Consider the following 56267-nt stretch of genomic DNA (forward strand, 5'->3'; position numbering starts at 1 on the left):
CGTCACAGAAGCCGCGGGATAAGTCCGTCCGGGGAAAGGGGAGCCTGGGCCATCAGCCGAATTGTGCAACAGAGCCCCCCACATCAGCTATGCCATCTCAAGTCATTACAGAGATTGAGATCAGTGACGCGGATTGGTTGGAAGTTAACAAAATTCCTCTCAATTGCGGTTTAGTTGCTGTGATCGGCGCAAGGGGATCCGGGAAAACGGCACTTGCGGATATGATTGCAGCTGGGTGTGACGCAATTCCAGAGGAAGCATGGAATGCCGATGACAACAAGAGCCCCTCATTTTTGGCGCGTGCCCGGCCTCTCATTGGAAATGCCGCTGCAACCTTGAATTGGGGGGGGCGGGGCCGTCAGTACCTTGCCACTCGACGGTCGCGACTCCAATGGTCACCTATCTGCACCGCGGGCGCGATATTTATCTCAACAATTCGTCGAAGACCTTTGTTCTTCGACAGGTGTTTCAGATAGGCTGATTTCTGAAATTGAGCGCGTTATTTTCTCGGCACATGATGAAGACAGCCGAGATGGAGCAATTGATTTTGCAGAACTGCGTGATCACCGCACGAGAAGGTTCCAACAAGCCCGAGCAAGAGAAGTAGAGGCAATCGCTGCTATATCAGACCGAATTGCCAGCGAACTTGAGAAGGAAAGACAGGTCGAATTGCTCACTGCACAAGTCGAGCGAAAGAGAGGCTTGATCGATAATTACAAGTCCGATCTCTCGAAGCTGTCAGTAAAAGGGACGGAAGCGCAAGTAAAGCGTCATGCAGAGCTTGGTGAATTTGCCCAAGACTTGAGGTCAAGAATTCAAATATTGGGAAGCCAGAGAAGAACCTTCTTGGCGATGCAAGACGAAGTCCAGAGTTTAAGATCTACAAAGGCCCCAGAAATGCTCCGAGAAGCGCAAGGTAGACACGCACAAAGCGGCCTATCTCCTGAGCAATGGGACGACTTCATGCTAATCTACAAGGGAAATGTAGACGAAAGTTTGAGCCGTTATTTGACCTGGGTCGACGGTGAAATATCAGCTTTGTCTGGACCAAAAATTGAAATTTCAGATCCTAATTGCTCTCTAATTGAAGATGGAACTGATCTTGCGACTCTGGAACTCAATACGATAACTGCAGAGATGGAGCGTCTCGAGGCGTTGTTTAGCGCTGACAGAATCGTTCGCGAAAACTACACGGCTTTGGCCAAGCGCATTGCGCAAGAAACCTCAGCTCTTCAAGCGCTCCGAGTGAAGCTCAAAGATGCTGTCGGAGCGGAGTCCCGCAGACGAGACCTCCAAGTTGAAAGAGACACCGCCTATGGCCGTGTGTTTCAAGCAATCATCAACGAACAAACAGCTCTCTGTGATCTATACAGTCCGCTCATGTCACGATTGGCTGAAGCTCGGGGCACGCTTAAAAAGCTCGGCTTCTCTGTCCGCCGAATTGTCGACATTGAGGAATGGGGCGCTTTTGCAGAAGAGAACCTCCTCGACAGAAGAAAAGCGGGTCCCTTCAATGGGCGCGGAACCCTGACTAGCGTATTAGGTCATACATTAGCGCCAATTTGGGCAAATGGTGATGCGACGGAAGTCGAAGCTGCAATGAAAAAATTCATTTCCAGCTACTGGAAAGATCTTCTCGAACACGCACCCTATGAGCCGAGCCAAAAGGATGATTTCCATGCATGGTTGAAACGGTTCGCACGCTGGCTATTCGGCACTGACCACATCTCAGTTCAATATGATCTATTCTACGACGGTGTTGACATTCGAAAGCTTTCCCCTGGAACGCGCGGCATCGTGTTACTGCTATTATATCTGGCTCTGGATGAGTCAGACGACAGACCGCTAATTATTGATCAGCCTGAAGAAAACCTTGATCCAAAGTCCGTATTTGAAGAACTCGTGCCACTTTTCGTTGCGGCTAAGGCAAAGCGACAAGTCATTATGGTGACCCACAACGCCAATCTTGTGATCAATACTGATGCGGATCAGATCATTGTAGCCGAAGCAGGGGAACATCAGTCAAGCGGTTTGCCGTTGATAAAGTATATTTCGGGTGGCCTTGAAAACCTCGCGATCCGCACGGCCGTTTGCGACATTCTCGAGGGAGGAGAAAAGGCCTTTCTCGAACGACAAAGAAGACTCCGCGTTAGGTAAGGTTTCCTTGGCAAAAGGAATTGCGTGACCACAGATGGCATCTGATGAGAATGGCCCTGCGGACCATGGTGCCTTGGTATACGCCAGCTTTTTGGAGAGCGCGCATACCAAGGCACCTTGCTCGACGAAACCACTTAGACAGCTACGTGTTCAAGTTGCACACCCTCTATGAGCAGTTAAAACTTTCTTGGAGCTTACGTGAAAAAGCAGCAACTTTCGGCGTATAACCCTAAATTTTCAACAAGATAAAATGGGGTTTCGATAGGCGTAAAAAGTTATCTTTTATCCGTTAAGATAAGAACCCTCAACCTGCTGATTAGAAGTCAGCTGCTCTATCCAGTTGAGCTACGGGACCGCTTGGGCGCAGCAATAGCCGGGGATGCGGCGGAGATCAAAGTCAAATCGGCGTTTCGCAGGTGGCTTTCAGAGATTGCGGCCTTGGGGCGACGGTCGTACTGTCATGGTCATGAAATATGTTGCGTATGATCGCCTGCTTCATCCCGCGCGCGCGTCGGGAGGGTGGGCGCGGTTCTGTATCGGCCTGTTGGTCTTCGTTGTGCTCGGCCTTGTCCTCAACACCTCGCTTGCGGTGGGGATGGCCGATGGGCTCTCGCGGTTGGGGCTGTTGCCACGCGGCGTGAACGAGCTCGCCGAGGGCCGTTCGCCTTTGACGCTGATCCTGCTTCTCTTCACCTTTCTGGGCTATATCTTCGCGCTGATGGCCGTGCTTTGGCTGTTTCACCGACGCAGCAGCCTCTTGGGCCTGATCGGTTCGCTGCCGGTCGCGCTGCGGCAGGGCGGGCGGGTCTTTTTCTACTCTGCCCTGCTCTTTGCCCTCGTGTCCCTCGTGCCGAGTGACCCGGACTATCCCCTTCAGTCCAACATCCCCCTCGGCAGCTGGCTTGTGCTGCTCACGCCGCTCTTGATCGGGCTTTTCGTGCAGGTCTCCGCAGAAGAGCTTGTGTTTCGGGGCTATTTCCAAAGCCAGCTTGCCGCTCGCGGGGCGCCTGCGGTGGTCTGGCTGATCCTGCCCTCGATCTGTTTCGGCTTTCTCCACCATCAACCGGACCTCATGGGGCCGAACGCCTGGCTGATCACCGCCTGGTCGGCGCTTTTCGGGTTGGCCGCGGCGGATCTGACGGCGCGGGCCGGGACATTGGGCCCGGCTATCGCGATGCATCTGATCAACAATCTCTACGCCATCGGCATCGTCTCGCAGGCTGACTATCTCGATGGGGCGGCGCTCTTTGTCGTGGCGCGGCCTCTGGACGATCCTACACTCATCTGGGACTGGGTTCCGCAAGAAATCCTCGTTACATTCTGTTTGTGGCTGGTCGCGCGGCTGGCTTTGCGCAGATGAACGCTACGTCACAGCAAGAATTGCAATTCGCCTCCACGGGTCTTATGTGCGGGGCAATGAAAACGTCAGGGACCGAGCTTTCATGAACTGGATCACGAACTATGTGCGGCCGCGCATCAATTCGATTTTCTCGCGCCGTGAGATGCCGGAGAACCTCTGGTCCAAATGCGACAGCTGCGGGACCATGCTGTTCCACCGTGAGCTGAAGGACAATCTTCAGGTCTGCACGAGCTGCGGCCACCATATGAACATCACCCCGCGCGAGCGCTTTGAGGGTCTGTTCGACGGTGGCGTCTTTGCCGAGATCGCCGTGCCGAGCCCGACGGTCGACCCGCTGCAGTTCCGCGACCAGAAACGCTATCCCGACCGGATGAAAGCGGCGCAGAAATCCACCGGCGAGAAAGAAGCGATTCTCGTCGCGGCGGGTGAAATCGGGCGCACCCCGATTGTTGCCGCAGCCCAGGATTTCACCTTCATGGCCGGGTCGATGGGCATGTATGTGGGCAATGCGATCATTGCCGCCGCCCAAGAGGCGGTGAAACTCAAACGTCCGCTTATCCTGTTTTCCGCAGCCGGTGGCGCGCGCATGCAAGAGGGCATCCTGAGCCTGATGCAGATGCCACGCACCACGGTCGCGGTTCAGATGCTCAAAGAGGCCGGCCTGCCCTATATCGTCGTGCTGACCCATCCGACGACCGGCGGGGTCACCGCCTCCTATGCGATGCTGGGCGATGTGCAGATTGCCGAGCCCAATGCGCTCATCTGCTTTGCCGGGCCGCGTGTGATTGCACAGACGATCCGCGAAGAGCTGCCCGAAGGCTTCCAGCGGGCCGAATATCTGCTCGATCACGGGATGCTTGACCGGGTGACACCGCGCACCGAGCTGCGCGACGAGTTGATCACCATCACCCGGATGCTGCTTGGCCAGCCGCCGGCGGTGGCGGGGGATCTGCCCGCGCCCTCCCCAGACGAGAGCGCCGCGAAATCGACCGCAGCCAAGGATAAACCCGCCAAGGAAGAGGCGGCCAAGCCCGCCGAGCCCAAGAAGAAATGAGCGCGGCCACATCCGATGTCATCCTCGAACGGATGATGTCCCTGCACCCCAAGATCATCGATCTGACGCTCGACCGTGTCTGGCGGCTTCTTGAGGCGCTGGGCAATCCGCAGGACGATCTGCCTCCGGTGATTCATATCGCCGGCACCAATGGCAAGGGCTCGACCCAGGCGATGATCCGGGCCGGGCTCGAAGCGGCGGGCAAGCGCGTTCATGCCTATACCTCGCCGCACCTGGCGCGGTTTCACGAACGTATCCGGCTCGCGGGACACCTCATTTCCGAGGCGGATCTGACCGCAGTGCTCGATGAATGCTATGCCGCCAATGGCGGCGAGAGCATCACCTATTTCGAGATCACCACCTGTGCCGCGATCCTCGCCATGGCACGGACCCCGGCGGATTTCACCCTGCTCGAGGTGGGGCTTGGCGGGCGGCTCGACGCGACCAATGTGATCGCCAAGCCTGCCCTGACCGTGATCACCCCGGTGTCGATCGACCATGAGCAGTTTCTCGGCAATACGCTGGCCAAGATCGCCGGGGAAAAGGCCGGGATCATCAAGCGGGGCGTGCCCTGTGTCGTCGGCCCACAGCCCGACGAGGCGCTGGCCGTGATCGAAGAGGTGGCCGCCCGCAACGGCGCGCCGCTGCTGGCCCAAGGCCAGCACTGGCATGTGAGCGAAGAGCGTGAGCGCCTTGTGTTCCAAGATGATAACGGGCTGGCCGATTTGCCGCTGCCGAACCTTCCGGGCGCGCATCAGATCGACAATGCCGGAGCGGCGCTGGCGGCGCTGCGCCATCTTGGCTTCGATGCTGCGGCTCAGGAGGCAGCGGTCAGTCAGGCGCAATGGCCCGCGCGGATGCAGCGGCTGAGCGAAGGCCCCCTGCCCGCCTTGGTGCCCGAGGCCGAGCTTTGGCTCGACGGTGGGCACAATGCGGCGGCGGGCGAGGCGCTCGGGCGGCATCTGTCGCGGCTGCCGGAGCGGCCGACCTATCTTATCTGCGGGATGCTCAACACCAAGGATGTGACCGGCTATCTGCGCCCTCTGGGGCAGGTGTCCAAGCATCTCTATGCCGTGTCCATCCCCGGCGAGGCCAACACGCTCTCGGCCGAGGCCACGGCAGAGGCGGCGCAATCGGTGGCGCTTGGCGCGACGGTGGCGGCATCGGTGCAGGACGCGTTGGCGCAGATTGCGGCCCAGGCACCGCAGGCGCGCATCCTCATTTGCGGCTCGCTCTATCTCGCCGGGCACGTCCTCCGCGAGAACGCTTAATCCGAAACTCGCGAATCGGTTTCTATTGACCGATTCGCGGTGATTCGCCTATATGTTGTTCAGCAGTCACAGTGCCTCCCGCAGATTTGGGTCGTGGCACAAGGACATTGGGGGACATCGGGGCCGTGACCAGGGTCTCATCTCGACACAGGCAAAGCCCACTCCTCGCCGCTGACAGCAGCTGGCGGGCGGTGCGATTTTCCCGTGCGTCCGCCCTGCCGGAGGCCTGGACGTGAAGCGCCCCGTGCTTCTTGCGCTTGGGCTTTCGGCTGGTCTTCTCCTTGTTTTCATGCGCCCCCAGACGCCCGATCCGCGGCAACCCGAACCGCTTGGCTCGGCCATATCGGTGACGCGGCTGACCACGGATGAGTTTGCGACGCGCCCGGCCCGGACCCGGGCCGAGGCCCCGGTGCTCGATCAATCGGCGGTCGATCCGGATGCGGTGGGGTTTGGGCTACTGGACCATTTCTCGGCCGAGACCCGGCGCGAGACATCCGACTACGGCACCGGCTATGCCGGGCTCGACGCGGCCAAGACCGCCGCGCGAGATCGGCAAGAAGTCTATATAGATCAGTTGATTAGAGAGGCGTCCCAGCGGGGCGCGCGGGATCCGGCACAGAGCGGCGAGTTTGAAACGCTCTGGGTCGAGGCCGGGATCAACGAGTTCGGACAGGACACTTACATCGTGGCCGCGGGCGACACATTGGCATCGATTGCATATCGGTTCTATGGCGTCACCGAGGCCCAGCACGACATTTTCCACGCCAATAAGGAAAGGCTCGCGGCCCCCGACAGGTTACATGTCGGGCAGCGGCTGATCCTTCCGGCGACACTGCAGGCAAGCGAGTAGAGCAGCTGGAGATAACCCGCCAAGTTCCATGGCAGGTGTGACTGAGGGGCCGGTTCAACGGCCCCCTTTCATTTCAAGGGGTTAGTCTTGACCCGCGAAGGGATCTTCGGGGTATTCCACCCCCGCCAGATAGAGCCCGTGGGGGGGCGAGACGGGGCCGCAGGCGGCGCGGTTGCGGGCGTCGAGGGCGGCTTTGACGTCGTCGGGCGACCAGCGGCCGGCGCCGACGCGTTCGAGCGTCCCGACAAAGCTGCGCACCTGATTGTGCAGGAAGGACCGGGCGCGCAGAAAAAACCTTACTTCCCAGCCGGATACGCCCTCATGCTCGGTGATCGTCAGCTCGTCCAGCGTCTTGACCGGGCTTGCCGCCTGACAGATCGACGAGCGGAAGGTGGTGAAATCATGCCGCCCAACGAGATGTCGGCAGGCCGTCTGCATTGCGTCGGTATCCAGTCGGTGCGGAATTTGCCACACGAGACCCGCGTCATGGGTCGCCGGGGCGCGGCGTGTCAGCAGCCGAAACAGGTAGCGCCGTTCCAGCGCCGAAAAACGCGCGTGCCAATCCTCGGCCACCGGCGCACAGGCGGTGATCGCCACCGGCGCGGGCTTGAGATGGTAGTTCAGCGCCTCGGAGAGCCGGAACGGGTCCCAGTCGCGGCGCAGATCGCAATGGGCGACCTGACCGAGCGCATGGACGCCCGCATCGGTGCGCCCGGCGGCGGCGATGGTATGCGCCCCCGGTTCGAGCGCCGACAGCGCGGCCTCGATCGCCCCCTGAACCGAGGGCTGATCCTTCTGGCGCTGCCAACCGGCAAAGGGCGCGCCGTGATATTCAACTTTCAACGCATATCTGGGCATGGGCGGCGCTTAGCCCAATTTTGCCGGTGCGCCAAGCGTTTCACGGGGGAATTGCCCCTGATCCGCCCCCTAGATCAGCGGGGGTGGGCGCACTATCTTGACGGGACAGGGGGGCACACCCCGCAGAACATGCACAAAGGGGCAGGCGGTTTGGTCATATCCACGCTGGCAGACACAGTGACGCGCGGGGTCGAGAATGTCGGCGACACGCTGTCCGAGACGTTTTTCGAGCCGGTGATCCGGCTCGGCGTCACCGGGCTCAGCCGGGCGGGCAAGACCGTGTTCATCACCTCGCTGGTGGCCAATCTCCTTGATCGGGGGCGGATGCCGGGGCTGTTGGCGGCCTCGGAGGGACGGATTTCGGCGGCCTTCCTGCAGCCGCAGCCCGACGACACCGTGCCGCGCTTTGACTATGAGAGCCATCTTGCCGCGCTCACCGGGCCAGAGCCGGTTTGGCCGAGCGGCACGCGGGCGATCTCCGAGCTGCGGCTGTCGCTGCGGGTGCGGCCCTCGGGTCTCTTGGCGGGGCTGACCGGGCCGCGCACCGTGCATCTCGATATCGTGGATTACCCCGGCGAATGGCTGCTCGATCTGGCGCTGCTCGACAAGAGCTATGGTGAGTGGTCCGAGAGCGTGCTGTCGGCGCTTGCCACGCGCGAGGATGGGGCGGGATACCTGGCCCAGGCCCGCGCGGCAGAGGCCAATGCGTCGTGGGACGAGCCGCAGATCAAGGCGCTGGCCGCGCGCTATACCGAGACGCTGCATGCGGGGCGCGCGCTTGGCCTGTCGGGGCTCAGCCCGGGGCGGTTCTTGCTGCCCGGCGATATGGCCGGGTCGCCCGCGCTCACCTTTGCGCCGCTGCCGCCCGAAGAGCGGCCCGCGCGGCGCGGCCTCTGGCGCGAGATGGAGCGGCGCTACCTCGCCTATAAGCGCGGCATCGTCACGCCGTTTTTCCGGGATCATTTTTCGCGGATCGACCGGCAGATCGTGCTGGTGGATGCGCTCGAGGCGATCCATGCCGGGCCGCGTGCGATGGCCGATCTTCAGACCACGATGACCGAGGTGCTGCAGGCGTTTCGGCCCGGGGCGAATTCCTTTTTGTCGCGGCTCCTGATGGGGCGGCGGGTCGAGAAAATCCTCTTTGCCGCCACCAAGGCGGACCATCTGCATCACAGCCAGCACGGGCGGCTGACCGCGATCATCGAAGAGCTGACCCGCAAGGCGCGGTCGCGGGCGGATTTCGCCGGGGTCGAGACCGCCGGGATGGCGATTGCCGCATTGCGCGCGACGGTGGAGGAACGCCGCGAACATGGCGGTGAGACGCTCGATTGTGTGCGCGGGACGTTGCTTGACACCGGCAAGCAGGCGGCGTTTTACCCCGGAGAATTGCCCGAAAGCCCGCAGCGCCTGTTGAGCGCGGCGCAATCGGGGGCCGAGCATTGGCTCGATGCCGATTACGAGATCATGAAATTCGCGCCGGCGCCGCTGCATCTCAAGCCCGGTGAAGGGCCGCCGCATATCCGGCTGGACCGGGCGGCGCAATTCCTGCTGGGGGATCGACTGTGAGCGAGAGACCGACACCAGAGGGCAAGCCCCGCAAAGGCCCGATCCTCTTTGAGCTGGGCGATGAGGCGGGACCGGGGGCGCGCCCCGATGAGGCCCCCGCCGTGCCCGACCCGGAGGCGCCGCTGCCCGAGGGGCGGGCGATGCAAACCGTGGCGACCCTGGCCGCGCGCAAGCCGTCGCGGCTCGGCCGCTGGTTCTGGGGGCTTTTGGGCACGTTGCTCGGGGTGATCCTGTCGGTGGCGGCGTGGGATTTCGTGACCTCGCTGCTCGACCGGATGCCGCTCTTGGGAATGGCGGTCACGGCGCTATTGGTGGCGTTTGTCGTTGTTTTGCTGGCGATTGCGTTGCGCGAGCTGGCGGGGTTTGCGCGGCTCAAGCGGATGGACCGGTTGCACCATATGGCCGAGACGGCGCTGGTCGATCAGGATCTTGGCGCGGCGCGGCAGGTGGTGGCGCGGCTCGATACGCTCTATGCGGCGCGGGAGGATCTGCGCTGGTCTCGGGCGCGGCTCAGCGAGCGGCAGGGCGATCAGTTCGATGCGGCGGATTTGCTGGGGCTGGCCGAGGCCGAGCTCATGGCGCCGCTCGATGCGGCGGCGCGGGCCGAGATCGAGGCGGCGGCGCGGCAGGTGGCGACGGTGACGGCGATCGTGCCGCTGGCGCTGGCCGATGTGGTGGCGGCGCTCACCGCCAATATCCGGATGATCCGGCGGATTGCCGAGGTCTATGGCGGGCGGGCCGGGACGCTCGGCAGTTGGCGTCTGACCCGGGCGGTGATGACCCATCTGGTGGCCACCGGGGCGGTGGCGATTGGCGATGATCTCATCAGTTCGGTGGCGGGCGGCGGCGTGTTGTCCAAGCTCTCGCGGCGGTTTGGCGAAGGCGTGGTGAACGGCGCGCTGACGGCGCGCGTGGGCGTGGCGGCGATGGAAGTCTGCCGCCCCCTGCCCTTTGCCCGGCTCAAGCGGCCGTCGGTGACGGGGCTGGTGAAACGGGCGCTGACCGGGCTGTTTGGCGGGTCTTAACTGTCTGAATGTTCTTTCAAAACATGCAGCGGCACGATGTCGAGCGCGCGCGCATGGGTGGCCGAAAGACGGACCTGCGGGGCGCAGCCTTCGTCATGGGCCTGCAGGAAGCGGGCGGCGCAGAGGCACCATTGATCGCCCGGTTTGAGACCGGCAAAACCGTATTCCGGGCGCGGCGTGCTCAGGTCATTGCCGACATATTTGGAATAGGCCAGAAACTCGGCCGTCATCAGGGCGCAGACCGTGTGGCTGCCCTGATCCTGGGTGCAGGTGTTGCAATGGCCGTCGCGGAAAAAGCCGGTGACGGGATCGCCCGTGGAACAGGCGGTCAGGGGGGACCCGAGTACGTTGACGGGTGGGTCTTTCTCGATCATGGCGCGCGCCTCCTTGGGGTAGTCTAGGCGATGGCGGCGCTGCCGCAAGGCTTAGCGGAACTTGTCCATGAGTTTTTGCATCGGGGTGCGGCTGTCCTCGGCGGGGGTGTCCTCGGCCTGAGGCGCCGGGGTGCCGGGGGTCGGTTTGGGGGTGGATTTCGACGAGCGGGGTGGCGCCACGCGCAGGGCGACGGCGTTGAGAAACTTGGAATTATCGCCTGCGGCCAGTGACTTAGCCCCGTCGGAGATGCCGCGCATCAGATCGTCGAGCCAGTCCTGGTCGGCGCGGGCGAAATCATGCAGCACATATTGCGCGACAAGCTCCTTGCGGCCCGGATGGCCGATGCCGAGACGGACGCGGGCATAGTCGGGGCCGATGTGCTGATGGATCGAGCGCAGCCCGTTGTGACCGGCGTGGCCGCCGCCCTGCTTGACCCGGATCTTGCCGGGGGCGAGGTCCAATTCATCATGGAAAACAATGACATCCGCCGGAGTGAGCTTGTAGAAGCGCATGGCTTCGCCGACCGACTGACCGGAGAGGTTCATGAAGGTTTCGGGCTTGAGCAGGAGCAGTTTTTCCGAGCAGAGACGGCCCTCGCTCGCCTGACCCTGAAAGCGGGATTTCCACGGGCCGAAACCGTGATCCTCGGCAATGCGGTCGAGGGCCATGAAGCCGATGTTATGGCGGTTGCCGGCGTATTTCGCGCCCGGATTTCCAAGCCCTGCAAAGATCAGCATGCGGGTCATCCCTTTTCCCATGTCGCGTTTGGTCTAGCCCCGGATGGGGGCGAAACGCAATGTCGGTAACACGTCGGTATCGCGGCGGCAAAGCGACGGTGCGGGTTTTGGCCCTCAGAGGCCCAAGGGCAGACCTGTCGCAAACGGGCGAGAGCCGGGGGGCGTTCTGGTCAAATTGGGGGTGAGACCTGCCAAGGACATGCGCATGAAGATCGCCGAGCTTTCCCTCTTTCAACATGACCTGCCGGTCAAAGACGGGCCCTATACCATGTCCTATGGCGAGATCAGCGCGCTCGACACGACGCTGGTCAAGCTGGTGACGGACACCGGCATCGTCGGCTGGGGCGAGACCTGCCCGCTCGGGCCGATCTATGCCGAGGCCCATGCCGAGGGGGCGCGGGCGGCGCTCGGGGCGATGGCGCGGGCCTTGATCGGGACAGAGGTTCTGCCGCTGGCGGTGCATCGGGCGATGGATGGCGCGCTCTTGGGGCATGGCTATGCCAAGGCGGCGGTGGATATGGCCGTCTATGATGCGCTGGGCAAATCGCTCGGGCTGCGGGTGGCGGAGCTGCTCGGCGGGGCGGTGACCGAGCGTGTGCCGTCCTATTACGCGATCGGGATCGAGACGCCGGAGGAGGCCGGGCGGATCGCGGCGGAAAGACGTGCCGAGGGCTATCCAAGGGTGCAGCTCAAGGTGGGCGGGCGTGCGCCAGAGGTCGATGTAGCGGCCATTCGCAAGGTCTGGGAGGCGATCAAGGGCAGCGGCATGCGGCTGGCGATTGACGCCAATCGCGGCTGGACCACGCGGGATGCCATCGGGGTCAGTCAGGCCTGTGCCGATATTCCGCTGGTGATGGAGCAGCCCTGCGCCAGCAATGATGAGATGCGGGCGCTACGGGGCATGCTGCGGCATCCGCTCTATATGGATGAGACCTCTTTTGATGTGAGCACGGTGGTCGGCGCGGCGGGGACCGGGATGGTCGATGGATTCGGGTTCAAGCTCACCCGGCTTGGCGGGTTACAGCGGATGGCCACGGTGCGTGACATCTGTGCGGCGCGGCGCCTGCCGCATAGCTGTGACGATGCCTGGGGCGGCGATATTCTGGCGGCGGCCTGCACCCATCTGGGGGCGACGGTCGAACCTAGCCTTCTCGAAGGGGTGTGGATCGCCGCGCCTTATATCGACGGGCATTATGATGACGCGGCGGGGATCGAGATCAACGGCGGCCATATCGCCCTGCCCGCCGGTCCGGGGCTCGGCATTGTACCGGATGAGGCGCGGTTTGGCGCGCCGGTTCTGGTGGTCTAGCGGCGTTCAGCTCTGCAGCGTTTCGGTGATGAGCCGTGCCACGCGGGTGGCACGGGCGGGCAACACGCGGTGTTTGCGGTGGAGCAACCAAAGCGCGTGCCGGTGCGGTTTTGGCAGGTCCGCGAGGTGCAGCCGGTCGCGGCCGGCAAAGCCCGCGAGCCCGCTGCGGGGCAGGATCGTGTAGCCGAGGCCTTCGGCCACGGCGAGGGGGATCTGACCGATCTGGTTGATCGAACAGGCGCGGCGGAGGCGGTCGGCACCGGGATACTCCTCGGGGAAGTTGCGGCCCAGGAGCGCGTCGGCATAGGCCGGGCCATCGGGATGCGAGACAAAGCCAAGCCTCGCGAGATCGGCAAAGCGGCGCGGCGTCGGGTGATCCTTGGGCAAGAGCAGGCAAAGCGCATCCTCGCCGCATTCCGTGCCGGTGAGCCGGGGGTGATCGGGCGCGGCCTCGGTGATGCCGAGATCGAAATCGCCGGCGACCAGCCCGTCGAGAATGCGCGGCTGGGGCGTGGCCTCGAGATGGAGGGTGAGGCGCGGCGCGGCCTGCATGAGCGCCACGAGACGCGGGTAGAGCAAGAGCGCCAGCGAGCCGGAACAGGCGATGCGCAAGGGGCCTGCGCCGGGATCGTCGGCCTCGAGGCTCTGCAAGAGCGCATGTTCCTCGGCGCGGCGGCGGCGGCCCAGGGCGAGCAGCGCCTCGCCCGCCGGGGTCGGGATAAAGCTCTTGCCGTCGCGGGAGAGGAGCGGTTTGCCGAGCTGGGCCTCGAGTTTCTGGATATGCTGGCTCAGCCCCGGCTGGGTCATGTTGAGCCGGGCGGCGGCGCGGGTGAAATGGCCGGTCTCGCAGAGGGTGACGAAACTGTTGAGCCAGAGCGCGTTGAGCATGTTCCGATCCGTTTTGTTATCATTTCGAGTCTAAATGATAATTAGACGAAATGACAGGGCGGGCGCATATCGGGGGCAAGCAGCCCATAGGAGAGCGTTATGACCGACACATCCCAATCCCCCCAGACCAGCCCGAGAAGTTTTTCCCATATCGGTTTGTCCGTGCCCGATCTCGACCGGGCGGTGGCCTTTTACCGCGATGTGATGGGGTTCTATGTGATCATGGAGCCCACCGAGATTGCCGAGGATGACAGCGATATCGGCGTGATGTGCAATGACGTCTTTGGCCCCGGCTGGGGCAAGTTCCGCATCGCCCATCTCGCTACGGCGGATCGGATCGGGTTTGAATTGTTCGAGTTTCCAAAGGCTTATACGCCCGAGGACAATCTCGCCCACAAACGGGTGGGGCTGTTTCATTTTGCCATTCAGGACCCCGATCTCGAGGGGCTCTTGGCGCGGATCGTGGCGGCGGGGGGCAAGCAGCGCATGCCCGTGCGCGAATATTTCCCCGGCGAGAAACCCTATCGCATGGTCTATGTCGAAGACCCGTTCGGCATCGTCTTTGAGCTCTATTCGCACAGCTATGAGCTCACCTATTCGGCGGGGGCCTATGGCTAAGCGCGGGCGGGGCGAGGGAACCAAGTTCAGCATCACACGTTGCAGCAGCATGGACGGCGCAGAGCCGCGCCAAGGTCAACTTTGAGGAAAGGACCTACGTTATGAAATTCATGCAGACCACTGCACTCGCCCTGTCGATGTCATTCGCGGGCTTCGCCGCGATGGCGGATATGCCCACCGTTTCGGCCGTCGAGGTCGAGGCCGATCTCAGCGCCTATGAGAACAGCAATGCTCTCGATTTCTGGCCGACGCTGGACGATGATCTGGGCAAGGCGATTGCCGACAAGCTCAACTTTGACGACGCCACCGCGCCGCGCCTTGAGGTGCAGCTTACCAAAGTGGCCATTGATGGCGACACGGTGCTGCCCGACAGCGGCGAGTTCAACCATCTCGAAGGCATCATCGCGGTGCATTCGGGGCTCGACTCGGGCAATACCACGGAAGGCAAGGCAGACCCGGAAGTGCTGCAATCCTTCCCGCTGACCGTTGTCGCAAAGACCGGTGAGGGCATGGAACTGCCCGAGGGCTGGTATCTGATCCCGCCGTCGCAGGAAGATTTCTATCAAGCGATGATTGCGGCCTATGCCGAGAAGGTCGTCGAGCGTCTCGATTTCGAATGATGTGAGTTTTGCCCCACGGGGTTTTGTGCCGCCGCGCCAGAGGGTGCGGCGGCATTTTTGCGTGGATTTGGGCGGATTGGTGCCGATTTTTGGGAACCCTCCCACGCTGGAAACTTGTTGGGAGGGCAAGACAACAAGAGGAGATCCGCGATGAGCTATACCCGTTTTCTTGCCATGATCGTCACCTCGACGGTGGTGATGTATGGGCTGATGTATCTCAACAGCTATGCGCTCGATCACGTGTTTTTCAGCGAAACCCGGCTCTATATGGCGCTCTATATGGGGGCGGTGATGGCGGTGATCATGCTGGGGTTCATGCTGTCGATGTATGACAACAAGACGCTCAATTTGGTGATCGTTGCCGGCAGCGTGGTGGTCTTTGCCTTTGCGCTCACGCTCTTGCGCAGTCAGGCGACGGTGGAGGACAAGAGCTGGATGCGGGCGATGATCCCGCACCATTCGATCGCGATCCTGACCAGCGAGCGCGCCAATCTCAGCGATCCGCGGGTGAAGAGCCTGGCCGAGGACATCATCAAGGCGCAGCGTAAAGAGATCGCCGAGATGAAGGCGCTGATCACCGATCTTGAGGGCGGTCCGAAGGCGACGCCAGAGGTGGATGGCAAATAGGTCACCCAGGCGCGGGGTCCGATCCAAACCGGATGGACCCCGGCGCAGGCTTTCGGTTAACTGCGGGCATGTTACGGTCTGTATCTTTGCCCTATTGGATCACCGCGGCCCTCACGTTTGGGACGCTTGTCATATTGCTCATGATGGGGCGCGCGCCATGGTGTGACTGCGGCTGGGTCGATCTTTGGGGCACGGTGGGGACCAGCGAGGGATCGCAGCAGGTCTTTGACTGGTACAGCCCGAGCCACCTGTTGCACGGGTTCATTTTCTACGCGGCGCTCTGGCTTGTGGCGCGGCGGGTACCGCTCGGCTGGCGGCTGGTGATTGCGACGCTGATCGAATGCGCCTGGGAGATTTCCGAGAACACCAACGCGGTGATCGAACGCTATCGCGAGGCGACCATATCGCTCGATTACTATGGCGATAGCGTGCTCAATTCGGCGTCGGATATCGTGGCGATGTTTGTGGGGTTCTGGCTCGCGCGGCGGTTGCCGGTCTGGGCGAGCCTGGCGGTGGTGATCGGGTTTGAGCTGCTGACCATGTGGATCATCCGCGATGGTCTGGCGCTCAACGTGATCATGCTCTTGTCGCCGGTGGAGGCGATCCGCGAATGGCAGGCGGCGGGATAGCAGGCTTTACAAAGCGCATCGTTTTGGCGACGACTTGGACATGAATGATCATGCCAAAGGATTGCTGCTGACCACATTGGGGGTCTTGTTCGTGGTGCCGGATTCGCTCTTTGTCCGGCTGATCGAGGCCGATCCCATGGTCGTGGCCTTTTGGCGCGGGCTGGGGGCCGGGGTGATCGTGCTCTTGGGCGTGCTGGCCTTTCAGGGGGCGGGGGCGGTGCGGGCGTCGCTCAGCACCGGGCGGCCGGGGCTCATCTATATGCTGTTGATGGGGTCGACCGCGCCGGGGTTCGTTCTCGCGGTGACGCAGACCAGCGTGGCCAATGTCGTCTTTATATTTGCCTCGATGCCGATTTTCTCGGCCATTTTCGGGCGGGTGTTTCTCGGCGAGCGGATCAGCAGCCGGATGGTTTACACGATGATCGTGGTGATCGCGGGGCTCGGGATCATCGCCTATGGCTCGGCCGAGAATGAGATTGCGTCGTGGAAGGGCGATCTCTGGGCGCTTTATGTGGCGCTGGCCTATTCCGGGGCGCTGACGGCGGTGCGGCAGCTGCGCCAGGTGTCGATGATCCCGGCGGTGCCGATCAGCTATATCGGGGCGGCGCTGGCGCTGTTGCTGGTGGTAGACCCGTGGCCGGCGCTGGAGGGGCAATGGCTGCTCTTCCTCGGGCATGGGGCGTTTATTGCGATTGCCACCTGTCTGCTGACGCTGGGGCCGCGCTATATCACCTCGGCGGAGGTGGCTTTGCTGATCCTGTTGGAAAGCGTGCTGGCGCCGCTCTTGGTCTGGGCGGTGGTGGGCGAAGATCCGGGCCGCTGGGCCCTTGTTGGCGGGGCGGTGGTGATCGGGGCGCTGGTGGTGTCGAATATGGTCGCCCTGTCGCGGCGGCGCGGCAGGGCGATGCCCCCGGAGATCGGGGCCTAAGCAGCTCTCGGAGCTTTGAGGGTTAGAAATTCACCTCGACGCCGGGCAGGTTCAGCGATTTGATCAGGTCGCGCAATTCCTGACGGGCGGCGACGTTGGAGATGTTGAGCTGTTTCACCCCGATGTCCTTGAGATCAAGGAGGGTGAGGCCACGCGGGAACAGCTCGCGGAAGATCACCCGTTCGTGGAAGCCCGGCGCGACGCGAAAGCCGATGCGCTTGGCGAGCGCGTCGAGGGCGCGGCCCATCTTTTCCTTGTTGACCATCTGCTGGGCGCCCATCCGGTTGCGCAGCACGATCCAGTCGATCGGCTTGAGCCCGGCCTGCGCGCGGAGCTGACGGGCGTTCCAGACCATTTCAGAATAGACCGAGGGGCCGACGATTTTATCGGCCTCGGCATCGACATGGGCGAGCAGGTCGAAATCGACGAAACTGTCGTTCAGCGGCGTGATCAGCGTGTCGGCGAGGCTATGGGCGACCTGGCTCAGCCGGGTATGCGAGCCGGGGCAGTCGATGACGATGAAATCGCTGTCGGGTTCGAGATCGGCCACCGCTTCGGAGAGGCGGCGGTCATAGACGTTTTCGCCGGGCTGAAGGCTCGCCTGATCGACCTCGGGAAGTTCATGGTAGGAAGCGGAGGGCAGGGATTTCTCGGCGCTGGCGAGAAAGCCCGCGCGGTTGGCGGCGTAGCGGCCAAAGGTTTTCTGGCGCAGATCGAGATCCAGCGCGCTTACCTTATGGCCCATCCGTGCCAAGGCGGTGGCGACATGCATCGACACCGTCGATTTGCCTGCCCCGCCCTTTTCGTTCCCGACGACAATAATATGCGCCATGTCCCGTTCCCTCGCCCCACGATTTGGCTCGTGATATTGTTAAAAGACCTTATCGACCCACGGGTCGATAAGAAAGAGTGCCCGCGCGTTGTGGCAGACACTCACCCCAATCTGTTGCATTGGAATATCGGTTAAGCGCGAGCCGGTCCACGGCCCTTTTGCGCGGGCGGCGCAAAAAGAGCGCCTATGGCCGGAAAGAAAAAAGCGCCCCCGGAGGGGCGCCTTGGGCGGGGTCAGCTCTTCATGCTGTCCCAGAAGGTTTTCACCGAGGAAAAGAAGCTCTTGCTTTCGGGGTTGTTGTCCTCGGAGAGGCTGTCGAACTCCTTGAGCAGTTCCTTCTGCCGGGCGGTCAGGTTGACCGGGGTTTCGACCGCCAGTTCGATGAACATGTCGCCGCGGGTGTTGCTGCGCAGGGCCGGCATGCCTTTGCCGCGCAGGCGCATCTGGCGACCGGATTGGCTCCCTGCCGGGATTTTCACCCGCGAGCGGCCGCCGTCGATGGTCGGCACTTCGATATCGCCGCCCAGCGCCGCCACCGACATCGAGACCGGCACATGGCAGAAGAGATGCATGTCGTCGCGCTCGAACAGCTTGTGCTTGGAGACCTCGATGAAGATGTAGAGATCGCCCGAGGGGCCGCCGCGCAGCCCTGCCTCGCCTTCGCCCGAGAGGCGGATGCGGGTGCCGGTTTCGACACCGGCGGGGATGTTCACGTTGAGCGCGCGGTCCTTTTCGACCCGGCCTGCGCCGCCGCAGTTCTTGCAGGGGTTCTTGATCGTCTGGCCCATGCCCGAGCAGGTCGGACAGGTGCGTTCGACGGTGAAGAAGCCCTGTTGCGCGCGGACCTTGCCCATGCCGGAACAGGTCGGGCATGTGGTCGGCTCGCCGCCGCCTTCGGCGCCGGAGCCGTTGCAGGAGCCGCATTGCACCGAGGTCGGCACGGTGATGTTCTTTTGCAGGCCCGAGAAGGCCTCTTCGAGCGTGACCCGCAGGTTATAGCGCAGGTCCGAGCCGCGCGAGGCCCGTTGCCGCCCGCCGCCGGGCGCGCCGCGCCCGCCCATGAAATCGCCAAAGAGGTCGTCGAACACATCGGAGAAGGCGCTGGCGAAATCGCCCTGACCATGGCCGCCGCCACCGGGGCGCGGGCCACCGCCCATGCCACCTTCAAAGGCGGCATGACCGAAGCGGTCATAGGCGGCCTTTTTGTCGGCGTCCTTCAGGACGTCATAGGCTTCGCCGGCTTCCTTGAATTGGGTTTCCGCCTCGGGATTGTCCTTGTTGCGGTCGGGATGCAGCTCTTTCGCCTTGCGACGGTAGGCTTTCTTGATCTCGTCCGCGGAGGCCCCGCGAGCTACGCCCAATACCTCGTAATAATCACGTTTGGCCATGCGCGCATTCCTTTCTTGGGAACGGACGGGGGCCGATCAGCACGACCGGCCCCGCGACAGTTCTCATCGTCACGCCTCAGGAGCGCTTGTCTTCGCCGAGATCTTCGAAATCGGCATCCACGATGTCGTCATCGCCACCGGCGCCGTTTTCATCGGCGGCGGAGGGTTCCGAACCGGCCTCTTCCTGGCTTGCCTTGTAGATGGCTTCGCCAAGTTTCATGGCCGCTTCGGTGACGTTCTGGATGCCGCTCTTGATCTTGTCGGCGGCAGCGTCGTCCTTGTCGAGATCGTCGCGCAGGGCCGCGATGGCCAGTTCGATCGCCTCGACGGTGGTCGGGTCGACCTTGTCGCCATGCTCTTCCACCGATTTCTCGGTCGAGTTGATGAGGCTCTCGGCCTGGTTGCGGGCCTCGACCAGTTCGCGACGGGCCTTGTCGGCCTCGGCATTGTCCTCGGCGTCCTTGACCATCTTTTCGATGTCTTCGTCGGAGAGACCGCCGGAGGCCTGGATCGTGATCTTGTGCTCTTTGCCGGTGCCTTTGTCCTTGGCCTGAACCGAGACGATGCCGTTGGCGTCGATGTCGAAGGTCACCTCGATCTGCGGCATGCCGCGCGGTGCGGGCGGGATGTCCTCGAGGTTGAACTGACCGAGCATCTTGTTGTCGGCCGCCATTTCACGTTCGCCCTGGAAGACCCGGATCGTCACGGCCGACTGGTTGTCCTCGGCGGTGGAGAAGATCTGGCTCTTGTTGGTGGGGATCGTGGTGTTGCGGTCGATCAGACGGGTGAAGACACCGCCCAGCGTTTCGATGCCGAGCGACAGCGGGGTCACGTCGAGCAGCACAACATCCTTGACGTCGCCTTGCAGAACACCGGCCTGGATGGCGGCGCCCATGGCCACCACTTCGTCGGGGTTGACGCCTTTGTGGGGCTCTTTGCCGAAGAATTTGGTGACTTCCTCGATGACCTTGGGCATCCGGGTCTGACCACCGACGAGCACGACCTCGTCAATGTCGCTGGCCGAGAGACCGGCATCCTTGAGCGCGGCCTGGCAGGGCTTGAGCGAGGCTTTGATCAGGTCGCCCACGAGGCTTTCGAGTTTGGCACGGGTCAGTTTCATGACCATGTGCAGCGGCTGACCATCCGAACCCATCGAGATGAAGGGCTGGTTGATTTCGGTCTGGCTCGAGCTCGACAGTTCGATCTTGGCCTTTTCTGCCGCTTCCTTGAGACGCTGCAGGGCCATCTTGTCTTTGGTCAGGTCGACGCCGTGCTCTTTTTTGAACTCGTCGGCGAGGTAGTTGACGATGCGCATGTCAAAGTCTTCACCGCCAAGGAACGTGTCGCCATTGGTGGATTTGACTTCGAAGAGGCCTTCGTCGATCTCGAGAATGGTCACGTCGAACGTACCACCGCCGAGGTCATAGACCGCGATCGTGTGGGTTTCGTCCTTGTCGAGACCATAGGCCAGCGCGGCCGCGGTCGGCTCGTTGATGATGCGCAGCACTTCGAGACCGGCGATCTTGCCGGCGTCTTTGGTGGCCTGACGCTGGGCGTCGTTGAAATAGGCGGGAACGGTGATGACCGCTTGGGTCACTTCCTCGCCGAGATAGCTTTCGGCTGTCTCTTTCATCTTGCCCAGGATGAACGCACTGATCTGGCTCGGCGAGTATTTCTCACCGCGGGCCTCGACCCATGCGTCGCCGTTGCCGCCGTCGATGACGTTGAACGGCATGTTCTTCTTGTCCTTGGCCAGATCCGCGTCGTCGGCACGGCGGCCGATCAGACGCTTGACGCCAAAGACGGTGTTTTCCGGGTTGGTGACAGCCTGGCGTTTGGCCGGTTGACCAACGAGCCGCTCGCTATCTGTAAATGCGACGATCGACGGCGTGGTGCGGGCACCTTCCGAGTTCTCGATCACGCGCGCCTGGCTGCCGTCCATGATGGCAACGCAGGAATTGGTTGTACCGAGGTCAATCCCGATCACTTTCGACATGTTTTCGATCCCTTCTTTCTTCAAGGCGATTGTTCGAGGCCTGGACCCGTTATGGCATCCGGGCACCGATCTTTCGGCATGGCCCCGTCTCGCGTGGCTCACGCGTCTCGGCGTATATAGGGAGGGGATTTGTGCGCTGCAACAGGGCTGATGCCCCCTCTGTCTTTAATTTGCGAGATTTTGCGCCTGTGCCACGGGTCAAGACGGCATCGCATTGACGCCGCCCGCCGGTGATGCAAAGCCTGTCCAAACGCCGCAACCCGGAGAGATGTCATGACCGACGAGGCCAATGCCCGCCACACCGAGAAAATGCGCAAGATCAAGGCCGCGCGCGACAAGATGATGGCGACCAAGACCGAAGAGAAGGGTCTCATCATGGTGCATACCGGGCCGGGCAAGGGCAAATCCTCGTCCGGCTTTGGCATGATCATGCGCTGTATCGCCCATGGGATGCCCTGCGCGGTGGTGCAGTTCATCAAGGGCGGGCGCGACGTCGGGGAACGGGCGTTTCTGCGCGAGAGATTCGCGGATGAGTGCCGGTTTTTCGTCTCGGGCGAGGGATTCACCTGGGAAACGCAGGACCGCGAGCGCGATATTGCCGCCGCGCAGCGGGGCTGGGAGATTGCCAAGGAACAGATCCTCGACCCGGAGATCCAGTTCGTTCTTCTGGACGAGATCAACATCGCGCTGCGCTATGATTACCTCGATATCGACGAGGTGGTCGATTTCCTGCTGAGCCAGAAACCGGCGATGACCCATGTCTGTCTCACCGGGCGCAATGCCAAGCCCGAGCTTATCGAGGCGGCGGATCTGGTGACCGAGATGACGCTGGTCAAGCATCCGTTCCGCGATGGGGTCAAGGCGCAGCAGGGCGTGGAATTCTAAGCTCTCCAATCCCAAGGACAAGGTGATGGCCTCCCCTGCCCCGACCACGCGCCACGGCGGATTTGCCTTCTACACCGGCTATCTCGACCGGGCGGCGCAGGAGGCGCTGCGCGACGATCTGCGCGAGGTGGTGGCACAAGCGCCGCTCTTTGCGCCAGTCACCCGCTTCGGCAAGCCGATGTCGGTCCGGATGACCTCGGCGGGGCGCTATGGCTGGTTCACCGACCGGCGTGGCTATCGCTATATCGAGGCGCACCCGTCGGGCAGCCCCTGGCCCGCGATCCCCGAGAGCGTGCTGGCCATCTGGCGCGATCTGGTGAGTGACACCCGGCTGCCCGATTGCTGTCTCATCAACCATTACACCGACAAGGCGCGGATGGGGCTGCATCAGGATCGCGACGAGGCGGATTTCACCTGGCCGGTGCTGTCGGTGTCGCTCGGCGATGAGGCGCTGTTTCGGTTGGGCGGCCAAGAGCGGAGCGATCCGACGCGCTCGGTCTGGCTGCGGTCCGGGGATGTGGTGGTGATGGGCGGCGCGGCGCGGCTCGCCTATCATGGGGTGGACCGGATCAAGCCCGGCACATCGACCCTGTTGCAAGGCGGCGGGCGGATCAACCTGACACTGCGCGTGGTCGATTGAACCGCCCGGCCCCAATGGCGTCGCCGCGGGCTTAGCTGCCGGCGATCATCTCGGATTGCTTGACGATGACCTCGGCCTGTTTGATCGAAGCGATGTCGACGAGACGGCCCTTGTAAACGGTCGCGCCTTCGCCTTTGGCCTTGGCCTCTTCCATCGCGGCGAGGATTTCGCGGGCCTCGGCCACGGCCTCGTCCGACGGGGTAAAGACCTCGTTGGCGAGCGCGATCTGTTTCGGGTGGATGGCCCATTTGCCGACCATGCCGAGCGTCGCGGCGCGACGGGCCTGGGCGCGGAAGCCTTCGTCATCGGAGAAATCGCCAAACGGCCCGTCCACCGGCAGCACGCCATGGGTGCGGCAGGCGGCGACGATGGCGGCGGTGGCCCAATGCCACGGGTCGGGCCAGTAGCTCTGACCTTCGCGGATCATATAGTAGTTTTCCTGGGTGCCGCCGATGCCGGTGGTGGCCATGCCCATGGAGGCGGCGAAATCGGCGGCGCCGAGGCTCATCGCTTCGAGACGAGGCGAGGCGGCGGCAATCTCTTCGACATGGGCGATGCCTGCGGCGCTTTCGATGATGACCTCGAAGGAGATCCGCTTGTCCTTGCCACGGGCGCGTTCGATGGAGGTGACCAGCGCGTCGACCGCATAGATGTCGGCGGCGCAGCCGACCTTGGGGATCATGATCTGATCGAGCCGGTCGCCGCATTGTTCCAGCAGGTCGACCACGTCACGATACCACCAGCCGGTGTCGAGCCCGTTGATCCGCACGCTCAGCGTCTTGTTGCCCCAGTTGAGACCGTTGATCGCCTCGATGGCGTTGGCGCGGGCGGCGTCCTTGTCGGTGGGCGCCACGGAATCCTCGAGATCGATGTTGATCACGTCGGCGTCGCTCGCGGCCATTTTTTCGAACAGTTTCTTGTTCGACGCGGGGCCGAAGAGCTGACAGCGGTTGGGACGCGCGGGGGCGGGGGGTTGCAGGCGGAAACTCATAGGCGGACCTCCGGTGGATCAGGAAATTTCAATTTTCTCCCGCCAATCGGTATTAAATTGCGCGCACACCCGCAAGGTTATTTTGCACTCGCAGCATTGACCGGTTACGACGCGGATGTCGCAAACAGGTGCGACAGCCCCGCGCGCGACCTGCGAGGCGGGGAGGGTTCCGGCCGGTCAGGCCGAGCCAAGGCTCCGGTGCCGAGACAACGGAAGGGTAAAGAATGAAACGTGCATTGATCGACAATTGGGCGCTGTTCCTCGGGATGCTCGGGCTGATGGTGGCCAATGGGCTCTTGGTGACGCTCTTGTCGATCCGGGGGGCGGAGCTTGGGTTTTCGTCGCTGACCATTTCGATCATGCAGGCCTGCTATCCGCTGGGGGCGCTGATCGGGACGATCACCGTGCCTCTGTTGATCGAGAAGGTCGGGCATATCAGGGTGTTTTCGGCGCTGGCCTCGATGGTGTCGGTGGCGGCAATCGTGCATATCCTGACCTTTGATCCCTATAGCTGGAGCGCGATGCGGTTCATGGCGGGCATCTGTTTTCCGGGGCTTTATGTGGTCACCGAAAGCTGGCTCAACGCGAAATCGGAGAACCGGATCAGGGCGCAGGTTCTGTCGGTCTATTTCATCATTCAGACCATTGGCCCGGCGCTTGGCACGGCGCTGGTGGCGGTGCCCGATCCGTCGGGCGATCTGCTTTTCGGGCTGACCTCGGTGTTGATGTCGGTGGCGGTGGTGCCGCTCTTGCTGTCTGGCAACCGGGCGCCGGACTATTCCGCGCCGGACCGGATGACGGTGCGCAGGCTCTATACCGTGTCGCCGATGGCGGTGCTTGGCATTATCCTGATGAGCGCGGCGGTGGCGTCGTGGTTCATCGCGCTGCCGCTCTATGCGCTCTATCAAGGGTTTTCGGCGGCGGCGGCCTCGGGGGCGCTTGTCGCGGCGATGATCGCGGGCGGGCTGGTGCAATATCCGATTGGCTGGATTTCCGACAATACCGACCGGCGCTATGTGGTGATCGGGCTTTGCGTCGTCGCCACCTGTGCGGCGGTCTGGATGGCGGTGGATACGGCCCCGGCGCGGACGGTCTGGGGCTTTGCCATCATCGGCGGGGCGACCTTGCCGATCTATTCGATCCTCGCGGCCCATGCCAATGATCACCTCACCCCCGGTCAGGTGGTCCCGGCGAGCGGCACGATGGCGTTCTTGCAGCAGTTCGGACAGGTGTTCGGGATGCTGCTCGGGCCGAACCTCATCGCCTTTGGCGGTGGGCGCGGGCTGCAGGGGATGGTGATCGTGGTGAGCCTCGCGGTGATCTTTATCGCGGTGGCGCGGCGGGTGCGCAGCGAAGCGCCCGCAGAGACCGGCGAAGTGGTGCATTTCGGGGCGATGGGCCTTGGGCAGGCGGGGGTTCTGCAGGCCGAGACGGTGGCCGCCGAAGCCGAGGCGGAGGCCGCAGCCGAGGCGGGAGCAGCCGGGCGGAATCGGCAAGAGTGATCGCGGGACAAAATTGCGCCAAGGTGACAGTTTTGCGAAGAACATTCGACGCATACCGTGGGATACCTGAATTTCAACAGGATATATCAGGCGGAATGTAGGAAGCTTCCACGACTTTTGATTCTGACTGGGGATGTACCATGATCGAAACACCGTATCTTCTTTTCCTGGGCGACGCGCCCGACATGCTGGCCGCCAAAGTGGCCATCGGCATCCGTGACTGGCGCCCCGAGCATGCCATTGGCCAGATCCGTCTGCCGGGCTGTGGTGCCGACCTCAAACTCACCGACATGACCCTGGCCGAAGCCAAGGAAGCCGGTGCCAAGACGCTGGTCATCGGCGTTGCCAACCGCGGCGGCGTGATCTCGGCGGCGTGGAAAGAGGTTCTCATCCAGGCGCTCGAGATGGGCTATGACATCGCGTCGGGCCTGCACAACCTGCTGCGCGACGAGGGCGACCTTGTGGCGGCCGCACAGACCCATGGCTGCACCCTGCATGACGTGCGCGTGCCGACGGTGGGCTATCCCATCGCCAACGGCAAGAAACGCACCGGCAAGCGCTGCCTCGCCGTGGGCACCGATTGCTCGGTCGGCAAGATGTACACCGCGATGGCAATGGAAGCGGCGATGCAAGAGCGCGGCATGAAGGCCACGTTCCGCGCCACCGGCCAGACCGGCATCCTGATCACCGGCCATGGTGTGCCGCTCGACGCCGTGATCGCCGATTTCATGGCCGGGTCGATCGAATATCTGACCCCGGACAATGACGAGGATCACTGGGACCTGATCGAAGGTCAGGGCAGCCTGTTCCACGTCTCCTATTCCGGTGTGACGCTGGCGCTCATCCATGGCGGTCAGCCCGATGCGCTCATCCTGTGCCACGAGCCGACCCGCGAGCATATGCGCGGCCTGCCCGAGTACACCCAGCCGAGCCTGCAACAGCTGCGCGACACGGCGCTGCCGCTGGCGCAAGTGTCGAACCCGGCCTGTCAGGTTGTCGGCGTCTCGGTCAACACGCAGCATATGAGCGAAGCCGATGCCAAAGCCTATCTGGTCGAGGTCGAAAAAGAGATGGGTCTGCCCGCCACCGATCCCTATCGCTTTGGGTCGGACAAGCTGGTGGATGCGCTGGCCGCTCTGTGATTTGATGCGCAACGCGTAAACCAAGCCTAAAGAGGCCGCCCCGGTGGGGCGGCCTTGACGCGGCCCACCCTTGGGTGCGGCCGAGAATTGACCGAAAAAAGGAATATCACCGTGGAGTTTTCCGTCAGCCGAGACGATTTCAAACTGGCCCAGGTTTTTACCATTTCGCGCGGGTCGCGGACCGAGGCGAATGTCCTCACGGTGCGGGTGCGCGACGGGGCGCATGAGGGGATCGGCGAATGCGTGCCCTATGCGCGCTATGACGAGACGCTCGACAGTGTCGAGGCCGAGATCCTTGGGCTGAGCGGCACGGTGGATCGTGCCGCGCTCTATGACCTGTTGCCCGCCGGTGCGGCGCGCAACGCGGTGGATTGCGCGCTTTGGGATCTTGAGGCGAAACGGGCGGGCAAGCGGGCCTGGGAGCTCGCGGGACTGCCGCAGCCGGGGCCGGAGATCACCGCCTATACGCTGTCGCTCGACACGCCGGAAAAGATGCGCGAACAGGCGGCGAAACACGCCTATCGGCCGCTTCTCAAGATCAAGCTCGGCACGCCAGACGATATGCCCCGGCTCGAAGCCGTGCGGGCCGGTGCGCCGAAGTCGACGATCATCGTCGATGCCAATGAGGGCTGGTCGGCGGAGGTCTATGCCGATCTCGCGCCGCATCTGGTGCGGCTTGGCGTGGCGCTGGTCGAACAGCCGCTGCCGGCCAAGGATGACGAGGCGCTGCGCGGCATGGAGCGGCCGGTGCCGGTCTGTGCCGATGAGAGCTGTCATGACCGCACGAGCCTGCCGGGGCTCAAGGGCAAATATGATGTGATCAATATCAAGCTCGACAAGACCGGCGGGCTCACCGAGGCGCTCGAGCTGAAAAAGGCGGCGCTGGCAGAGGGTTACAAGGTCATGGTCGGCTGTATGGTCGGATCGAGCCTGGCGATGGCGCCGGCGACGCTGGTGGCGCAGGGGGTTATGGTCACGGACCTTGACGGGCCGCTGCTTCTGGCCGAAGACCGCAAGACACCGCTAATTTTTGACGAGGCCGGGGTGCATCCCCCCGCGCCGGAACTGTGGGGATAAACCTATGACGCGCACCGTATATCTGAACGGCGAGTACCTGCCCGAAACCGAAGCCAAAGTGTCGATCTTTGACCGTGGGTTCCTGATGGCCGATGGGGTCTATGAGGTGACCAGCGTGCTGGGTGGCAAGCTCATCGACTTTGAGGGTCACGCCAAGCGGCTCGAGCGGTCGCTCAACGAGCTCGACATGAAGAAACCGGCGGCGTTTGACGACCTGCTGGAGATCCACCGCGAGTTGGTCCGGGTCAATGAGATCGAAGACGGTCTGATCTATCTGCAGATCACCCGTGGCGCGCCCGGCGACCGCGATTTCGTCTTTCCCGACCCCGAGACGACCGAGCCGACGCTGGTGCTCTTCACCCAGAACAAGCCCGGCCTCGCCGACAATCCGGCGGCGAAAAAAGGTATGAAAATCATCTCGATAGAGGACGTCCGCTGGGGCCGTCGCGACATCAAGACCGTGCAGCTTCTCTATCCGTCGATGGGCAAGATGATGGCCAAGAAGGCCGGTGCGGATGATGCCTGGCTCGTTGAGGATGGCCATGTGACCGAGGGCACGTCGAACAACGCCTATATCGTCAAGAACGGCAAGATCATCACCCGCGCGCTCAGCAATGACATCCTGCACGGGATCACCCGCGCGGCGGTTCTGCGCTGTGCCAAGGAGGCGCAGATGGAGGTGGAAGAGCGCAATTTCACCATCGCCGAAGCGCAGGAGGCCGATGAGGCCTTTGTCACCTCGGCCAGTGCCTTTGTGATGCCGGTGGTGGAGATCGATGGCGCGCAGCTGGGCGATGGGGTGCCGGGTCCGGTGGCCAATCGTCTGCGCGAGATTTACCTCGAAGAGAGCCTGAAAAAGGCGATCTGATCCGCTATCCGAGATGTGAAAAGCCCCCGTACAGGCGACTGTGCGGGGGTTTCTCGTTGCGGCGTTAACCCGGCCTCTAGGGGCTGAAATCCGACGTCGGTCACACGTCGGCAAAGCGTCGGTATGACGACGGTGAGGCTTTGGCCCCCTGCCGAGGGGGCCGAGATTGTGCGCCGGGCGCGCGGTGGCTTAGGCTCGGATAAACTTCAGCGTCGAGAAGCGCTGCCGTTCCGTCGCCACCGTGGCGGCGAGCGCCTCGGGGTCGCCCTTGGTCAGGGCGGCGGCGATATGGCCCGCGAGCATCGGCGCATCCTCGGGGGTCACGCCCCAGCGCACCAGCTCCGGCGTGCCGATGCGCAGCCCGTTCATGTCCCCCGGCACCGGATCGATCGGCAGGCCGATGCCACAGGCGAGAAACCCCGCCCGGCGCAGCGTTTTCGACGCCGCCTGACCGCCGCCAAAGCCCGCCGCCTCGATGGCGAATTGATGCGAGCGGGTCATGCCGCGATCGGCGGCAAAGACCGGCAGGCCTTCGGCATTGAGCGCGCGGGCGAGCGCGGCGGCGAGGTCGATCATCGCGGCGCCATAGGCCCGGCCATAGTCGCGCCAATCGAGCAGCGAGACGGCAAGAGCGGCGGATTTCGCGGCGTCGAAATTGGCGGTCATGCCCGGAAAGGCGATGGCGTCGATGCGCTGCATCAGCGCGTCATCATTGCTCACGATCAGGCCGCCGGCGGGACCGCCGAGGGATTTATAGGTGCTCATCGTCATCAGATGGGCGCCCTCGTTGAGCGGGTTCTTCCACGCGCCGCTGGCGATGATGCCGCATTGATGGGCGGCGTCAAAGAGCAGAGCCGCGCCGACCTCATCGGCGATCTGCCGGGTCTCGCGCACGGGATGTTCAAAGAGGTTGAGGCTGCCGCCCAGGGTGATGAGCCGGGGCCGTTCGCGCCGCGCCAGGTCGCGCAGCCCGTCGAGATCGACCGTATAGCCATCGGCATTGACCGGGGCGTGCAGCACGCGCAGCCCGTAGAGCCCGGCGCAGCCGGCGTCGTGATGGGTCACGTGGCCGCCGATCCCGGCCGGGGGCGCGATGATCGTGTCGCCCGGTTTGCAGGTCGCCATGAAGGCATAGAGATTGGCGATGGCCCCGGAGGGCACGCGGATCTCGGCGTGACGCGCGTCAAAGATTTCTGCGGCGAGCGCGGCGGCGATCACCTCGATTTCCTCTATGGCCTCGAGGCCCATTTCATATTTGTCGCCGGGATAGCCGAGCGAGGGGCGCGAGCCGATGCCGGAGGCGAGCATCGCCTCGGCGCGGGGGTTCATCACATTGGTCGCGGGGTTGAGGTTGAAACAATCGCGTTCATGGATGTGGCGGTTGTCCTCGGCGAGCCGGGTGATGCGGGTTTCCAGCGCGGCGCTGTTGGCGGCATGGGTCTGGGCCGCGAGGCGCTGCACCAGGGTGTCAGAGGCTTCGGGCACCCAGCTGCGGGGGGCGAGGGTCATGGCGGATACTCCTGTCGGTTTGCGACAGGAAACGCGGATTTGCGTGGCGGCGCAAATCAGATTACCTTTTTCTCAGTTTAGAAAAACTGGGCCTAGCTCATGTCCGTCTCGCCTCCTCGCCCCAAGGGGCCTCCTCTCAACGCGCTGCGGGCTTTTGAAGCGGCGGCGCGGCTCGGGGGTTTTGCGCTGGCGGCGGAAGAGCTCAGCGTGACGCCGGGGGCGGTGTCGCAGCATATCCGGGCGCTGGAGGATTGGGCCGGGGTGGCGCTCTTTGAGCGGCGGGCGCAGGGCGTGCGGCTCACGCCTGAGGGGGCGGCGCTGGCGCCTCGGTTTGCCCGGGCCTTTGACGCGATGGGCGAGGCGGTGCGCGAGCTGCAGGGGCTGCGGCCCGAGCCGGTGATCAGCATTGCGGCGCTGCCGAGCGTGGCGCAGCTCTGGCTCTTGCCACGGATGGCGGCGTTGCGGGCCGCGGTGCCGGGGGTGCGTCTTTCGGTGACGGCGCTCGAGACGCCGCCGAACCTGCGCCGCGAGCTCTTTGATCTCAGCCTGTTCATCGGCGCGGTCAGTGATGACCCGCAGGAGGCGGCGCGGCAGGAGGTTCTGGCGCGTGACAGTCTTGTGCCGGTGGCGGCACCTGTGCTGGCCGAGGGGATCGGCGGCGCGGCGGATCTGGCGCGGGCGACGCGGCTGCATGATGCGAGCTGGGAGGGCGATTGGGCGGGCTGGGCCGAGGCCGCCGGGGTGGCGCTGCCGGAGGCCGGGGCCGGGCCGCGCTATTCGCTCTATGCGCTGGCGGCAGAGGAGGCGCGGCATGGGGCCGGGGTGCTTTTGGGGCATCGGGTGCTGATTGCCGGGATGCTGGCGCGCGGTGAGCTGGTGACGCTCGGCCTGCCGGAGGTGGCGAGCGACGCGGCGCTGATCCTCGGTCATGCGGGCGGGCCGAAACGCGCGGATCTGACCCGGCTCATCGCGGCGCTGCGGGCGTCGGTGTGATCCGGGGCCGTCACGAGAGGTGATTGTACCCATCACAAATGCGGAATTGACGCGCCTCGCGGCGGGCCTAGAGTGGCGCGGCATTACCGGAGCCGGCCCGTGACCAAAACCCCGCTGTTTACCCCCGTTCTGATCGCAGGCTGTGTGATCATCGTCATGTCCTTTGCGATCCGGGCGTCGTTCGGCGTGTTCCAGATCCCGATTGCGGAAGAGTTCGGCTGGCTCCGCGCCGAGTTCAGCCTTGCCATTGCCATTCAGAACCTCGCCTGGGGCATCGGGCAGCCCATATTCGGCGCGCTGGCCGAGAAGATCGGCGACCGCAAGGCGATCATCCTCGGCGCGCTCACCTATGCGGCGGGGCTTGTGCTGTCGTCCTTTGCGGTGACGCCCGAGGCGCATCAGCTCTATGAGATCCTCGTGGGTTTTGGCATCGCGGGCACCGGCTTTGGCGTCATCCTCGCGGTGGTGGGCCGGGCGAGCAGCGACGAGAACCGGTCGATGAGCCTCGCCATTGCCACGGCGGCGGGCTCGGCGGGACAGGTGTTCGGCGCGCCGATGGCGGAATATCTGCTCGGGATGATGAGCTGGCAGGCGGTGTTCGTGGTCTTTGCGGTGACGATCCTCGCCACGCTCATGGTGTTGCCGATGATGCGCGCGCCGGAGCCGGTGAACCGGGCCGAGCTCGAAGAGAGCATGGGGGCGATCCTCAAGCGGGCGTTTCGCGATCCGAGCTATACGCTCATTTTCCTCGGGTTTTTCTCTTGCGGTTATCAGCTGGCGTTCATCACGGCGCATTTTCCGGCCTTCGTGACCGAGCTCTGTGGGCCGATCCTGCCGGGTGGGGTGCTGCATGGGCTGGGGATCACCACCACCTCGGCGCTGGGCGCAGTTGCGGTGAGCCTCATCGGGCTCGCCAATATCGCGGGCACGTTGACGGCGGGCTATCTCGGCAAGCGCTATTCGAAGAAATACCTGCTGGCGGCGATCTATACCGGGCGGACGATTGTGGCGGCGGCGTTCATATTGATGCCGATCACGCCGGCGTCGGTTCTGATTTTCTCGGTGGCGATGGGGTCCTTGTGGCTGGCCACGGTGCCGCTGACCAGCGGGCTCATCGCGCATATCTATGGGCTGCGCTATATGGGCACGCTCTATGGGATCATCTTTTTCTCGCACCAGCTTGGCAGTTTCATGGGCGTGTGGCTCGGCGGGCGGATGTATGACATCTATGGCGATTACACGATGGTCTGGTGGATCGGGGTCGGCATCGGGGCGTTCAGCGCCATCGTCCACCTGCCGATCCGCGAAGACCGCGCGCCGGTCGCGGCCTGAGCGCCAAGGCGCGGCGGTGGCTTTGGGTATTTGACACCAGAAAGAGGCGCTAGCCCTGTCGCAGGAGCCGGGCGCAGCCGCGCAGGGCGGCGTCGTCATCGGTGATGAGCCAGAGCGGGATGTCCTCGAGGATCGCGCGGTAGGGGCCTTTTTGGATGAAATTGGCGCGAAGCGCATCGGTGTCGAGACGCGGCAGCAGCGCGCGGGCGAGACCGCCGATGAGGAAGATCCCGCCCATCGGCAGGTGGATCGTGGCGAAATTTCCCAAGACCTGACCGAGGAGCGTGGTGGCGGCGGCGCGCGTGTCGCGCTGGGCGGGGCTGTGGCCGGTGAGGATCTCTGCGGGGCTGGCGTCTTCGTCATGCAGCGCCTTGTGGAGGCGCGAGAGCCCCGGGCCGGAGAGGAAGGCCTCGACCGGCAGATGATCCATCTCGAGCCGGGCCATGGCGGGGGCAAGGTCTGCCAGATGCGGCAGGCGGGAATGGCCGGCCTCGGCGGGGGGGACGAAGAGGTGAGACCCCAGATCATGGGTGACGGCGATGTTGCAGCCGGTGCCGAGGCCCAGCACCATGCGGGTGGCGCGGGGCGGTGGCGGGGCGGCCTGCCAGATCGGCGTGAGCCGGGCCGCGTCGAGATCGTCGAGCGCGTAGCCCTGGGCCTGCAGGTCGTTGATCAGGGTGACGCGGGTGGCGCCGGTGGTCTGGGCCAGGCGGGCCGCGTCGATCTGCCAGTCGCGGTTGGTGAGCTGGGCGCGGCCCGCGCGCACCGGGCCTGCGACCCCGGCGCAGAGCGCGGTGATCTCGGCCCCCTGCCCGGCCAGATACTCGGCGACGAGCCGGTCGAATTCCGGGTAAGCGTCATTGGCAAAGCTGGCGCTGCTGCCCGCGATGAGCCCGTCATGCGTGGCGAGGCCGAGGCGGCTGTTGGTGCCGCCCACATCGGCCACGAGCCATGTCTCAGTCATCGGTGCGCCATTTGGCGAGGGTTTGCCGTGCCGTCTGGGCCAGCATCACCACGTCGATGCCGACGGCGAGGAAATTCGCGCCCCAATCGCGGTAGCGGCGGATGGTTGCGTCGTCGAGGGCGAGGATGCCGGCGGCGCGGCCTGCGGCACGGATGCGGGCGAGCGCGTCCTCGATGGTCTCGGCCACCTCCGCTTGCGAGGCGTCGCCCATATGGCCCATGTCGGCGGCAAGGTCCGAGGGGCCGATGAAGACGCCATCGACGCCGTCGACCGCGAGGATTTCATCCAGCGCGTCGATGCCGGCGCGGGTTTCGACCTGTACCAGCAGGCACATCTGATCATTTGCGGTGGCGATATAATCGGGGATGTCGGCGAAGTGCGAGGCGCGGGCGAGTGCCGCGCCAGAGCCCCGGATGCCGTCGGGCGGGTAGCGCATGGCGCGGACCAGAGCGCGGGCCTCAGCCGCGCTTTCGACCATCGGGATGAGCAGGGTCTGGGCGCCCGCGTCGAGCACCTGTTTGATGAGCCAGGCCTCGCCCATCGGCAGGCGCACCACCGGGTGGCTGTGCTGGCCGCGCAGCACGGCGAGCTGGGCCGAGATGCTGCGCAGGTCGTTGGGGGCGTGTTCGCCGTCGATCACCAGCCAGTCATAGCCCGCGGTGGCGAGCACTTCGGTGGCGTAGGGATCGGCGAACCCTGCCCAGCAGCCGAGCAGCAGATCGCCCGAGGCGAGGGCGGATTTGAAGGTGTTGGTGGGCGCGGGCATCGGGCGGCTCCTTGGAATGCGGTGGGGCGGGCGGCTATGGCGGAGTTAACCGCCATTCGCCGCCCAAGGCCAGCCCTGTCAGCCCCCCTGCCCCGGAACGCCGCGCCGGAGGTCGCCCCGCGATCGCCGCAGGTCAGTCGACCTCGGAGAGCCGGGCCAGCGCCTCTTTGAGCTTGGTCTCTTCCTCTTCACGCAGGGCGAGATTGTCGCGGGCCTCTTCGACCACCTCATCCGGGGCGCTGGCCACGAATTTCGGGTTGTTGAGCCGTCCGCGCAGGCCCCCGAGTTCCTTGGCAAGCTTGCCCAGTGTCTTTTCGAGACGGGCCTTTTCAGCGTCGATGTCGATGATATCGGCGAGCGGCAGGCCAAAGCTGCCGCCTTCGACGGCGACGGTGATCGAGCCTTTGGGGAAGCTTGCGACCTTATCGAGGCTCTCGACCCGGGTCAGGCGTTTGATCATCGTCTCATTGCTGTCCCAGGCGGTCTGACCGGCGGCGTCGAGCGTAGTCACCACCATCGGGATTTTGGCCCCGGCGGGCACATGCATCTGGGCACGGGCCGAGCGGACCGCCTCGATCAGCGAGATCACCCAGTTCATTTCGCGGTCGGCGGCGGGATCGACGAGCTCGGCCCCGTATGTCGGCCAATCGGCATGGGCGAGCATCGTATCGCGGCGGCCCAAAGTGCCCCAGAGCTCTTCGGTGATGAAGGGCATGATCGGGTGCAGCAGGATCAGGCATTGGTCGATGACCCAGGCCATGGTCGCCTGGGTTTCCGCCTTGGTGGCGTCGTCGCCATCGAGCAGCAGCGGTTTCGAGAACTCGACATACCAGTCGCAGACCTTGCCCCAGACAAAGCCATAGAGCGCCTGGGCTGCGTCGTTGAAGCGGAAAGTCTCGAGCGCCTCGTCGACCACCTGCCGGACCTTGGCGGTTTCACCGATGATCCAGCGGTTGACCGTGGCCTCGGGTGTGGGAACCCGGCCATCGCTGCCGGTGGCGCCGTTCATCTCGGCAAAGCGGGCGGCGTTCCAGAGCTTGGTGCCGAAATTGCGATAGCCGGCGATGCGCTGCATATCGAGTTTCAGCACGCCGCCGAGCGAGGCCATGGCGGCATTGGTAAAGCGCAGCGCGTCGGCCCCGTATTCGTCGATGATCTCGAGCGGGTCGATGACATTGCCGGTGGATTTCGACATCTTCTTGCCCTTGGCGTCGCGGACGAGCCCGTGCAGGTAGACGGTGTCAAAGGGCACCTGATCGACGACGGCGAGCTGCATCATCATCATCCGGGCGACCCAGAAGAAGAGAATGTCCTGACCGGTGACCAGGGTCGAGGTCGGGAAATAGCGTTTGTATTCCTCGGTCTCCTCGGGCCAGCCGAGCGTGCCGATGGGCCAGAGACCGGACGAGAACCAGGTGTCGAGCACGTCGGGGTCGCGGGTGAGCGTGACGCCTTCGCCCGCCTGTGCCTGTGCCTCGGCCTCGGTCGGGGCGCAATATTGGTGGCCCTCCTCGTCGAACCACACCGGGATCTGATGGCCCCACCAAAGCTGGCGCGAGATGCACCAGGGTTCGATGTTCTCGAGCCAGTGGTAATAGGTCTTTTCGCCGCTCTCGGGCAGGATTTTCACCGTGCCGTCGCGCACCGCATCGAGGGCGGGGCCGACGATTTTTTCCGCATCAACGAACCATTGGTCGGTGAGCATCGGCTCGATCACCACTTTGGACCGGTCGCCAAAGGGCTGCATGATTGGCTTGTTCTCGACCAGCGGCACGGCCACCTCCTGCGCGTTGTCGTCCTCGTCGGTGCGGGTCTCGGTCGTCATCACGGCGAGACCTTCGGCGGTGATTTCCTCGACCACCTTGGCGCGGGCCTCGAACCGGTCGAGACCGCGCAGGTGATCGGGGACGAGGTTGATCGCATCGGCCTCGGCCTCGGTGAAGGCCGCCCCCTTGGCATGGGCCTGGGCCTTGGCGGCCTCGTCGGCATAGGGGGCGCCATCGGCCCGCATCTGGCCGCGGGTGTCCATCAGACGGTACATCGGGATGCCGCCGCGCTTGGCCACCTGATAGTCGTTGAAATCATGGGCGCCGGTGATCTTGACCGCGCCCGAGCCGAAATTCGGATCGGGGTAATCATCGGTGATGATCGGGATCAGGCGGCGGTGTTCCTTGGGGCCGACGGGGATTTCGCAGAGCTGGCCGACGATCGGCGCGTAACGTTCGTCCGAGGGGTGCACCGCCACCGCGCCATCGCCGAGCATGGTTTCGGGGCGTGTCGTGGCGATGGAGATATAGTCGCGGGTCTCGCGGAGGGTGACGTTGCCGTCCTCGTCCTTTTCGACATAGTCATAGGTCGCGCCGCCGGCGAGCGGGTATTTGAAATGCCACATGTGACCGGCCACTTCGACATTCTCGACCTCGAGATCGGAGATGGCGGTTTCAAAATGAGGGTCCCAGTTGACCAGCCGCTTGCCGCGATAGATCAGCCCCTTGTTGTACATCTCCACAAAGACCTTGATCACCGCATCGTGGAAATTCGGCGAGTTTTCGTGGCCCGTGCGCGTGTCGCCCGCCGCGCCCGCCATGGTAAAGGCGGTGCGGTCGAAATCGCAGGACGCGCCGAGGCGCTTGAGCTGATTGATGATGGTGCCGCCCGATTGCTCTTTCCAGGCCCAGATCCGCGACAGGAATTCATCACGGCTGAAATCGGTGCGTTTCTTGCCCTCTTTGGCAAGCTCGCGTTCGACGACCATCTGGGTGGCGATGCCCGCGTGATCGGTGCCGGGCTGCCAGAGCGTGTCAAAACCCTGCATCCGCTTCCAGCGGATGAGAATATCCTGCAGCGTGTTGTTGAAGGCATGGCCCATGTGCAGCACGCCGGTGACATTGGGCGGCGGGATCATGATGGAATAGCTGTCGCGGCCGGGCTTGGCATTGGCCCCGGCCCGGAAAGCGCCGGCCTGTTCCCAGGCCTCGATAAGCCGTGCCTCAGCTGCGGCCGCGTCAAAGGTTTTTTCCATCGCCATCGTCTGTCGTCCTGTACCGGAAGGGGTTTGCCCCTCCCTTAGCGAATGGCCGCGCAAAGGAAAAGGGTGTGCCCCCCGAGGCGGCGCGCCTGTGGCGCGGGCGGGACAGGGGTATTTGCCACCAGAAAGAGGCGCGAAACCTCTTGTTAACCCAGAGCTGCGAAACTGGCGGCGCGGTACAGGCTGGGGAGCCGATGACCGTACCAGGAAGAGGCCGCCCCGTGCCTTGTGGGGCCGGGGCGGTTATCAAAGGGTTCGTTTAGCAGGACCGGGCGCAGGGCCAAGATGCGGCCTTGCGTCTTTCTGGTGTCAAATACCCAAACCCGACAGAGGCCCGGGGCGCAGCCGTGGCGGATCAGGCGGCGCGGCGGGCGGCGACGGCGTCATCCACCAGTGGCTCACGCGCGCCGGGGCGGATCACCTCGGGGTCATAGGGCGTGCGGGCGAAGAGCTCTTCCACCATCGGCGCGAAAAACTCGAGCGGCAGCGTGTCGTAATCGGGGTCGAAAGACGCCTGATCCCAGCGCTCGCAGAATTGCGCATTGTCGTCGAAATAGGGGTTGCCGCGATGGCGTTCGCGCTTGTGCTGGTCGAAGCCGTCGAGGTGGTGCCCGTAGTAGAGCATCTGAAAATCGCCATGGGTCTGCACCACCCAGGCGCATTGTTCGCGGATGAAGGGGCGCAGGATGGTGGCGGCGTATTCATCGTGGTTATAGGGCGCGTAGATGTCGCCTATGTCATGCAGGAGCGCCGCCACGACCCAATCCAGATCGGCCCCGTCGCGCCAGGCGCGGGTGGCGGATTGGACGGAATGGCCGAGCCGGGTGATCTGATAGCCGGAGAGGCTTTCATCCAGTTCCGAGAGTGCCTTGAGCAGCCGTTTGGCGGTGTGTTTGGTGTGGTCGATCTCATGGGCGGTGAGGAATTCATAATCTTCCTTGGTGCCGTCCTTCATCTGCGTGAAGCTGACCTTGTCCATCTTTGAGGCTCCTTGCTGTGCCGCGTCAGGCGCGGTCATGATCCCTGTTCCGCGTATAAGCCTACTGTCTTGGACGCGCCTTGGGCCAGCGCTTTTGCCTGGGCGCGGCGGATCGTATCGTAAAGGGCGAGGGCCTGCGGGTGGAAGGGCGCGCGCGGCGGCATGTAATGGAGGAAATTGCCGCTGTGATCAGCGCCGCGGGCCATCATGGCGTAGTCGCGGTCGGCGACCTCTTGACGGGCATTGGGGTTGAGGTAGCGGATGGCGAAGCCGATGCGCCGGTCGTCCGAGCCATTGGGGCCGGAGCCGTGGATCGTCAGCCCATGGTGCAGCGACATCTGCCCCGGCTGCAGTTCGATATGGGTCTTGTCGCCCTCGGCCACTTCGACGGCGACCTCCTGACCGCGCGACAGGAGATTGGTTTCGGAGAAGGTGTCGACATGCGGCAGGATCGGGTTTTTATGGCTGCCGCGCACGAAATCCATGCAGCCCGAGGCGCAGGTGGCGGGCGAGAGGGCGATCCAGGCGGTGACCTGATCCGAGGTTTCGCCCATGCCCCAGTAGGTCAGATCCTGATGCATGCCGACCACATGTTTGGTGCGCGGCTCCTTGATGAAGAACTCGGCCGACCAGACCATGAGATCGGGGCCGAGCACGCCTTCGACCACGTCGAGCACGCGCGGGTCGAGCGCCAGACGCGCGGCCAATGGCAAGACGCAATGGGCGTTGACGCGCAGGTAGCTGTTGAGCGGCAGCGGCAGGTCGGCGGCACGCCAGTCCGCTTCGAGCGTTTCAAACTCGGAGCGGATGGCGGCGGCCTCGGCCGCGTCCATCACTGTGATCGGATGCAGAAACCCGTCCTGCCAGTAGCGGTCCTGCAGCCCGGTATCGAGCTGTCCCGCCGCAAGCGCCAGTGCCGTCATCGCCTGTTCCTCCCTCTGCGATATCGCCTGTTTCGCCCCGAGCCTAGCCGGGGCTTGGGCGGCGGCGATAGGCGAAAGACTGGACGCTGAGGGCAAGCTGGGCTTAGCCTCGGGATATGAGTCTCAATTTGCCCTCTCTCAACTGGTTGCGCGTGTTTGAAGCCGCCGCGCGTCACGAGAGCTTTGCCCGGGCGGCGCAGGAGCTCAACATGTCGGCGGCGGCGGTGAGCCAGCAGGTGCGGGCGCTGGAGGACCGGTTGCGGCGGCCACTGTTCGAGCGGCAGGCCCATGCGGTGCGGTTGACCGAGGCCGGGCGGGCCTATCTGCCGTCGATCCAGCAGGCGCTCAGCACGGTGGACAGCGCCACCCATGGGCTGTTTGGCGCGGCCCCCGGTCAGCAGCTCTTCGTGCAATGCGAGCCGATGTTCGCGCAAGGTCTGCTGGCGCGGTTCCTGCCGCGCTATTGCGAGGCGCATCCCGAGGTGGCGGTGACCGTCACCACGATCAGCCAGTGGCGCGGCGGGCTGCGCGAGGTGGCCGATCTCGAGATCGTGTTCGGGCAGACGGCGACGCTTGGCCGCGACAGCGAGGCGCTGTTGGGCGAGCGGCTCTATCCGGTGGCGCGGGCGGGGTTGGCGCAGGAGATCACCGGGGCGGCGGATCTCTTGCAGCATCGGCTGATCAATCTCGGCGAACATCGGGCCGGGTGGCTGCAGCTTTTCGAGCATCTCGGGCTCATGCCCGGGCGGGCGCGATTCCTGCAGACCGAGGACACGGTGACCGCGATGGCGCTGGCGCGCGAGGGGCTTGGCATTGCGCTGGCACGGGCCCCGGCCAGCGATCAGGCGATGCGTGACGCGGGGCTGGTGGCGTGTCTGCCGGGGCTGTCGATTGCCGGGCGCGAGAGCTATCATCTGGTGTGCCGCGATCTGGCGGCGCTGCGTCCGGCGGCGCGGGGGTTTCGCCGCGGGCTTCTCGACTATTGTGCCGAGGTGGCGGCGGGTGTGGCGGCGGGGGGCGCGGACACACGGGGCCAAAAAATCCCGTGATAGCGCCCTGACCCGCCCGTCTTTTCGCCTATGTTAAGAGTAAGGTGCGAGTGTGTGTCCCTGTCAGGTCGACGCAACAACGGGGTGTCCGCGCGATGTCGATGCGCAGATTGATCAAATGGATTTCCGATCTGGGCATACCGGGTCTGCGGCAACGGCGGCGCGGTCAGGCGCATCACCGGGGCCAGATGACCCATGTTCTCATTCTCGATGGCACGATGTCGACGCTGGCCGAAGGGTTCGAGAGCAATGCAGGCCTCACCTACAAGCTCTTGGATGAGATCGGCGGGCCGTCGCTGTCGATCTATTACGAGGCCGGGCTGCAATGGCAGGATTGGCGCAGCACGCGCGATATCATCACCGGCGGCGGGCTCAACCGGCAGATCCGGCGCGCCTATGGCTATCTCGCCAGCCGCTATCGGCCCGGCGACCGGATTTTCCTCTTTGGCTATTCGCGAGGGGCGTTCGCGGTGCGGTCGCTGGCCGGGGCGATCGACAAGGTCGGGCTCTTGCGGGCGGAGCATGCGACCGAGCGCAACGTCAACCTCGCCTATCGGCATTATCGCAGCATCAATCCCAATGGCGCGATGTCGGAGTTTCGCGAGGCCTATTGCCACGAGACGGTAGAGATCGAGATGATCGGCGTCTGGGACACGGTCAAGGCGCTGGGCTGGCGGCTGCCGATCCTGTGGCGGTTCAAGGAGGACAGCCATGCGTTTCACAACCATGCGCTGTCGCCGGTGGTGCGGCACGGCTATCACGCGCTGGCGCTGGATGAGACGCGGGCGGCGTTCGAGCCGGTGATGTGGCACTCACCCGAGGGCGGCAAGGGCCGGGTCGAGCAGGTCTGGTTTCGCGGCACTCATGGCGATGTGGGCGGGCATCTGGGCAGTTTTCACGAGGCGCGGCCGCTGTCGAATATTCCGCTGGTGTGGATGTTGGAAAAGGCCGAAGCCTGTGGGCTGGCGCTGCCGGGGGAGTGGCACAAGCGGTTTGCCTGTGATCCCGAGGCGCCGTCGGTGGGGCGCTGGCGGGGCTGGGGCAAGCTCTTCCTCATCCGCCGCGAGCGGGTGGTGGGGGCCGACCCGTCCGAGCATCTGCACCCATCGGTGCGCCGCGACGACCCGCATCTGACGACGCCGCAGAGGGTGGTGTAGGCCCCCTGCCCTCGTCGCTTTTCAAGCTCTGTCAGTCCTGACGCGCCTGCATGATGAGGCAGGTGGTCGAGCCGGTGGCGTAGAGGCGGTCGTCGTCGATGCCGCGGATTTCGCCGCTGGCGACGCCGGTGGAGCGGCCCGCGTGGCTCACCGTGCCGACCGCGCGGACAGAGGTGCCGAGCGGGATGGCGCGGGTGATGTTCACCTTGTATTCGAGCGTGGTGTAATAGCTGCCCTGGGGCACGCAGGTCATCACCGCGCAGGCCATGCAGCTGTCGAGGAGCGTGCCGTACCAGCCGCCATGGGTGCCGCGCATCGGGTTGGTGGTGTTGAACCCGGGGCTGCCTTCAAAGACGACGCGGCCCTCGGCGACTTCGGTCAGGTGAAAGCCGAGGGTGCGGCCGATGGGCGGGCCGGACAGCTCGCCGCGCAGCACCGCCTGCATGAAATCGAGCCCCGACCGGGACAGAAGATCCGCCATATCGGGCAGATCGTCGAGAGTTTCGGCAAATGTGAGGGTCAAAAGGACAGGCTCCGCGTCGCACCAATGCTCAGGGTGTTATTGGTGCGCCGCGGAGGCCTGTCAACCGCGCGACTTAGGCCACATCGCGCAGTTTCACCTTGGGGGTCACCCCAAGCGCGTGACAGATGTCACGGGTCAGTTCGGGGCGGTTCAGCGTGTAGAAATGCAGGGTTTCGACGCCTTCCTCGATAAGATCGCTGCAAAGCTCGGTCGCCAGGGCGGTGGCGAGCAGGTCTTCGCGCCCGTCGCGGGTGGCCTTGTCAAAGGCATCGTCGAGCCATTGCGGCACGCCGGTGCCACAGGCGGTGGCAAAGCGGCGGGTGTTCGACCAGTTCTCGATCGGCAGGATACCGGGCACGATGGGCGCGTCGATCCCGGCCTTGGCACAGCGGTCGCGGAAGCGCAGGAAGGTTTCGGCCTCGAAGAAGAACTGGGTGATCGCCTCGCTCGCGCCGGCGTCGATCTTGCGCTTGAGCCAGTCGACGTCGGCGGCGTCATCTGCGGCCTCGGGGTGGCGTTCGGGATAGGCCCCGACGCGGATGTTGAACCGGCCGGTGTCCGCCAGCGCCGAGATCAGCGCGCAGCTGTCCTCGAACCCGTCGGGATGCGGGCGAAAGCCGCCAGAGCCCTTGGGCGGATCGCCCCGCAGCGCCACGATGTCGGTGACACCGGCGCGGGCGAAATCATCGGCGATGGCGAGGGTTTCAGAGCGGCTCGCATCGACGCAGGTCAGATGGGCCGCGACCTTGAGACCGGCGGATTTGTGCAGGGTTTCGACCGCTTCGCGGGTGAGCTGACGGGTGGTGCCGCCCGCGCCGTAGGTGACGGAGACGAAACGCGGCTCGAGCGGGGCCAGGGTCTGCACCGTGTCCCACAGGCGGAAGGACGCCTCGAGCGTCTTGGGCGGGAAGAATTCAAAAGAGATGGCAGGCGTGGTCATCTGGGTGATCCTCTGGCTTGGGTCTTGAGTTCTTGTTGCAGGCGCAGCATGATTAGGCAAATTCATATTCCTCACAAAGAACATGAGGCCGACCACAAGATGCATATTGAGTTTCGCCATCTCCGCACGATCCGCGCGATCCATCAGGCCGGGGGGCTGGCCCGGGCGGCGGACCTGTTGCACATCACGCAATCGGCGCTCAGCCATCAGATCAAGGGGCTTGAGGATCAGGCCGGGGTCGAGCTTTTCGTGCGGCGGTCGAAGCCGATGAAGCTCTCGGCGGCGGGGCTGCGGCTGTTGCGGGTGGCGGAACGGGTGCTGCCGGAGATCGAGGCGCTGGAAGATGAGTTCAGCGGGCTGCGGGAGGGCAGTTCCGGGCGGCTGCATATCGCGATTGAATGCCACGCCTGTTTCGAATGGCTCTTTCCGGTGCTGGAACAGTTCCGCAAGCCGTGGTCGGAGGTCGATGTGGATATTCGGCCGGGGCTCGCCTTTGACGCGCTGCCGGCGTTGCAGAAGGAAGAGGTCGATCTGGTGGTGTCGTCAGATCCCGAGACCCTGCCCGGCATCAGTTTCAAGCCGCTGTTCGATTACGAGCCGGTGTTCTTGGCGTCGCGGCATCATCCGCTGGCGGAAAAGCCTTTCGTGGTGGCCGAGGATTTCCGCGATGAGACGCTCATCACCTATCCGGTGGACCGCTCGCGGCTCGATGTGTTCACCGAGCTGTTGACCCCCGCCAAGGTCGAGCCGAAGGCCACCCGGCAGGTCGAGCTCACCGCGGTGATCTTGATGCTGGTGGCGTCGGGGCGCGGGGTGGCGGTGCTGCCCGATTGGGTGGTGCGCGAGTTGCACGGGTCGAGCGATTACGTGGTGCGGCGGGTGACCGAGGCGGGGCTCACCAAGCGGCTCTATGCGGCGATCCGGGACGATGATGCGGACAAGCCCTATATGTCGCATTTCCTCAAGCTGGGGCGGGACATTCCGGTGCGGTTGCAGCGGCGGGCGGCGGCGCCGGCCTGAGGCGGCGGGTTTTGCCCCATCGGGCCTTGGCAAGACGGGCTTTGGCGCGTATACGCGCGGCTTGATAAACAGGAGCCCGTGATGATCGGCAGTGCAAATCTCAACATCATGATCAAGGCGGCCCGCAAGGCGGGTCGGTCGCTGGTCAAGGATTTCCGCGAGGTCGAGAACCTTCAGGTCTCGATGAAGGGTGCGGGCGATTTCGTGAGCCGGGCCGATCTGCGGGCCGAAGAGATCCTCAAGGAAGCGCTGCTCGAGGCGCGGCCGACCTATGGCTGGCTGGCCGAGGAAGGTGGCGAGATCGCCGGTGCGGACCCGACCCGGCGCTGGATCGTTGATCCGCTCGACGGGACCACGAATTTCCTGCATGGCCTGCCCCATTGGGCGGTGAGCATCGGCCTTGAACATAAGGGCCAGATCGTCGCGGGCGTCATTTTCGACGCCGCCAAGGACGAGATGTTCTATGCCGAAAAAGGCGAAGGCGCCTGGATGAACGAGAGCCGTTTGCGGGTGTCGGGGCGGTCGAAAATGATCGAATCGATCTTTGCCACGGGCGTGCCTTTTGGTGGGCGGAGCGACCTGCCCCACACGCTTCAGGATCTTGCGCGGCTGATGCCTGTCTGTGCCGGTGTGCGGCGCTGGGGGGCGGCGGCGCTGGATATGGCTTATGTGGCCGCGGGCCGGTATGAGGGGTTCTGGGAGCGGCGGTTGAACGCCTGGGATCTGGCGGCCGGGGTTGTCATCCTGCGCGAGGCGGGTGGCATGGTGCAACCGCTTGATCCACAAGGAAATATCATCGAAGACGGCAATGTGGTCTGTGCCAATGAGCAGGTCTTCGAGAAATTCGCCAAGGTCATTCGCAACGCCTAAGGCGCGCGAAACGCCCTGTCGGTAGAACGTCGGTAACGCATCGGTATCACGCCGGTGCGTTTTTTCGTGGGACGAGTTACCGATCCGAGGGGTGATTGACCCCATCATGCCAGCCGATCGGTTCATGCTCGGCCGGGTTGACGCCTTCGAGCGCGCCCATGTTGACGCCATATTCGTTCGGGTTCGAGCGGCGGCGGTGATGGGTGTAGATGCCGCAGACCGAGCAGAAATGATGGCGGGCGGTCTTGGTGCCCCATTGGTAGAGCGTGAGCTTGTCCGCGCCGCGCAGGATTTCGAGCCCGTCGAGCGGCACAGTGACGGCGGGGGTGCCCCGGCGGCGGCAGAAGCTGCAATCGCAGCGCCGCGCGGTGTCGAGCCCTTCGGCCAGCTGCACGCGCAGTTCGACCGCGCCGCAATGGCAGGTGAGCGTCATGGGGTGAGAGAGATCGGTGCTCATTTGCGCCTCCGGACGGTGGGAATGCGGGTCACTTTGCGCACGGTCGGGATGCGCGTCGCGTCATAGCGGTATTCGGCCTCGGGATGCGGCGGCTGGCCGTGGTTGCGGGTCCAGAAACCCGCGCCGCCCAGCCGCAAAAACAGCGGCAGGGTCAGCGCCACGCCGATGACAAAGCCCCCGGCATGGGCCCAATAGGCGACGCCGCCCATATCGGGATCGGCGCCGAGACCGCTATAGAGCTGCAGCGCGAACCAGGCACCGAGCACCAGCCAGGCGGGCACGGTGAAGATGCGGAAGAGGATGATCAGGATCAGCAGGATGTCGACCTTGGCGCGCGGGAAGAGCAGCAGGTAGCCGCCCATCACCCCGGCGATGGCCCCCGAGGCCCCCACCGTCGGCACGAGAGAGCCGGGGCCAGAGGCGTAATGCACCAGCCCCGCGCCGAGCCCGGAGACGAGATAGAAGAGCGCAAAGCCGACATGGCCCATCTCGTCTTCCATATTGTCGCCGAAGATCCACAAAAAGAGCATGTTGCCCAGAAGGTGCATCCAGCCGCCATGCATGAACATGGAGGTCAAAAAGCCGTGGTAGTGATAGCCCTCGGTGACGAGCGCCGGCACGAGGGCAAATTCGGCATAGATCTGCATCAGGGCCTGATCGCTGGTGGCCAGCGGGTAATAGGCCAGAAAGATCAGCACATTGGCCGCGATCAGCGTCCAGGTGACATAGGGCTTGCGCCCCGAGGGGTTGTGGTCGCGGATCGGGAACATGGGCAAACCATGTCCCCGAGCCGCGGGCGCGTCAAGAGACGCCGCCGAGCAGCGCCGCGTTGCCGCCTGCGGCGGTGGTGTCGACGCAGACATGGCGTTCGTGACAGACATGGCCGGTGTCGGGCAGGCCGGTGATCAGCGGCAGGATCGGGCCGGGCCGGGCGGCGAGCGCGCGGGCATAGGCGCGGCCCTGCGCCGCATCGCCCCACCAGAGCGCGCCGGAGATGCCGTGAAGCGCGGTGAGCGCCTCGGGCATGAGCCGGCCAGAGGTCACCACGGCGCGACCGCCAAGGGCGCGGACTGCCTCGGCCTGGGCCTCGGCCAGATCGGCCCCCGGCCCCATGCACAGGAGCGGCTCGCGCGCGAAGACGCTCAGCCGGTTCGATTCGCCGGTCGGTCCGGGCAGGATGAGCGCGCGGGTCTCCGGGCCAGCGGGGGCCTTGGCCAGCGCCTGTGCGAGGTCTTTGGCGTCCATCTCCTCCGACCAGTCGCCCTGCCCTGCAGGCGCTTCGGGCGCAGGGCGGGCGGTGAAGCGGGTCAGGTAATGCGGGCCGCCAGCCTTGGGACCGGTGCCGGAGAGGCCTTCGCCGCCGAAGGGCTGGCTTCCGACGATGGCGCCGATCTGGTTGCGGTTCACATAGATATTGCCCGCATGCACCGCCTCGGTCACATGCTGCACCCGGTCGTCGATCCGGGTCATCAGGCCGAAGGTCAGCCCATAGCCGGTGGCGTTGATCGCGTCGATCACCTCGTCGAGCTGATGGCTCTTGAACGTGGCGATGTGGAGCACCGGGCCGAAGATTTCCCGCTCGAGATCGGCAATGCCGCCGATCTTGATCAGCGTGGGCGCGATGAAGGTGCCCGCATTCGGGGTCTTGAGCTCATAAACCAGCCGGCCCTCGGCGCGGGCGGTCTGGATATGGGCGTCGATCCCGGCGCGGGCCTCTTCGTCGATCACCGGGCCGACATCGGTCGAAATCTGCCAGGGCTGGCCGATGTGGAGCGCATCCATCGCGCCGATCAGCATCTCGGTGAAGGGGGTGGCGATGTCCTCTTGCACATAGAGGCAGCGCAGGGCCGAGCAGCGCTGACCCGCCGATTGGAAGGCGCTTTCGACGATGGCCTGCACCGCCTGTTCGGGCAGCGCCGTGCTGTCGACGATCATCGCGTTAAGCCCGCCGGTTTCGGCGATGAGCGGCGCGCCGGGGGCGAGGTTTTCGGCCATGGTGGCGCGGATCTTCTGCGCCGTTTCGGTCGAGCCGGTGAAGGCCACGCCGCCGATGCGGGGATCGGAGGTCAGCGCCGCGCCGACATCGCCCGCACCGGGCAGCAATTGCAGCGCGGTTTTCGGCACGCCCGCCTCATGCAGGAGCAAGATGGCGCGATGGGCGATGAGCGGCGTCTGTTCCGCCGGTTTCGACAGCACCGCATTGCCCGCCGCCAGCGCGGCGGCAATCTGGCCGGTGAAGATGGCGAGCGGGAAGTTCCACGGGCTGATGCAGGTGAAGAGGCCGACGGGCGGGTCCTGCGGCGCGTTGGCACCGTAGTAGCGCAGGAAATCCACCGCTTCGCGGAGCTCGGCCACGGTGTCGAGCGGGATTTTCCCGGCCTCGCGGGCGAGCAGCGCGAAGATCTCGCCAAAATTCTCCTCGTAGAGATCGGCGGCGCGGTTGAGCACGCGGGCGCGGTCCTCGGCCGGGGCGTCCCAGGGCGCGGCATGGGCGAGCGCGGTCTCGATATCGGCAGCGCTTGCCTCGGCCACCGAGCCGGGGCTGTCGGCGGGATCGGCGGGGTTGGTGAGATCGCGCGGCGCGTTGGGCGCGGCATCACCCGCCAAGAGCGGCGCGGCCTGCCAGCGGTGGCGGGCGAACGGTGCGCGGGCCGCGTCGATCAGGTCGAGCGTCGGCTGATGGGTCAGGTCGAAGCCTTTGGAGTTCGGCCGTTCCGGCGCAAAGAGATCGGGGGCGCGGGTGATCGCGGCCTGGCTGTGGCTCAGCGCCTCTTCGAGCAGGTCAAAGGGATCGCGGGCGACCTCTTCGGGGCTTACATCTTCGTCGACGATCTGGTTCACAAAGCTCGAGTTGGCGCCGTTTTCCAGCAGGCGGCGCACCAGATAGGCGAGCAGGTCGCGATGCGCGCCGACGGGGGCGTAGATGCGGCAGCGGGTGCCTTGGTTGGTCAGCACCAGATCATGCAGCGCCTCGCCCATGCCATGCAGGCGCTGAAACTCGAATGTTTCGCGCTCGTCCCCGGCCATGTGGAGGATGGCGGCGACGGTATGGGCGTTATGGGTGGCGAATTGCGGGTAGATGCGGTCGGTCATGCCGAGCAGTTTGCGGGCATTGGCGATATAGCTCACATCGGTGGCGGGTTTCGCGGTGTAGACCGGGAAGCCGTCGATGCCCTCGACCTGGGCGCGCTTGATCTCCGTGTCCCAATAGGCGCCTTTGACGAGCCGCACCATGATGCGCCGGTCGAGCCGGGTCGAGAGCTCGTAAAGATAGTCGAGCACGTGACCGGCCCGCTGGCCATAGGCCTGCACCACGACGCCGAACCCGTCCCAGCCGTCGAGCGCCGGTTCCGAGAGCACGGTTTCGATGACATCGAGCGAGAGCGCCAGGCGGTCGCTTTCCTCGGCGTCGATGTTGAGCCCCATGCGGGCGGATTTGGCCAGCAGGGCGAGGCTGCGCAGACGGGGCATCAAGACCGCCATCACCTCGTCGCGCTGGGCCACCTCGTAGCGGGGATGCAGCGCCGAGAGCTTGACCGAGATGCCGGGGTTCTTGCGAATGTCGCGGTCGGTGCAGGCCTCGGCGATGGCGGTGATGGCGCGGCTATAGGCGAGGTGATAGCGGGTGGCGTCGGCATCGGTGCGCGCCGCCTCGCCCAGCATGTCATAGGAGTAGGTATAGCCCTTCTTCTCCATGTTGCGGGCACGGTCCATGGCGCTGCGGATGGTTTCGCCGAGCACGAACTGACGGCCCATTTCCTTCATGGCGCGGCCGACGGCGGTGCGGATCACCGGCTCGCCCAGACGTTTGATCGCCTGTCGCAGATGGCCGACGGGGCCGGGCTTTTGATCCTCGCGGAGCACCCGCCCGGTGAGCATCAGCGCCCAGGTCGAGGCGTTGACCAGGCTCGAGGTGGAATGGCCCATATGGCTGCCCCAGTCGGAGGGCGCGATCTTGTCCTCGATGAGCGCGTCGATCGTGTCGGCATCGGGCACCCGCAGCAGCGCCTCGGCCAGACACATGAGCGCGATGCCCTCGTCGGTCGAGAGGCCATATTCGGCGAGAAACACCTCCATCATGCCGGGATCGGTGCGGGCGCGGATGTCGCGCACCAGATCGGCGCCGCGGGCGGCGATGGCGGCGCGGTCCTCGGCGCTCAGCCCGGCCTCGGCGATGAGCCGTTTGAGCGTGGTCGCCTCGGGGGCGTAGGTGTCGTGGTCGATACGGGCGCGGGCATCCAGGGCTGTGGTCATGTGAGAGATCCCAAGAGAAGTGATTTGACCTAGATTACACCCGGGCGATGCGGTAGATTTCCCGATTATTGAAGGATCGCAGGCCAAATGACGGAAAAACGCGATGGGTAGCAGCCAAAACGACCAGATTGAGCTCGACCGGTTCGACCATGCGATTCTGCGCGCGCTGTCGGCGGATGGGCGGATGAGCATCACCGAGCTCGCCAGCCGCATCGGGCTGTCGAAATCGCCGACCCAGGCGCGGCTGCGGCGGTTGGAGCAGGCGCGGGTGATCACCGGCTATCGCGCCGAGGTCGATCCGATCCGCCTCGGCCGGGATCATGTGAGCTTCGTGCAGGTGCGGCTGACCGATACGCGCGAGGCGGCGCTGGCGTCGTTCAACGCGGCGGTGCTGCGGGTGCCGGAGATCGAAGAGGCGCATATGATCGCGGCGAATTTCGATTATCTGCTCAAGGTGCGGACCCATGATATGGGCGATTACCGCCGGGTTCTGGCCGAGCAGATCTCGACCCTGCCGCATGTGTCGCACACCTCGACCCATGTGGCGATGCAGGCGGTCAAGGACAGCGGGCTTGTTGAGATGATCTAGCGGCCTCTGCCGCCGCGCACGGTCTTTACACCCCCGGCCAGCCCAGTATTGTCGCGCCACGTGCGGGCGTGATGGAATGGTAGACATACCAGACTTAAAATCTGTTGGGCCTTGTGCCCGTGTGGGTTCGAGTCCCACCGCCCGCACCACACTCGCTCTGCGGACTTCTCCCTCTCTCCTATCGCTGGCAGGCGCGCCGTTCGATGCAGGCGCGTTTGGGGATCGTTCTGCGATGGGGATGAGTTCAGGGGATCAGGCCGAGCCCCGTTTCGAACAGGCGGTCGAGATCGGCGGCGTGACGCCCGACAACGCGGGGGTCGCAACCCCCGCGCATAGGCTGATCGCCATAGCCACTCGTACCATGAGTACACACACAAACCTTGATAATCACACAGTTTTTCTTAACGCACTTTTAACGAAACGTTAAGAGAAATCGTGTAGTCGGCACATCCTTAGGATGATTCGTGAGGCTGAAACGCCCCAAAGGGCTGTGTTATGAGGCCACGGGTTCGGGGCAAAGCTCGGGCAGTTTGATGCGTTGGATCTTGCCCGAGGGGCCCTTGGGCAGATCGTCGAGCAGATGGATGCAATCCGGCGATTTGAACCGGCCCAGACGGTCGTGGCACAGCGCGATCAGATCGGCCTCGGTCAGAGGCGAGCCATCGCAGAGCCGCACCGCCGCTTCGACTCGTTCGCCATAGGTCTTGCAGGGCCGGGCAAAGGCCGCCGCCTCGACCACGTCGGGATGGGCATAGAGCGCCTCATCGATCTCGCGCGGGGCGATGTTTTCGCCGCCCTTGATGATCAGCTCCTTGAGCCGGCCGGTGACATAGACATAGCCATCTGCGTCGATATGGCCGAGATCGCCGGTGCGGAGCCAGCCATCGGGGCCGAAGGTGTCGCGCGTGGCCTCGGGGTTCTTGAAATAGCCGCGCATCACATTGGGGCCGCGCACCGCGATCTCGCCCTGGGTGTCGGGCGGCAGCGGGGTGAGCGCGGGCGACAGGATGCAGGCCTCGTTGCCATAGGCGCGACCGGGCGAGCCGATCTTGCGCACGCCGGGGGGCAGCGGGTTCGACAGGATCTGGGCCGCGGTTTCGGTGAGTCCCATGGTTTCGATGATCGGCACGTCGAAGCGGGTTTCAAAGGCGGTCTGGACATCGGGCGACAGCGCCGAGCTGGCCGAGCGGCCAAGGCGCAGGCGGGCGCGGGTGGCCTCGCCGGGGGTGATGTCCGAATGCAAAAGATGCGAGATGATCGTCGGCACCACCGAGAACCAGGTGGCGCGGGCGGTTTCGCATTGATCCCAGAAGCGGCTCGCCGAGAATTTCTCGGCCACGGCGAGGGTGCCGCCGGAGATCAGCGTGCTCATCACCGTCACGCAGAGCCCGTTGATATGGTAGATCGGCAGCACGCAGAGGCCGCAATCCGAGGCGCTCAGCTCGTGGGCGATGGTCGGGGTCCAGCCGCCGGCCAAGAGGCTCGCATGGCTGTGGATCACGCCCTTGGGGCGGCCGGTGGTGCCGGAGGTGTACATCAGAAGCGCGTCATCCTCGGGGCGCAGCGGGTGCAGCTCGGCCCCGACCCCGTCGCGCGGGGCAAAGGCGGTCTGGCCGTCGGGACGGGTGCGGGAAAAGAGATCCTGCTGGGCCTCGCCGACCAGCGCCACGGGGGCCTCGCAATGGTCGAGCGCATAGGCGATGGCCTCGTCCCCGGCGACAAGGTTGATCACCGTGGCGCGAAAGCCGCCATAGAGCACGCCAAAGAGGGATTCGATGGCGGCGCGGCCGTTGGGCTGCAGGATGGCGACGCTGGTGCCCTTGGCCAGATCCTGCACGGTGAGCGCCTGGGCCAATTGCCGCGCCCGGTTGCGCAGCGCCGCCCAGGTGAGCGGATCGCCCCCGTCGAAGAACAGAAAGGCGGGGCGGTCCGGGGTGGTTGCGGCGCGATGGTCGAGCCAGTCGCGCAGCGTGCCCGCGGGCGGCGTGTGCGCGTCGATCTTCATTGCCCTGCCTCCGCCCAGTAGTCGGCGAAAATCTCGTCGAGCGAGGGCTCGTTCGCGGGGATTTCGCGCACCACTTTGGTGGTTTGCAGGAAGTGTTTCCAATGCAGGTTCTCGTCGATGGCGTTGCCGCCCCAGCCGCCGCAGCCCATCGAGAGCGAGAACGGCATGCCATTGTTGAACGCCCCGCCGGTGGCGAAGGTGTGCGCCTGATTGACGATGACGCGGCAGGTCGGCATGTGACGGCCAAGCTCTACCGCGCGCTCGTCGCGGGCGGTGTGGATGCCGATGGAATGGCCGGCGCCCTGATAGGCGAGGATGCGGGCCGCGATCTCGGCGGCATGGTCGTAATCGCGGGCGCGGTAGAGGGCCGCGACGCGGCTCAGCTTTTCGCCCGAGAGCGGGTGATCGGGGCCGATGCCGTCGGTTTCGACCGCGAGGAATTTGGTGTCATCGGGCACTTGGCCCGCGAGCCCCAGCGCCGCGATCATCTTGTCCGCGTCCTGTGCGATGACCTCGCGGTTGAGATGGCCGTCGGGCCAGAGCCGCGAGACGATCTGCGCCGCGTCGCGGACCAGCGCGCCGCCCTCGGCAGCGAGCGCCGCGATGAAATCGTCATAGATCGCATCGACCACGATCATCGAGTTCTCGGAGGAACAGGAGGTGGCGTTGTCGAAGGTCTTGGAGGCGGTGATCTTGGCCGCCGCCGCCGCGAGATCGGCGGTCTCGTCGACGATCACGGTGACATTGCCCGCCCCCACCGCCACGGCGGGGGTGCCGCAGGTCTGGGCGCGGTGGACGTTGTTCTGGCTTCCGGTGCAGATCACCCGGTCGCAGAGCTCCATCATGGCCTGGGTCTTGGCCTTGGAGCCGGGGGCGGGGATCATCTGGACGAGATCGGGGTCGAGGCCGATTTTGCCCAGCTCGGCATGGATATACTGGAGCAGCAATTCGCAGGCGGCCACGCCCTTTGGCGAGGGGGCCACGACCACGGCATTGCCGCATTTGAGCGCGTTGATGATGTTGTTGGCCGGGGTTGCCGCCGGGTTGGTCGAAGGCACGACCGCGCCGATGACGCCGATGGGCCGGGCGATGGTGGTGATGCCGGTGGCGGCGTCGTCTGACAGAATGCCATGGGTTGCCACGCCCTTGATGTCGCGCATCAGGCCAAGCGTCTTGCGATGGTTCTTTGTGATCTTGTCGGGCACATTGCCGAGACCGGTGGTTTCCACCGCAAGTTCAGCGAGGCGGCGGTTGCGCGAGGGCTCCATGATGGCCCAGGCGGCGGCCTGCGCGGCCCGGTCATAGCGCTCTTGGCTCGCATCCGTTTCATAGGCGCGCTGGGCGGTGCGGGCGCGGGCCATGATGGCCTCGACCTGGGCGGTTTCGTCATGTGCGTTCATCGGGAGCATCCTTATCTGGATGGGCATGGCGGGCGGCCGGGGCCGGGCCGCCATGCCCCAGGGAGAGACAGGTCAGAGACCTGCGAGAAGGTCCTTCAGGGTGGTTTCGCGGGCCTCCCACATCTTCTTGACCTCGTCGCGGGTCATGATGTGCATGGGCGAGCCGCCGGCCTCCATCTTCTTGGCGACGGCGTCGTTGCGGAACATCTCGGGGACTTTGGCGGCGAGCACGTCGATCACCTCTTGTGGGGTGCCCTTGGGGACCATCACACCGCGAAAGTTCACCGAGGCGTCGTCGATGTCATAGCCCTGTTCCTTGAGCGTCGGCACATCGGGCAGGAAGCTGCTGCGTTCGAGATCGAACACGCCGAGGATCTTGATATTGCCCGCCTGTTCGGCGCGATAGGCATCCGAGAGGTTGTTGACCCCGCCCATCACTTCGCCCGCGATCACCGCTTTCATCGCAGCCGCGCCGCCGCCTTTGGTCGGGATATAGGCCATTTTCACGCCCGAGGCCTTTTCCAGCTGCAGCGCCGCGATATGGTGGCCCACGAAGAGGCCCGCGCCCGAGAAGGTGAGCTTGCCGGGGTTTTCCTTGGCATAGTTCACCACGTCGTCCATCGAGTTCATCGGGCTGTCCGCCGCGACCACGAAGACCGCCGGATCGGCGCCCCAGTTGGCGATGGGCTCAAAGCTGTCGGCGCTGTAGGAGACGCCGCCCTTAACCGACTGGGCGATGAAATGCGGAATGTTATAGGCCCCGAGCGTATAGCCGTCGGCCTCGGCCTGGGTGGCGAACCAGTTCCAGCCGACACGGCCGCCCGCGCCGGGTTTGTTGAGGATGGCGATGGGCATGCCGAGCGCGTCCTCGTTGCCCGCGGTCATGGTGACGATGCGGGCCTGGAAATCGGTCGCGCCGCCGGCGCCATAGCTCACCATCATCATGATGGGCCGTTCCGGATATTCGGCCAGCGCCGCGCCCCCGGTCAATGTGGTCAGGGCCAAGGCGACCCCTGCGATCAGTTTTTTCATTCTCTTATCCTCCCTAGGATGGTTGATCGGCCCCGTTTCACTCGGGCGCTCTGTGATATGTCAGAAGAAGATTTCGCGCGGCGTGTAGATCTTGAGCAGCATGGCGAAGAGCGCGTACATCACCGCCACATAGACGGCGGTCATCACGGCGCGTTTGATCCAGGTCTTTGCCTCGTTATGCGGCGCCGGATCGTAGAGGGTCAGCAGCAAGAAGAACGCGATGGCCCCGGCGGTGTAGAACCCGAGCGTTTCGGCCCCCCAGAAGAGATAGACCAGCGCCACCAGCAGCCCCGGCGCGAGCCGGCGCAGCGCCACGGTCGAGAGCCCGTTGCCGACCTTGGTCCAGCCCAAGAGGGCCTTGCCAAAGGTCCAGAGCGCCAGCACCACGAAGACGGTCGAGATCAGCCGCGGAAAGAGAAAGGCGTCGGCGGGCTCCTGGGTGTAGCTCAGCCAGGTGATCCAGATGCCGACGGCGGCGATGGCCCCGGAGGCGCAGATATGCTGGAGACGGGGCAGGCTTGGGGTGCTCATCCGTAGATCTCCTCTTTCGAAATGTAGCGGCGCGAGCGCAGCTCCATCCAGACCGAATAGGCGATGGAGGCGATCACGATGGCGATCAGGGCGATGTTCATGGTGCCACCGAAGAAGTAGCTGCCCATGCCGGTGGTGGCCTCGGCAATCATGCTACCCTGGATAAAGTTGGCCTCGGCAATCGGGCCAAGGATCAGGCCAAGCACCAGCGGCGCGGCCGAAAAGCCGAAGCGTTCGAGGAAATACATCATGATGCCCAGCGCGGCCATGACATAGACATCGCCCATCGAGGATTGGATCGAGTAGCTGCCAAAGACCGCGAGGCCGAGGACAATCGCCGCCATGACATATTGCGGCACCTGCGCCACCCGGGCGGCGAGGCTCGCCACATAGAGGCCGAAGATGCACATCAGCACCTGCCCGATCAGCATCGAGTTGATGAAGGTCCAGGCCACGTCGGGGTGGTTGTCAAAGAGATCGGTGCCCGGGAAAATCCCGTGGATCAGCAGACCGCCCAAGAGCACCGCCGCCGTGGGCGAGCCGGGGATCGAGAGGGTCAGCAATGGCACGAGGCTCGGCCCGACCATGGCGTTGTTGGCGCTCTCGGCGGCGATGACGCCCTCGGAATGACCCTTGCCGAACTTGGCGCGTTCGGGGCTGAATTTCTTGGCCTGATCATAGGCGACGAGCCCGGCGATCTGGCCGCCGACGCCGGGGATCAGCCCGATGATCGCGCCGGTGATGGTGCCGATGCTGAGCGCGCGGGGGCGGCGAATGATTTCGCGCACGGCGGCCATGATCGAGTGTTTCTGCACCGCGATCACCTCTGTTTCGTCGGGGCGGCGGCCCTTGGCGAACATGGTGATGACCTGCGGGATGGCAAAGAGGCCGATCAGCGCGGCGATGATATTGATGCCGCCGCCTAGCGCGGGGTGAAAGATGAACCGCTGCGCCCCCATGATGTCGTCAAAGCCGATGGTGGCGAGCCAGAGACCGATACAGCCGGACAAGAGCCCCTTGACCACCGAGGCGCTGTCGAGCGAACCGATGACGGTGACGCCGAGAATGGCGAGCCAGAACAGGTGGCTCGGCCCGAAGGCGAGCGCCCATTGCGCCAGATAGGGCGTCAGGAAGATCAGCAGCAGCACGCCGATCACACCGCCCACCGCCGAGGCCAGAAAGCTCAGCTGCAGGGCGCGGGCGCCCTCGCCCTTCTGGGCCATGGTGTGACCGTCAAGCGTGGTGGCGATATTCGCCGGCGCGCCGGGGATCTTGAGCAAGATGGCACTCACCGCGCCGCCCGCCACCGTCGAGGTATAGGCCGCGCCCAGCAGGATCAGCCCCTGCACCGGTGCGAGATGAAAGGTAAACGGGATCAAAAGCGCGACCGCCATGGTCGGCGACAGCCCCGGCGTGGCGCCAAGGATCAGCCCCCCGATCGTTCCGATCAGGAGCAGCCCAAAGGCCACAGGTTCGAACACAGCACCGAAGTAATTCAAGAACTCCACGTCATTCCTCCCTCTGACATGTCGTTGTTGACAGCTAAGGCTAGGGCATGAAAATAGTTTTGCAAATGTTTTCATTTTTGCCCCTGTGGAGACCAGATTCATGTCGCGAAAACAAGGCGGTACGCCCGATATTACCGATGTCGCAAAGGCGGCGGGCGTGTCGGCCTCGACAGTGTCGCGGGCGTTCAACCACCCCGAGCTTCTCAAACCGGCGACTCGCAAGAAGATTGATCGGGCGGTGCAGC

51 protein-coding genes and 1 tRNA gene (1 of these 52 running past the window's edge) are annotated in these 56267 nt (G+C 64.4%); 28 read left to right on the forward strand and 24 right to left on the reverse strand.

Features of this window, described 5'->3' with window-relative positions; all coding sequences use genetic code 11:
* Positions 1-366 precede the first annotated feature (366 nt).
* From WA237_RS15955 to WA237_RS15975, 5 genes are all read left to right on the forward strand, one after another.
* Entirely contained in the window at positions 367-2157 is a 1791-nt protein-coding gene (locus tag WA237_RS15955; RefSeq protein ID WP_336098815.1) for a TrlF family AAA-like ATPase, read from the forward strand.
* Positions 2158-2623: 466 nt separating this feature from the next.
* A complete protein-coding gene (locus WA237_RS15960; RefSeq protein ID WP_336098816.1) occupies positions 2624-3517 on the forward strand; it encodes a CPBP family intramembrane glutamic endopeptidase in 894 nt (297 codons plus the stop codon).
* Positions 3518-3599: 82 nt separating this feature from the next.
* Positions 3600-4571, forward strand: coding sequence for an acetyl-CoA carboxylase, carboxyltransferase subunit beta (gene accD, locus WA237_RS15965; protein WP_336098818.1), 972 nt, complete (start codon positions 3600-3602; stop codon positions 4569-4571).
* Positions 4568-5842 carry a bifunctional folylpolyglutamate synthase/dihydrofolate synthase gene (locus WA237_RS15970; protein WP_336098820.1) on the forward strand — a complete coding sequence of 425 codons (1275 nt, stop codon included), beginning with the start codon at positions 4568-4570 and terminating at the stop codon, positions 5840-5842. Before accD ends, WA237_RS15970 begins: the two co-directional genes overlap by 4 nt.
* Positions 5843-6074: 232 nt before the next feature.
* Positions 6075-6692, forward strand: a complete 618-nt coding sequence (locus tag WA237_RS15975) for a LysM peptidoglycan-binding domain-containing protein (RefSeq protein WP_336098822.1) — start codon at positions 6075-6077, stop codon at positions 6690-6692.
* Between the two features lie 81 nt (positions 6693-6773).
* Here the strand turns inward: WA237_RS15975 and truA are convergent, their stop codons facing one another.
* Positions 6774-7550 (reverse strand): tRNA pseudouridine(38-40) synthase TruA, encoded by a 777-nt coding sequence (gene truA, locus WA237_RS15980; RefSeq protein WP_336098824.1) that lies wholly within the window; start codon positions 7548-7550, stop codon positions 6774-6776.
* Positions 7551-7700: 150 nt separating this feature from the next.
* Between truA and WA237_RS15985 the strand changes: the two genes are divergently transcribed.
* Together WA237_RS15985 and WA237_RS15990 are read left to right on the forward strand one after the other, a co-directional pair.
* Positions 7701-9116, forward strand: a complete 1416-nt coding sequence (locus WA237_RS15985) for a YcjX family protein (protein WP_336098826.1) — start codon at positions 7701-7703, stop codon at positions 9114-9116.
* Positions 9113-10141, forward strand: coding sequence for a YcjF family protein (locus WA237_RS15990; RefSeq protein WP_336098827.1), 1029 nt, complete (start codon positions 9113-9115; stop codon positions 10139-10141). The genes WA237_RS15985 and WA237_RS15990 overlap by 4 nt, the downstream gene beginning before the upstream one ends.
* On the opposite strand, the gene WA237_RS15995 is transcribed toward WA237_RS15990, so the two are convergent.
* Together WA237_RS15995 and pth are read right to left on the reverse strand one after the other, a co-directional pair.
* Positions 10138-10515, reverse strand: coding sequence for a DUF2237 family protein (locus WA237_RS15995; protein ID WP_336098829.1), 378 nt, complete (start codon positions 10513-10515; stop codon positions 10138-10140). The two genes, WA237_RS15990 and WA237_RS15995, sit on opposite strands and share 4 nt — an antisense overlap.
* Before the next feature lie 51 nt (positions 10516-10566).
* Entirely contained in the window at positions 10567-11253 is a 687-nt protein-coding gene (gene pth, locus WA237_RS16000) for an aminoacyl-tRNA hydrolase (protein ID WP_336098830.1), read from the reverse strand.
* Positions 11254-11458: 205 nt separating this feature from the next.
* Between pth and WA237_RS16005 the strand changes: the two genes are divergently transcribed.
* Complete coding sequence (locus tag WA237_RS16005) at positions 11459-12562, forward strand: mandelate racemase/muconate lactonizing enzyme family protein (protein WP_336098831.1); 1104 nt, start codon at positions 11459-11461, stop codon at positions 12560-12562.
* A gap of 6 nt (positions 12563-12568) precedes the next feature.
* Here the strand turns inward: WA237_RS16005 and WA237_RS16010 are convergent, their stop codons facing one another.
* Positions 12569-13450, reverse strand: coding sequence for a LysR family transcriptional regulator (locus WA237_RS16010; RefSeq protein WP_336098832.1), 882 nt, complete (start codon positions 13448-13450; stop codon positions 12569-12571).
* Between the two features lie 99 nt (positions 13451-13549).
* Here WA237_RS16010 and WA237_RS16015 point away from each other — a divergent pair, with 99 nt between their 5' ends.
* The 5 genes from WA237_RS16015 (at position 13550) to WA237_RS16035 (ending at position 16872) form a co-directional block, all read left to right on the forward strand.
* Positions 13550-14068 (forward strand): lactoylglutathione lyase family protein, encoded by a 519-nt coding sequence (locus WA237_RS16015; RefSeq protein WP_336098833.1) that lies wholly within the window; start codon positions 13550-13552, stop codon positions 14066-14068.
* Between the two features lie 101 nt (positions 14069-14169).
* On the forward strand, positions 14170-14688 hold the full coding sequence (locus WA237_RS16020) for a hypothetical protein (protein ID WP_336098834.1): 519 nt from the start codon (positions 14170-14172) through the stop codon (positions 14686-14688).
* A 150-nt stretch (positions 14689-14838) separates the two neighbouring features.
* Positions 14839-15315 (forward strand): DUF305 domain-containing protein, encoded by a 477-nt coding sequence (locus WA237_RS16025; protein WP_336098836.1) that lies wholly within the window; start codon positions 14839-14841, stop codon positions 15313-15315.
* A 68-nt stretch (positions 15316-15383) separates the two neighbouring features.
* On the forward strand, positions 15384-15944 hold the full coding sequence (locus WA237_RS16030; protein ID WP_336098838.1) for a DUF2585 domain-containing protein: 561 nt from the start codon (positions 15384-15386) through the stop codon (positions 15942-15944).
* A gap of 40 nt (positions 15945-15984) precedes the next feature.
* On the forward strand, positions 15985-16872 hold the full coding sequence (locus WA237_RS16035) for a DMT family transporter (RefSeq protein WP_336098840.1): 888 nt from the start codon (positions 15985-15987) through the stop codon (positions 16870-16872).
* A 22-nt stretch (positions 16873-16894) separates the two neighbouring features.
* Here the strand turns inward: WA237_RS16035 and WA237_RS16040 are convergent, their stop codons facing one another.
* From WA237_RS16040 to dnaK, 3 genes are all read right to left on the reverse strand, one after another.
* On the reverse strand, positions 16895-17704 hold the full coding sequence (locus WA237_RS16040; RefSeq protein WP_009813716.1) for a division plane positioning ATPase MipZ: 810 nt from the start codon (positions 17702-17704) through the stop codon (positions 16895-16897).
* A gap of 233 nt (positions 17705-17937) precedes the next feature.
* Positions 17938-19092 carry a molecular chaperone DnaJ gene (gene dnaJ / locus WA237_RS16045; protein ID WP_009813715.1) on the reverse strand — a complete coding sequence of 385 codons (1155 nt, stop codon included), beginning with the start codon at positions 19090-19092 and terminating at the stop codon, positions 17938-17940.
* 76 nt (positions 19093-19168) lie between these two features.
* Positions 19169-21088 carry a molecular chaperone DnaK gene (dnaK, locus tag WA237_RS16050; RefSeq protein WP_216016117.1) on the reverse strand — a complete coding sequence of 640 codons (1920 nt, stop codon included), beginning with the start codon at positions 21086-21088 and terminating at the stop codon, positions 19169-19171.
* Positions 21089-21361: 273 nt separating this feature from the next.
* Here dnaK and cobO point away from each other — a divergent pair, with 273 nt between their 5' ends.
* Together cobO and WA237_RS16060 are read left to right on the forward strand one after the other, a co-directional pair.
* The gene (gene cobO / locus WA237_RS16055; protein ID WP_216016116.1) at positions 21362-21973 is read left to right on the forward strand and encodes a cob(I)yrinic acid a,c-diamide adenosyltransferase; all 612 of its coding nucleotides are present in this window, start codon (positions 21362-21364) and stop codon (positions 21971-21973) included.
* Between the two features lie 25 nt (positions 21974-21998).
* Positions 21999-22613, forward strand: a complete 615-nt coding sequence (locus tag WA237_RS16060) for an alpha-ketoglutarate-dependent dioxygenase AlkB family protein (RefSeq protein WP_336098843.1) — start codon at positions 21999-22001, stop codon at positions 22611-22613.
* A gap of 31 nt (positions 22614-22644) precedes the next feature.
* Here WA237_RS16060 and WA237_RS16065 read toward each other — a convergent pair whose 3' ends face one another.
* Positions 22645-23604, reverse strand: a complete 960-nt coding sequence (locus WA237_RS16065) for an L-malyl-CoA/beta-methylmalyl-CoA lyase (RefSeq protein ID WP_009813710.1) — start codon at positions 23602-23604, stop codon at positions 22645-22647.
* 224 nt (positions 23605-23828) lie between these two features.
* On the opposite strand from WA237_RS16065, the gene WA237_RS16070 reads away from it, so the two are divergent.
* The 4 genes from WA237_RS16070 to WA237_RS16085 all read left to right on the forward strand — a co-directional run bounded on the left by WA237_RS16070 (position 23829) and on the right by WA237_RS16085 (position 28193).
* A complete protein-coding gene (locus WA237_RS16070) occupies positions 23829-25106 on the forward strand; it encodes an MFS transporter (protein ID WP_336098844.1) in 1278 nt (425 codons plus the stop codon).
* Positions 25107-25246: 140 nt separating this feature from the next.
* Positions 25247-26248 carry an N-acetyltransferase DgcN gene (gene dgcN, locus WA237_RS16075; RefSeq protein WP_336098846.1) on the forward strand — a complete coding sequence of 334 codons (1002 nt, stop codon included), beginning with the start codon at positions 25247-25249 and terminating at the stop codon, positions 26246-26248.
* A 111-nt stretch (positions 26249-26359) separates the two neighbouring features.
* Positions 26360-27325, forward strand: a complete 966-nt coding sequence (dgcA, locus tag WA237_RS16080; RefSeq protein WP_336098847.1) for an N-acetyl-D-Glu racemase DgcA — start codon at positions 26360-26362, stop codon at positions 27323-27325.
* 4 nt (positions 27326-27329) lie between these two features.
* Positions 27330-28193, forward strand: coding sequence for a D-amino-acid transaminase (locus WA237_RS16085; protein WP_336098849.1), 864 nt, complete (start codon positions 27330-27332; stop codon positions 28191-28193).
* Positions 28194-28382: 189 nt separating this feature from the next.
* On the opposite strand, the gene glyA is transcribed toward WA237_RS16085, so the two are convergent.
* On the reverse strand, positions 28383-29702 hold the full coding sequence (glyA, locus tag WA237_RS16090; protein WP_336098851.1) for a serine hydroxymethyltransferase: 1320 nt from the start codon (positions 29700-29702) through the stop codon (positions 28383-28385).
* Positions 29703-29801: 99 nt separating this feature from the next.
* Here glyA and WA237_RS16095 point away from each other — a divergent pair, with 99 nt between their 5' ends.
* Together WA237_RS16095 and WA237_RS16100 are read left to right on the forward strand one after the other, a co-directional pair.
* Positions 29802-30695 carry a LysR family transcriptional regulator gene (locus tag WA237_RS16095; RefSeq protein ID WP_336098852.1) on the forward strand — a complete coding sequence of 298 codons (894 nt, stop codon included), beginning with the start codon at positions 29802-29804 and terminating at the stop codon, positions 30693-30695.
* A 156-nt stretch (positions 30696-30851) separates the two neighbouring features.
* The gene (locus WA237_RS16100; protein ID WP_050754177.1) at positions 30852-32027 is read left to right on the forward strand and encodes an MFS transporter; all 1176 of its coding nucleotides are present in this window, start codon (positions 30852-30854) and stop codon (positions 32025-32027) included.
* A gap of 49 nt (positions 32028-32076) precedes the next feature.
* On the opposite strand, the gene WA237_RS16105 is transcribed toward WA237_RS16100, so the two are convergent.
* The 5 genes from WA237_RS16105 to WA237_RS16125 form a co-directional block, all read right to left on the reverse strand.
* On the reverse strand, positions 32077-32991 hold the full coding sequence (locus WA237_RS16105) for a glucokinase (protein WP_336098853.1): 915 nt from the start codon (positions 32989-32991) through the stop codon (positions 32077-32079).
* Positions 32984-33757, reverse strand: coding sequence for an HpcH/HpaI aldolase/citrate lyase family protein (locus tag WA237_RS16110; protein WP_336098854.1), 774 nt, complete (start codon positions 33755-33757; stop codon positions 32984-32986). Before WA237_RS16110 ends, WA237_RS16105 begins: the two co-directional genes overlap by 8 nt.
* Positions 33758-33890: 133 nt before the next feature.
* The gene (locus WA237_RS16115; RefSeq protein WP_336098856.1) at positions 33891-36785 is read right to left on the reverse strand and encodes a valine--tRNA ligase; all 2895 of its coding nucleotides are present in this window, start codon (positions 36783-36785) and stop codon (positions 33891-33893) included.
* A gap of 355 nt (positions 36786-37140) precedes the next feature.
* A complete protein-coding gene (locus tag WA237_RS16120; RefSeq protein ID WP_336098858.1) occupies positions 37141-37764 on the reverse strand; it encodes an HD domain-containing protein in 624 nt (207 codons plus the stop codon).
* A gap of 35 nt (positions 37765-37799) precedes the next feature.
* Complete coding sequence (locus tag WA237_RS16125) at positions 37800-38687, reverse strand: phytanoyl-CoA dioxygenase family protein (RefSeq protein WP_336098859.1); 888 nt, start codon at positions 38685-38687, stop codon at positions 37800-37802.
* 116 nt (positions 38688-38803) lie between these two features.
* Here WA237_RS16125 and WA237_RS16130 point away from each other — a divergent pair, with 116 nt between their 5' ends.
* Together WA237_RS16130 and WA237_RS16135 are read left to right on the forward strand one after the other, a co-directional pair.
* Complete coding sequence (locus WA237_RS16130; protein WP_336098862.1) at positions 38804-39736, forward strand: LysR substrate-binding domain-containing protein; 933 nt, start codon at positions 38804-38806, stop codon at positions 39734-39736.
* 95 nt (positions 39737-39831) lie between these two features.
* A complete protein-coding gene (locus WA237_RS16135) occupies positions 39832-40893 on the forward strand; it encodes a DUF2235 domain-containing protein (protein WP_009813696.1) in 1062 nt (353 codons plus the stop codon).
* A gap of 31 nt (positions 40894-40924) precedes the next feature.
* Here the strand turns inward: WA237_RS16135 and WA237_RS16140 are convergent, their stop codons facing one another.
* Positions 40925-41374 (reverse strand): PaaI family thioesterase, encoded by a 450-nt coding sequence (locus tag WA237_RS16140; RefSeq protein WP_216016230.1) that lies wholly within the window; start codon positions 41372-41374, stop codon positions 40925-40927.
* A gap of 115 nt (positions 41375-41489) precedes the next feature.
* Positions 41490-42356: a methylenetetrahydrofolate reductase [NAD(P)H] gene (gene metF, locus WA237_RS16145; RefSeq protein WP_336098864.1), complete on the reverse strand. Its 867-nt coding sequence runs from the start codon at positions 42354-42356 to the stop codon at positions 41490-41492.
* 99 nt (positions 42357-42455) lie between these two features.
* Between metF and WA237_RS16150 the strand changes: the two genes are divergently transcribed.
* Together WA237_RS16150 and WA237_RS16155 are read left to right on the forward strand one after the other, a co-directional pair.
* Positions 42456-43376, forward strand: coding sequence for a LysR family transcriptional regulator (locus tag WA237_RS16150; RefSeq protein ID WP_009813692.1), 921 nt, complete (start codon positions 42456-42458; stop codon positions 43374-43376).
* A gap of 81 nt (positions 43377-43457) precedes the next feature.
* Positions 43458-44246, forward strand: a complete 789-nt coding sequence (locus WA237_RS16155) for an inositol monophosphatase family protein (RefSeq protein WP_009813691.1) — start codon at positions 43458-43460, stop codon at positions 44244-44246.
* A gap of 76 nt (positions 44247-44322) precedes the next feature.
* Here WA237_RS16155 and WA237_RS16160 read toward each other — a convergent pair whose 3' ends face one another.
* Genes WA237_RS16160 through putA form a run of 3 tightly spaced genes read right to left on the reverse strand, consistent with a single transcriptional unit; the run spans position 44323 to position 48957 of the window.
* On the reverse strand, positions 44323-44703 hold the full coding sequence (locus WA237_RS16160) for a GFA family protein (protein WP_009813690.1): 381 nt from the start codon (positions 44701-44703) through the stop codon (positions 44323-44325).
* The gene (locus WA237_RS16165) at positions 44700-45473 is read right to left on the reverse strand and encodes a rhomboid family intramembrane serine protease (protein ID WP_336098866.1); all 774 of its coding nucleotides are present in this window, start codon (positions 45471-45473) and stop codon (positions 44700-44702) included. The genes WA237_RS16160 and WA237_RS16165 overlap by 4 nt, the downstream gene beginning before the upstream one ends.
* Positions 45474-45504: 31 nt before the next feature.
* Positions 45505-48957: a bifunctional proline dehydrogenase/L-glutamate gamma-semialdehyde dehydrogenase PutA gene (gene putA / locus WA237_RS16170; RefSeq protein WP_336098868.1), complete on the reverse strand. Its 3453-nt coding sequence runs from the start codon at positions 48955-48957 to the stop codon at positions 45505-45507.
* Between the two features lie 103 nt (positions 48958-49060).
* Here putA and WA237_RS16175 point away from each other — a divergent pair, with 103 nt between their 5' ends.
* Entirely contained in the window at positions 49061-49546 is a 486-nt protein-coding gene (locus WA237_RS16175) for an Lrp/AsnC family transcriptional regulator (RefSeq protein WP_336098869.1), read from the forward strand.
* Positions 49547-49608: 62 nt separating this feature from the next.
* A tRNA-Leu gene (locus tag WA237_RS16180) sits at positions 49609-49695 on the forward strand.
* Between the two features lie 344 nt (positions 49696-50039).
* Here WA237_RS16180 and WA237_RS16185 read toward each other — a convergent pair.
* From WA237_RS16185 to WA237_RS16205, 5 genes are all read right to left on the reverse strand, one after another.
* Entirely contained in the window at positions 50040-51551 is a 1512-nt protein-coding gene (locus tag WA237_RS16185) for a class I adenylate-forming enzyme family protein (protein ID WP_336098871.1), read from the reverse strand.
* On the reverse strand, positions 51548-52951 hold the full coding sequence (sauS, locus tag WA237_RS16190; RefSeq protein WP_336098872.1) for an acylating sulfoacetaldehyde dehydrogenase: 1404 nt from the start codon (positions 52949-52951) through the stop codon (positions 51548-51550). Before sauS ends, WA237_RS16185 begins: the two co-directional genes overlap by 4 nt.
* A 72-nt stretch (positions 52952-53023) precedes the next feature.
* A complete protein-coding gene (locus WA237_RS16195) occupies positions 53024-53983 on the reverse strand; it encodes a tripartite tricarboxylate transporter substrate binding protein (RefSeq protein ID WP_336098874.1) in 960 nt (319 codons plus the stop codon).
* Between the two features lie 60 nt (positions 53984-54043).
* Positions 54044-54514 carry a tripartite tricarboxylate transporter TctB family protein gene (locus WA237_RS16200; protein WP_216016092.1) on the reverse strand — a complete coding sequence of 157 codons (471 nt, stop codon included), beginning with the start codon at positions 54512-54514 and terminating at the stop codon, positions 54044-54046.
* Complete coding sequence (locus WA237_RS16205) at positions 54511-56022, reverse strand: tripartite tricarboxylate transporter permease (RefSeq protein WP_040617966.1); 1512 nt, start codon at positions 56020-56022, stop codon at positions 54511-54513. Before WA237_RS16205 ends, WA237_RS16200 begins: the two co-directional genes overlap by 4 nt.
* Positions 56023-56122: 100 nt before the next feature.
* On the opposite strand from WA237_RS16205, the gene WA237_RS16210 reads away from it, so the two are divergent.
* A protein-coding gene (locus tag WA237_RS16210) for a LacI family DNA-binding transcriptional regulator (protein WP_336098878.1) crosses the window boundary here: on the forward strand, positions 56123-56267 show its 5' portion. The gene runs 890 nt beyond the window's last position; the window shows 145 of its 1035 coding nt (coding positions 1-145); the start codon lies at positions 56123-56125; its stop codon lies beyond the right edge, outside the window.

Origin of the sequence: Roseovarius sp. CH_XMU1461 (assembly GCF_037027165.1) — a bacterium.
GTDB classification, from domain to species: Bacteria; Pseudomonadota; Alphaproteobacteria; order Rhodobacterales; family Rhodobacteraceae; genus Roseovarius; species Roseovarius nubinhibens.

Excerpts from the sequence above, each read along its gene's own strand:
- WA237_RS15960 (WP_336098816.1), top strand. The coding sequence starts at position 2,624 with ATGAAATATGTTGCGTATGATCGCCTGCTTCATCCCGCGCGCGCGTCG.
- accD (WP_336098818.1), top strand. The coding sequence starts at position 3,600 with ATGAACTGGATCACGAACTATGTGCGGCCGCGCATCAATTCGATTTTC.
- WA237_RS15970 (WP_336098820.1), top strand. The coding sequence starts at position 4,568 with ATGAGCGCGGCCACATCCGATGTCATCCTCGAACGGATGATGTCCCTG.
- truA (WP_336098824.1), bottom strand. The coding sequence starts at position 7,550 with ATGCCCAGATATGCGTTGAAAGTTGAATATCACGGCGCGCCCTTTGCC.
- WA237_RS15995 (WP_336098829.1), bottom strand. The coding sequence starts at position 10,515 with ATGATCGAGAAAGACCCACCCGTCAACGTACTCGGGTCCCCCCTGACC.
- pth (WP_336098830.1), bottom strand. The coding sequence starts at position 11,253 with ATGCTGATCTTTGCAGGGCTTGGAAATCCGGGCGCGAAATACGCCGGC.
- WA237_RS16005 (WP_336098831.1), top strand. The coding sequence starts at position 11,459 with ATGAAGATCGCCGAGCTTTCCCTCTTTCAACATGACCTGCCGGTCAAA.
- WA237_RS16010 (WP_336098832.1), bottom strand. The coding sequence starts at position 13,450 with ATGCTCAACGCGCTCTGGCTCAACAGTTTCGTCACCCTCTGCGAGACC.
- WA237_RS16015 (WP_336098833.1), top strand. The coding sequence starts at position 13,550 with ATGACCGACACATCCCAATCCCCCCAGACCAGCCCGAGAAGTTTTTCC.
- WA237_RS16020 (WP_336098834.1), top strand. The coding sequence starts at position 14,170 with ATGAAATTCATGCAGACCACTGCACTCGCCCTGTCGATGTCATTCGCG.
- WA237_RS16025 (WP_336098836.1), top strand. The coding sequence starts at position 14,839 with ATGAGCTATACCCGTTTTCTTGCCATGATCGTCACCTCGACGGTGGTG.
- WA237_RS16030 (WP_336098838.1), top strand. The coding sequence starts at position 15,384 with ATGTTACGGTCTGTATCTTTGCCCTATTGGATCACCGCGGCCCTCACG.
- WA237_RS16035 (WP_336098840.1), top strand. The coding sequence starts at position 15,985 with ATGAATGATCATGCCAAAGGATTGCTGCTGACCACATTGGGGGTCTTG.
- WA237_RS16040 (WP_009813716.1), bottom strand. The coding sequence starts at position 17,704 with ATGGCGCATATTATTGTCGTCGGGAACGAAAAGGGCGGGGCAGGCAAA.
- dnaJ (WP_009813715.1), bottom strand. The coding sequence starts at position 19,092 with ATGGCCAAACGTGATTATTACGAGGTATTGGGCGTAGCTCGCGGGGCC.
- dnaK (WP_216016117.1), bottom strand. The coding sequence starts at position 21,088 with ATGTCGAAAGTGATCGGGATTGACCTCGGTACAACCAATTCCTGCGTT.
- cobO (WP_216016116.1), top strand. The coding sequence starts at position 21,362 with ATGACCGACGAGGCCAATGCCCGCCACACCGAGAAAATGCGCAAGATC.
- WA237_RS16060 (WP_336098843.1), top strand. The coding sequence starts at position 21,999 with ATGGCCTCCCCTGCCCCGACCACGCGCCACGGCGGATTTGCCTTCTAC.
- WA237_RS16065 (WP_009813710.1), bottom strand. The coding sequence starts at position 23,604 with ATGAGTTTCCGCCTGCAACCCCCCGCCCCCGCGCGTCCCAACCGCTGT.
- WA237_RS16070 (WP_336098844.1), top strand. The coding sequence starts at position 23,829 with ATGAAACGTGCATTGATCGACAATTGGGCGCTGTTCCTCGGGATGCTC.
- dgcN (WP_336098846.1), top strand. The coding sequence starts at position 25,247 with ATGATCGAAACACCGTATCTTCTTTTCCTGGGCGACGCGCCCGACATG.
- WA237_RS16085 (WP_336098849.1), top strand. The coding sequence starts at position 27,330 with ATGACGCGCACCGTATATCTGAACGGCGAGTACCTGCCCGAAACCGAA.
- glyA (WP_336098851.1), bottom strand. The coding sequence starts at position 29,702 with ATGACCCTCGCCCCCCGCAGCTGGGTGCCCGAAGCCTCTGACACCCTG.
- WA237_RS16095 (WP_336098852.1), top strand. The coding sequence starts at position 29,802 with ATGTCCGTCTCGCCTCCTCGCCCCAAGGGGCCTCCTCTCAACGCGCTG.
- WA237_RS16100 (WP_050754177.1), top strand. The coding sequence starts at position 30,852 with ATGTCCTTTGCGATCCGGGCGTCGTTCGGCGTGTTCCAGATCCCGATT.
- WA237_RS16105 (WP_336098853.1), bottom strand. The coding sequence starts at position 32,991 with ATGACTGAGACATGGCTCGTGGCCGATGTGGGCGGCACCAACAGCCGC.
- WA237_RS16110 (WP_336098854.1), bottom strand. The coding sequence starts at position 33,757 with ATGCCCGCGCCCACCAACACCTTCAAATCCGCCCTCGCCTCGGGCGAT.
- WA237_RS16115 (WP_336098856.1), bottom strand. The coding sequence starts at position 36,785 with ATGGCGATGGAAAAAACCTTTGACGCGGCCGCAGCTGAGGCACGGCTT.
- WA237_RS16120 (WP_336098858.1), bottom strand. The coding sequence starts at position 37,764 with ATGGACAAGGTCAGCTTCACGCAGATGAAGGACGGCACCAAGGAAGAT.
- WA237_RS16125 (WP_336098859.1), bottom strand. The coding sequence starts at position 38,687 with ATGACGGCACTGGCGCTTGCGGCGGGACAGCTCGATACCGGGCTGCAG.
- WA237_RS16130 (WP_336098862.1), top strand. The coding sequence starts at position 38,804 with ATGAGTCTCAATTTGCCCTCTCTCAACTGGTTGCGCGTGTTTGAAGCC.
- WA237_RS16135 (WP_009813696.1), top strand. The coding sequence starts at position 39,832 with ATGTCGATGCGCAGATTGATCAAATGGATTTCCGATCTGGGCATACCG.
- WA237_RS16140 (WP_216016230.1), bottom strand. The coding sequence starts at position 41,374 with ATGGCGGATCTTCTGTCCCGGTCGGGGCTCGATTTCATGCAGGCGGTG.
- metF (WP_336098864.1), bottom strand. The coding sequence starts at position 42,356 with ATGACCACGCCTGCCATCTCTTTTGAATTCTTCCCGCCCAAGACGCTC.
- WA237_RS16150 (WP_009813692.1), top strand. The coding sequence starts at position 42,456 with ATGCATATTGAGTTTCGCCATCTCCGCACGATCCGCGCGATCCATCAG.
- WA237_RS16155 (WP_009813691.1), top strand. The coding sequence starts at position 43,458 with ATGATCGGCAGTGCAAATCTCAACATCATGATCAAGGCGGCCCGCAAG.
- WA237_RS16160 (WP_009813690.1), bottom strand. The coding sequence starts at position 44,703 with ATGAGCACCGATCTCTCTCACCCCATGACGCTCACCTGCCATTGCGGC.
- WA237_RS16165 (WP_336098866.1), bottom strand. The coding sequence starts at position 45,473 with ATGTTCCCGATCCGCGACCACAACCCCTCGGGGCGCAAGCCCTATGTC.
- putA (WP_336098868.1), bottom strand. The coding sequence starts at position 48,957 with ATGACCACAGCCCTGGATGCCCGCGCCCGTATCGACCACGACACCTAC.
- WA237_RS16175 (WP_336098869.1), top strand. The coding sequence starts at position 49,061 with ATGGGTAGCAGCCAAAACGACCAGATTGAGCTCGACCGGTTCGACCAT.
- WA237_RS16185 (WP_336098871.1), bottom strand. The coding sequence starts at position 51,551 with ATGAAGATCGACGCGCACACGCCGCCCGCGGGCACGCTGCGCGACTGG.
- sauS (WP_336098872.1), bottom strand. The coding sequence starts at position 52,951 with ATGAACGCACATGACGAAACCGCCCAGGTCGAGGCCATCATGGCCCGC.
- WA237_RS16195 (WP_336098874.1), bottom strand. The coding sequence starts at position 53,983 with ATGAAAAAACTGATCGCAGGGGTCGCCTTGGCCCTGACCACATTGACC.
- WA237_RS16200 (WP_216016092.1), bottom strand. The coding sequence starts at position 54,514 with ATGAGCACCCCAAGCCTGCCCCGTCTCCAGCATATCTGCGCCTCCGGG.